Origin of the sequence: Falsiroseomonas sp. (assembly GCF_051859025.1) — a bacterium.
In the GTDB taxonomy this organism is placed as follows: domain Bacteria; phylum Pseudomonadota; class Alphaproteobacteria; order Acetobacterales; family Acetobacteraceae; genus Falsiroseomonas.
Window position 1 is genome coordinate 195,009 of record NZ_JBHYGL010000038.1, and the last position, 53,746, is coordinate 248,754.

Sequence of the window (53,746 nt, forward strand, 5' to 3'; positions counted from 1 at the left end):
GTTCAGCGTTCCCGGTCGGCCGCCGGCCAGGCCAGGGCGTCGAAGCGCAGAACCGGGATGCGCGCCAGGGCCAGCGTCCGGTCCTCGATCGTCAGCGGCACCTCCACCTCCGGCTGGCCGGCGGCGTTGGGGCGGCTCATCAGCGGCAGGATCGCGCGGGCGGTCGCGGCGGCGCGGCGGCCGACGAGCCCCGCTTCCGCCAGCGCATCCAGCGCATCGGCCGCGCCGGTCAGGCGGAGCGACCCTGCCCCCATGGGCTGCAGCCCCTCATCCAGCGCGATGGTCGCGGCGGCGGTGGCGCCGACGGGCCCCCAGCGCAGCGACAGGCTCTTCACCTCCAGCGTGCCGCCCGCATCCCGCCAGCGTTCCGCCCGCACCACGGGGAAGCGGCCGGGGGGGACGGGGCCGCTCAGCGCCATTTCCGCGCCCAGCGCCGCGATGCGGCGGCCGAAGGCGGCGGCGCGGCCGCCCGGCGCGGCCGGCAGGTCGATATCTTCCGCCGCCACGGTCACGTCCAGCGCCGCCTCGCCCTCCGTCGCGGTGGAGGAGGTGTCGAGCGTGATGCGCGCGCTGCCCACCGCCATCGGGCCGGCGGGCGTGGACAGGCGCAGCCGTTCCGCCAGCACGTCACCACCGCGCGGTGGCGTGCCGGCTTCCAGCGGCATCAGCGCCACCAGCGTATCCGCGGCGAAGCGGTATTCGTCATCGCCGATCCGCAGCCGCTGTGCGCCCGGCATCTCCACCCGCAGCCGGTCCAGCCGCGGCAGGGTGACGCGCAGCTCCGCCCGTTCGGCCTGCAACATGAAGCCGCCGGGCAGGGTGGCGTCGCCGCCCTCGATCCGCAGGTTCGGCAGGATCAGCGCGGCGGAGAGCGGGTAGCCCGCCCGCACCGGCGGCGCATGGTCCACGCGCCAACCCTGGGCGCGGCGGACCTGGACCCAGGTGGCGAAGCCCTGCTCGATCTCCGTCGCCATGGCGCGCCACAGCAGGGCATGGCCCGCCCCCAGCGCCACCACCGCCACCAGCACGCCCAGGGCGATACGGGGCGCGAGGGGCCTTCGGCGGCCGGGCGTCTTCATTTCCATCACGCGGAGGGGTATAGCCCGCCCCCGGCCCCCCGTGCAGACCTCATCCGCCCTCCCCCCCGCCGATCCGCAATTGGTGCCGCCGCTGGCGGCATGCGGACATATGTGGGTCTTCGCCTATGGATCGCTGATCTGGCGGCCGGGTTTCGACCATGCCGGCAGCCAGCCCGCGCTGCTGCAGGGGTTCCACCGGCGCTTCTGCCTCTGGTCCCATCATTATCGCGGCACGCCGGAGGCTCCGGGCCTGGTGCTGGGGCTCGATCGCGGCGGCGCCTGCCGCGGCGTGGCCTTTCGGGTGCCGGGCGCCAACGCGGCGGCGGTGCTGCGCTACCTCGATGACCGGGAACTGCCGGATGGGGCGGAGGTGGTCTATCACCGCCGCGTCCTGCCGGTGCGGCTGGCAGGGGAGGGGCAGGGGGTTCCGGAGGGGCTCCCGATGGGGACGACGGTGCCCGCCGTGACCTATGTCGCGAACCGGGCCTGCCGCCTCTATGTGCCCAGCCTGGCGCCGGAACAGGCGGCGGCGACCATCGCGCGCAGCGTCGGGCGGATGGGCTCCAACCGGGACTATCTGCTCAACACATTGAACCATCTGGAGGCGATGGGCGTGCGCGATGCCGGCCTGGCGCGGATTGCGGCGCTGCTGCCCGAGCCCTGAGCGGGCTGCTTTCATCCACCGCGCGCACGTGTAGCCGATTCAACCTTGGGTTGGTGGACGACCTGTGAATTCATGCCGTGATCACGCATGTCGTTGCGCGAAAATTCTATTTGCAAATCAATGACTTGATTCGGTGCCGGCGCAAGCTTCTGAAGCGCACGGCAATGATGCGGTGCAAAATACCGGCCCGAGACAGGCACTTGGGCCCCGAGGCTGCGGCTGGGCACGAGTGGAAAACCCACAGACTTATCCACAGGCTTATCCCTGCGGTTCCGCCATCAATCGATCCGTCTCCGTCTCGATTTGCTCCTCCAGTGCCGTCAGCAGTTTCGCGCGGTTCAGACCGGGCGGCAGGGGCGGCAGAACGGAGATGCGGATGGTGCCGGGATACTTCATGAAGGCGCGGCGGCCCCAGACGCGGCCGCTATCGGTGGCCACCGGCACCACGCCCACGCCCGTGGCGGCGGCGATGGCGACGACGCCGGGCTGGTAGGGCACACGATCCCCCACCGCGGTCCTCGTCCCCTCGGGGAAGATCACGACCTGGCGGCCTTCCTCCACCGACTGGGTGGCGGCGCGCAGCATGGCGCGCAGCGCCGGCCCGCCGCCCTCGCGGTCCACCGGGATCATCCCCGCCCGGCGCGCGTAATGGCCATAGAGGGGGATGCTGAGCAGTTCCTTCTTCATCACATAGGCGGGCTGCTTGAGCAGGCCGAGCCAGACGATGGTGTCGAAGGCCGATTGGTGCTTGGCCGCGATCACCACGCCGCCGGGCGGGATGCGGTCCCAGCCGCGGATGTCGATCTTCACCCCCACCACGAAGCGCAGCGCCTGGATGATCAGCCAGGCCCAGGTATTGGCGGTGCGCATGGCGGCTTCGCGCGACATGAACAGCGTCGGGATCGCCACCAGCACCATGACGATGGTGATGCCGAAGAACAGGATGTTGAACAGCAGCGACCGCAGCCACAGCACGGGGAAGGATCTCATCGTCTGGCGGACTCCCTGGCCGGCAGGTAGCGGGTAAGGCCGGCGGCCGCCGTCCCATACTTCACAAACTCGCCGAACAGCAGGGCCCATCGGCGCGCGCGGGGCAGGTGGGCGAAGGAAGCCGGCCGGACGGGGTGCGGATGCAGCGCCACGCCGGGCAAGGCGCGGCGGAATTCCAGCATCGCGCGCGGCATGTGGTAGGCCGCCGTCACCAGCCGCACGGACCGGATGCCCCGCGCCTGAGCGAAGGCGGCCGCTTCCGCCGCATTGCCGATCGTGGTCGCCGCCGCATGGCCCAGCACCACCCGCCCGGCCAGGCTGCCGGGAGCGCGGCCATGCACGCGCGCCAGTTCGGGTACCGTCAGCGCGGGATGGGCGCCGGACACCAGCAGGATCGGCGCCGCCCCGGCATCCAACAGCCGCAACGCGGTCTCCACCCGTTCGGCACCGCCGGTCAGCACGATGATGGCCTCCGCCGGGGGGGCATCCGGGGCTGGGCCCCCGCGCGCGGCGGCCAGGAAGGCCGCGAAGCCCGCTGCCACCGCCAGGCCCAGCAGCCCCGCGATGCCGAGTGCGATCAGAAGCCGTCGCATGGCCGGTCAGGGCAGCCTGTGCAGCCAGCGGCGCACCGTGGCCTGCGCCGTCGCCCAGCCCACCAGGAAGGCCACCGGCGGCAGCGCCACCAGCCAGGGCCAGGGCAGCCCCGCCAGGCTGTCCATGGCGCCGGCGCTGCCCAGCCAGGGGCCCGCCAGGTCGATCAGCAGCGCCAGCGCCGGCACCGCCGCCGCCGTGCCGACCAGCGCGCCGCCCGCCGCCAGCAGGCCGAGTCGCCGGGCGAAGCGCCCGGCGATGTCGCCATCCCGGGCGCCCAGCCCGTGCAGCACCTCGATCGCATCGCGCCGCGCCGCCAGCCCGGCGCGGGTCGCGACGGCCACCACCGCGGCCGCCACCAGCCCGACCAGCACCAGCACCACCAGCGCCAGCGCCTGCAGGCTGCGCGCCAGCGCCGCCAGCCGCTGCACCCAGAGGCCATGCGCCTCCACCAGCGCGCCCGGCACGGCCTCCGCCAGCCGGTCGCCGATCAGCACCGGGTCAACCCGGGAATCCCGCAGCCGCAATTCCAGCACCCCCGGCACGGGGATGGAGGGCGCGGCGCCGAGCCAGGGCCGCAGCAGCGCGGCCAGCCTTTCAGGATCCATCGCCTGGGCATCGGCCACTTCCGGCATGGCGCGCAGCACGGTGAGCGCGCGCTGCACGCGTGCCGCATCGGCATCGGGAATCTGCACCGTCACCGCCGCCGCCGCACCGCGCTGCCAGCGTTCCGCCAGCGCCGCCGCCCCCTGCGCGCCGGCCAACGCCAGGGCCGCCAGCAGTGCCATGGCCGCGACCAGGCCCGGCAGCAGCAGCCCGGACAGCGCCCGGCGCAGGCCGAGCGGATCCCGCGAATGGCGCCGCCTAGCCAAGGTCGGGGTCCCGCCGGGGTGGTGCCGTGGGGGCCTGGGGTTCCGGGGCCAGGTCGTCCGCCTCCGCCGCGTCGGGGGGCGGGGCGAATCGGTCCACCGTCAGATCCGCGCCGATGCCGCGCGCGCCATCGGGGTCGTGCAGCCGCCCGTCGCGCAGGACCAAAGCGGGCGCGGGGAAGCGCGCGACCAGGTCCTCGTCATGCGTGGCCACCACCACCGTGGCGCCCATGCGGTTCATCTCCCGCAGCAGGGCCAGCAGGCGCCGCGCCTGGCGGTTGTCGAGGTTGCCGGTCGGCTCATCCGCCACCAGCAGGGCAGGGCGGTGCACCACGGCGCGGGCGATGGCGACGCGCTGCTGTTCCCCGCCCGAGAGTTCCGGCGGCAGGCTCGCCGCCTTTCCGTCCAGGCCGACCCATTTCAGGATCTCGTTCACATCCGCGCGCAGCGCCGCTTCCGGCCGGCCCGCGAGGCGCAGCGGCAGGGCCACATTGTCGAAGGCGGAGAGGTAGGGCAGCAGCCGGAAATCCTGGAATACCACGCCGATCCGCCGCCGCACGGGGGCCAGCGCCGCGCGCGGCGCGCGGGAGGATCGCAGGCCCAGCACCTCCACCTCCCCCCTCGTGGGCCGCAGCGCCAGGTGCATCAGGCGCAGCACGGAGGATTTGCCCGCCCCGGAGGGGCCGAGCAGCCAGGTGAAGGACCCCGGGGGCAGGGCGAAGGTGACGTCGACCAGCGCCTCCGGTCCCCAGGATCCGGTGTGCGGGCCGCCGCCGGGATAGCGAAGGCCCACGGCCTCGAAGCGAACCATGGGGGATGTCTGCCACGCGCGGGCGGCTACGCCAAATGATGATCCGCTGGCGCATCACGTCGGGATGTAGCGCGCGCCGCGCCGCGCCCGCTGGACGCGGGGGGCGATCCGCCCTCACTCTGTCGCACCAATGAGAATCGCCTGTCCCGCCTGCGCCGCCGAATATGAGGTGCCCGACGCCGCCCTGGCCGCCGGGCCCCGGATGCTGCGCTGCGCCCGCTGCGCCCATCAGTTCCAGGCCGCGCTGCCCGAAGCGCCGCCCGCCGCCGAGGTCGCGCCCCCGCCGGCGCCCGAACCCCCGCCGGCGGCGGAGCCCGCCGCCGAGGGCACGGCCGCCGGCATCCCGGCCGACCGCCCGCCGCCGTCCCGCGGCCCGCGGCAACCCAACCCCATCGACCCGCCCTTGCAGCGCCTCAGCGACGCCCCGGCCAGCCCGCCGGACCGTATGGTGCTGGCGGGCTGGCTGGTGACGGTCGCGGTGCTGGCGGTCGGAATCTATGCCGGCTTCGCCTTCCGGGGCGACATCATGGAGGCCTGGCCAGCCTCCGCCCGGCTGTACCAGGCGTTGGGCCTCAGTTGACGCCGAGGATGCGGCGGGCGTTCAGCGCATCCGCCGCGATCGCGTCCTTCAGCGCCTGCAACCCATCGAATTTCGCATCGGCCCGCAGGAAGGCGCGGATGCGCACGCCGATCTCCTGCCCGTAGAGGTCGCCGGCGAAGTCGAACAGATGCACCTCCAGCCGCGTCACCGGATCGCCGCCCAAGGTCGGCCGGCGGCCCACATTGGCGACGCCCGGCACCAGCCTGCCATCGGCCAGCCGCACCGTCACGGCATAGACGCCCCGCGCCGGTTCCAGCTGCCGGCCGAGCAGGATGTTGGCCGTGGGCCAGCCGAGTTCGCGGCCGAGCTTGTCGCCGTGGAAGACCTCCCCCCGCAATTCCCAGTCCCGCCCCAGCATGGCGGCGGCCAGGTCGGGGTAGCCATCCTGCAGCACGCGGCGGATACGGGTGGAGGAGATGGGGCCGGCGGCATCGGCGACGGCCGGCACCACGGTCAGCCCGATGCCGCGCTTCTCCGCCTCCCGCGCCAGGAAGGCGACATCGCCGCCGCGGCGGTGGCCGAAGGCGAAATCGGCGCCGCAGGCCAGGTGCCGGGCGCCGATGCCCCGGTGCAGCACCTCCTCCACGAAAGCCTCCGCCGACATGGCGGCGAGCCTGTCGCCGAAGGGGATGGCGAAGACGGTCCGCACCCCCAGCGCGGCCAGCGCCTCCGCCTTCGCGGCCAGCACGGTCAGGCGGAAGGGCGGGTCGTCGGGGCGGAAATGCTCCCGCGGATGCGGCTCGAAGCTCAGCGCCGCCAGCGGCAGTTCCGGTCGTGCCCCATGGGCGGCGCGCAGCACGGCGGCATGGCCTAGATGCACGCCATCGAAATTGCCGAGTGCCACGGTGGCGCCGCGCGCCGCCTGCGGCACGCCGTGCCAATCCGCGATGATGGTCATGCCTGGTCTGGGCGCAGCCAGGGCTGCACCTCCGCCGGCGGGCGGAAGCCGGCGAGCTTGTCCAGCGCCTCCTCCACCGTTGTCGCCTGCATCGCCAGGGGTCGCTGCCCGGGGCGGACGAAGCCTTCCTCCTGCATGAAGTCGAGCGTCCTGAGGAAGGGCTGCCAGAAGCCGTCGATATCGAGGAAGACGACGCCCTTGGCCTGGATGCCGAGCTGCGCCCAGGTCAGCGCCTCCACCGCCTCCTCCAGCGTGCCGAAGCCGCCGGGCAGCACGATGAAGCCGTCCGACAACTCCGCCATCATCGCCTTGCGTTCATGCATGGTGTCGACGACATGCATCGCGACGCCGCCGCCATGTCCGACCTCGCGCTTGAGCAGGCCGTGCGGGATCACGCCGATCACCTCCGCCCCCGCCTGCAGGGCGGCATCGGCGGCGATGCCCATGAGGCCCACCGCGCCACCGCCATAGACCAGGCCGAGCCCGCGCTGCGCGACCACCCGCCCCAATTCCCGCGCCGATTCCGCGTAGGAAGGCCGCGCCCCGGGCATGGAGCCGCAGAAGACGCAGACGCGCTTGAAGGACCCGCTCATGCGGAGGCTCCCTGCCGGGTCGGCACGAGGACGATCGCCTCCCCCTCCAGGACCGGGGCGCCCTTCACCAGGCAGACGGTGCGCAGCGTCGCGCGATGCTTCTCGGCGTTCAGGGCGGTGATCTCCACGATGGCGGTGACGGTGTCGCCGATCCGCACGGGGGCGCGGAAGCGCAATGATTGTGACATGTAGATGGTGCCCGGTCCCGGCAATTGCGTCCCCATCACCTTGGTGATGAGCCCCGCCGCCAGCATCCCATGCGCGATGCGTTCGCCGAACACGGTGGTCTTCGCGTATTCGGCATCGAGGTGCATGGGGTTGGTATCCCCCGTCACCGCCGCGAACAGGACGATGTCGGCTTCCGTGATCGTCTTGCCGAAGCTGGCCTTCTGGCCGATGGCCAGATCCTCGAAGAAGCAGCCTGCCTCCATCCGCGCGGTCCCCTGCTGCACCGCACTCCCGTTACCCCTGGGATCGGGGGGCGGCAAGCATGGACAACCCCCCGCCTGCTTGCGAGAAACCCCGCCCGAGGAAAGGACACTCACCCATGCCCCAGACCCAGCTTGGCACCGCGGAACAATTGCTCGAGGAACTGCGCGGCTGGGTGGAGCATGAGACGCCGACCACCGACGCCGTCGCCGTGAACGGGCTGATGGATCGCTGCGAGGCCGACCTGCGCGCCGTGGGCGGCTGCATCACCCGCATTCCGGGCCGGGACGGCTATGGCGACACGCTGATCTGCCACACCCCCGGCACCGGCGCGCCGATCGTCGTGGCCGGGCACCTCGACACCGTCTGGGACCACGGCACGCTGGCGGGGCCCATGCCCTTCCGGGTCGATGGCGACCGCGCCTATGGCCCCGGCATCTACGACATGAAGGCGGGGTCCTTCATGGCCTTCCATTCCGTGCGGGAGATCCTGCGCCAGAAGGTCGCGACGAAGCGCCCCATCACGCTGCTGCTGACGCCCGATGAGGAAGTCGGCAGCCCGACCAGCCGGGCGCCGATCGAGCAGGCCGCCCGCGGCGCCCGCGCCGTGCTGATCCCCGAACCCGCCGGTGCCGGTGGCGCCTGCGTGACGGCGCGCAAGGGCGTGGGCCGCTTCGTCATCGATGTGCGCGGCGTCTCCGCCCATGCCGGCGGCAACTGGGCCGATGGGCGCAGCGCCGTGGTGGCGCTGGCGCGGCTGATCCTGAAGATCCACGGCATGACGGACCTCGACGCCGGGATCACCACCAATGTCGCGCCCATCTTCGGCGGCACCCGCCCCAACGTCATCCCGCCCGAGGCCGGCTGCGAGGTCGATCTCCGCGTCCCCACCATCGCGGAGGGCGAGCGGATGGAGGCGATGATCCTGGCCCTGGCCGGGGAGCATGACGGCATCACCGTCACCGTCACCGGCGGCATGAACCGCCCGCCCTTCGCGGAGACGCCGTCCATCGTCGAGCTCTACAACCGCGCCGCCGCCTTCGCGCAGCAGCACGGCTACGCGCTGCCGACGCAGCATCGCGGCGGCGGATCGGACGGCAACTTCACCGCCGCACTCGGCATCCCGACGCTGGACGGGCTGGGCTGCACCGGCGCCGGGGCGCACGCGCCGCATGAGCACATCATCTGGCGCGATCTGGCCGCCCGGTGTTCCACGTTGTGCGGTCTCATGGAGACCATCGACTGAGCGCGATCGCGCTCTACGCCCTGGCGGCGCTGGCGGAAATCGCCGGCTGCTTCGCCGCCTGGGCGGTGCTGCGGGAGGGACGCAGCGCCTGGTGGCTGGTGCCGGGGCTGCTGTGCCTCGCGTTGTTCGCCTTCCTGCTGACGCGCATCGACGCGGCCTTCGCCGGCCGCGCCTTCGCCGCCTATGGCGGCATCTACATCGCGGCGTCGCTCGGCTGGATGTGGGCGGTGGAGGGTGCCAGGCCGGATCGCTGGGACCTGATGGGCCTCGCCTTGTGCCTCGCCGGCGCGGCGCTCATCCTGCTGGCGCCGCGCCCCACCGGCTGAGGACCACGCCCATGCCCCCCAGCGCCTTGCCCCCTCGGGCCCTGATCGTCGGCACCGGCCCCGGCTTCTCCGCCAGCCTCGCCCGCCGATTGGCGCGGGAGGGCTACCGCGTGGCGTTGGCGGCCCGCGACACGGCCAAGCTCGGGCCGCTCGCCGCCGAGACCGGCGCCAGCCTCCACCCCTGCGACGCCAGCGACCCCGCGCAGGTCGCCGCCCTGTTCCAGCAGCCGGAGGCCACCGAGGCGGAGGTCGTCCTCTACAACGCCAGCTTCCGCGTCCGCGGCCCGACCATCGACCTCGACCCGGAGGATGTCCGCCGCACGATCGAGGTCTGCGCCTTCGGCGCCTTCCTCGTCGCGCAGCAGGCGGCGCGCCACATGCTGAAGCGCGGCCAGGGCACCATCCTCCTCACCGGCGCCTCCGCCGGCGTGAAGGGTTTTCGTCAATCCGCCCCCTTCGCCATGGGCAAATTCGCGCTGCGCGGGCTGGGGCAGGCGCTGGCGCGGGAGTTGCACCCGCAGGGCGTGCATGTCGTGCACATCGTCGTCGATGGCGGCATCCGCAGCGAACGCCGGCACGACCCGGGTGACAATACGCTGATCGACCCCGACGCCATCGCGGAAGCCGCCTTCGCCGCCATCCGCCAGCACCGCAGTGCCTGGGCGGCCGAGATCGAGCTTCGCCCCTGGGTGGAGACCTTCTGACACCCACGCTACGCTCACCCCAACGAAGAGGGGGACACCATCATGCAGGACGCCCAGGGCCAGGCGATCACCGTCGCCTCTGACGAAGCCGCGCGCGCCTTCGACCACGTAATCGACGGATTCCTGAAATACCGCTTCGACGCGGGCCTGCGGCTGAAGGCGTTCCGGACCGCCGACCCCACCGCGCCGCTCGGCCAGGTGATGGCGGGCTATTTCGCCATGATGGCCTATGACCGCGGCACCGTCCCGCGCGCGCTGGCCTCCGTCGCCACCGCCGAGGCCCTGCCCGCCAACCCCCGCGAACGCGCCCATATGGCGGCGCTGCGCGAATGGGCGGAGGGCCGGCCCGATGGCGCGCTTTCCGTCTGGGAGCAGATCATCGCGGAGCATCCGCATGACCTGCTCGCCTTCCGCCTGCATCATTTCTCCGCCTTCTGGATGGGTGAGCCCGGGCGGATGCTGGCGGCGGTGGAGCGCATCCTGCCGCGCTGGTCCTCCGCCATCCCCAATTTCGGCAGCGTGCTGGCCTGCCGCTGCTTCGCGCATGAGGAAACCGGCGACTACCTCATCGCCGAACAGGCCGGCCGCCAGGCCGTGGCGCTGGACCAGGCCGATCTCTGGGCCGCGCATGGCGTGGCCCACGTCCTCGAGATGCAGGGCCGCAGGACGGAGGGCCTGGACTGGATCCGCACGCTGGAACCGCATTGGGATGGCGGCAACAATCTGATGCACCATCTCTGGTGGCACCAGGCGATGTTCCACATGGAACGCCGCGAATTCGGCGCGGTGCTGGACCTCTACGACACGCGCTTCCGCGACCTCGGCAGCAAGGTCACGCAGGCCCAGCCCGACCTCTATATCGACATGCAGAACGCGGCCTCCATCCTGTTCCGGCTGGGGCTGCGCGGCCTCGATCCCGGCGATCGATGGACGGAACTGGCGGAGAAGGCGGAGGCGCGGACCGGCGACACGCTGTCCGCCTTCACCCAGCCGCATTGGATGATGGCGCTGGTCGCCACCGGCCGCGACGCCGCCGCCGGCCGCCTGCTGGATGCGCTGGCCGAAGCCGGCCGCGGCACCAGCCACCACGCCGCCATCCTGCGCGACGCCGCGCTGCCCGCCTGCCAGGCCGTGCTGCACCACGCCAGGGGCCGCTTCGTGGAGGCCGTGGCAGCGCTGCGCCCGGCGCTGGGATCGCTGCATCGCCTCGGCGGCAGCCACGCGCAGCAGGACGTGTTGGAGCAGCTATTCCTGGACAGTGCGATGAAGGCGGGCAGCGCGGAGGATACGCGCCTTGCGTTGGAACGCGCCGCCGGGCGCTACAGCCTCTCCCCCGCGCGGCGCATCGGCTATGCGGAGGCCGCGCTGGCCGTGGCCTGGTGAGCGCCGCGAAACAATCCCTCCATCCGGCCTTCCCGCAGCCGGAAGTTGTTGTCCCGCGCGCCCCACGCTGATACGGATTCTTCCAACAGTCCGGGACAAGTTTCCGGCGGCGGAACGGGAGAAGACGGGATGGCCAAGCTCAACGTGAACGGGCGCGTGATCGACGTGCAGGTGGAGGATGACACCCCCCTGCTCTGGGTGCTGCGCGAACAGCTCGACCTCACCGGCACCAAATATGGCTGCGGCATCGCGCAATGCGGCGCCTGCACCGTGCATGTGGATGGCGTCGCCACGCGCGCCTGCGCCATGCCCGTTTCCGCCTTCGACGAGAACCAGAAGATCGTGACGATCGAGGGCCTGTCGCCCGACAGCAGCCACCCGATCCAGCAGGCCTGGCTGGCACTCGACGTGCCGCAATGCGGCTTCTGCCAGTCCGGCATGATCATGGCCGCCGCCGCGCTGCTGGCCGCGACGCCGCGCCCGACGGAACAGCAGATCCGCGACGAAGTGACCAACATCTGCCGCTGCGGCACCTACAACCGCGTGCTGGCCGGCATCCAGCGCGCCGCCGGCACCGCCGGCGCGGCCGGCTGAGGAGCACGCATCATGAACGCCATCACCAAGCCTTCACGTCGCGGCGTCCTGGGCACGGCCGTTGCCGCCGCCGGCGCCTTCACCTTCGGCTTCCGCTTCCCCGCGCCCTCCAAGGCGCTTGCACAAGGGGGCGCCCAAGGCGCCGCCGCGCCGGCCACGCCGGAGATCAATGCCTGGGTCGTCGTGAAGTCCGACGAGACCGTCATCATCCGCATCGCGCGGTCGGAGATGGGGCAAGGCACGCTGACGGGCCTCGCCCAGATGGTGGCCGAGGAGCTGGAATGCGACTGGTCCAAGGTCACGACGGAATACCCGACGCCGGGCCAGAACCTGGCGCGCGGCCGCATCTGGGGGAACATGTCCACGGGCGGCAGCCGCGGTATCCGTGACAGCCACGAATACGTCCGCAAGGGCGGCGCCGCGGCGCGCATGATGCTCATCCAGGCCGCGGCCAATGCCTGGGGCGTGGCCCCCGGCGAATGCCGCGCCGCCAACAGCATCATCACCCACACGCCGACCGGCCGCACCACGACCTATGGCGCCCAGGCCGCCGCCGCCATGCGCCTGACGGCGCCGGCCGCCGCCGATGTGCCGCTGAAGGACCCGAAGGACTGGAAGCTGATCGGCCAGCCCGTCGCGCGGCTCGACACCCGCGCCAAGCTGAATGGCAGCCAGATCTACGGCATGGACCTCAAGCTGCCGGGGATGCTGAACGCCGCGATCCATGCCTGCCCGGTCTTCGGCGGCACTGTCGCCGCGGTGGACAGCGCGGAGACCGAGCGCATGCCCGGCGTGAAGCGCGTGGTGCGCGTGGGCGACTACGCCGTCGCCGTGGTGGCGGATACCTGGTGGCGCGCGAAGAAGGGCCTCGACGCCCTCAAGATCACCTGGAACTACGGCCAGCATGCCAATGCTTCCTCCGCCTCCTTCCGGGAAGTGATGGTGCAGGGCCTGGATGCCCCCCAGGCCGCGGTCGGCAACCGCAACGGCGATGCAGCCGCCGCCATCGCGGGCGCGGCGCGCAAGGTGGAGGCCGTCTATGGCTACCCCCACCAGAACCACGCCTGCATGGAGGTGATGAACGCCACCGCCGTCTGGACGCCGGAGCGCTGCGAGGTCTGGACCCCCACCCAGAACGGGGAAGCCGCCCACGCCGCCACGGCGGAAGCCGCGGGCCTGCCGCCCGCGCGCTGCGAGGTCCACAAGATCCACCTCGGCGGCGGCTTCGGCCGGCGCGGCGCGGTGCATGACTGGGTCCGCCAGGTCGTGGACATCGCGAAGCAGATGCCCGGCACGCCCATCAAGCTGGTCTGGACGCGGGAGGAGGACATGCTCCAGGGCCGCTTCCACCCCGTGACCATGTGCAAGCTGACGGCGGGGCTGGACGCGCAGGGGAACCTGACCGGCCTGACCATGCGCATCAGCGGCCAGTCCATCGTCGCCGGCATCTTCCCGCAGAATATCCGCGACGGCCGCGACCCCGTGGTCTTCCAGGGGCTGAACGCCAGCGGGGGAGAGGCTGATATCGGCTACACCTTCCCGAACCTGCTGATCGACCATGCCATGCGCAACCCGCATGTGCCGCCGGGCTTCTGGCGCGGCGTGAATTTGAACCAGAACGCCGTCTACCTCGAATGCTTCATCGATGAGATCGCGCATGCCGCGGGCAAGGACCCGCTGGAATTCCGCCGGTCCCTGATGGCGAACCACCCGAAGCACCTGGCCGTGCTGAACGCGGCCGCGGCGCGGGCGGGCTGGGGCACGCCGGCCGCCGCCGTGAATGGCCTCGCGGTGCATCGCGGCCTCTGCGTCACGCATGGCTTCGGCGCCTATGTCGCGGCCTGCGCGGAGGTCTCCGTGACCGACGCCGGTGAGGTGAAGGTGCATCGCATCGTCGCCGCGACGGACCCGGGCCATGCCGTCAACCCGCAGCAGATCGCGGCCCAGGTGGAAGGCAGCTTCGTCTATGGCCTGTCCGCCGCGCTCTATGGCGAATGCACGGTGAAGGACGGGCGGATCGAGCAGACGAATTTCGATACCTACCCCGTGATGCGCATGATCGACATGCCGAAGGTGGAGACGATCGTCGCCCCCACCGGCGGCTTCTGGGGCGGCGTCGGCGAACCCACCATCGCCGTCGCGGCACCGGCCGTGCTGAACGCGATCTTCGCCGCCACCGGCAAGCGGGTGCGCCAGCTTCCGCTGCAGCAGGCGGATCTGCGCCGGACGTGAGGGGCATCGCGCTGGCGCTGCTGCTGATGGCGGCGCCAGCCTTTTCGCAGGAGGCGCCTTTGGGCGCCTCCACCTGCCTCGGCTGCCATTCGCCGGTGCGGGCCGACGCCGCCATCCCCTCGCTCCGCGGGCGGGATGCGGCGGAGGTCGCCACGGCCATGCGCGAATTCCGCGAGGGCACGCGCCCCGCGACGCTGATGGACCGCCTGGCGAAAGGTTTCTCGGAAGCCGAGACCCAGGCCATCGCCGCCTGGATCACCCGATGAAGATCGCGCGCCGCGCCCTTGCCGCGCTGCTGCTGCCCGCGCCCGCCTTCGCGCAGGCATCGCCGCGCGTCGTGGTGATCGGCGGCGGCTTCGGCGGCGCTACCGCGGCGCGCTCGCTTCACCGCGCCGGCATCGCGACGACGCTGGTGGAAGCCAACCCCACCTACACCGCCTGCCCCTTCAGCAACGCCGTCATCGCCGGCCTTCGCCCGATGGCGACGCAGCGCTTCGGCTACGATGCGCTGCGCGCCGAGGGCATTTCCGTCATTCACCAGCGCGCGGTTGCCGTGGACGCCACGGCGAAGCGCGTGACGCTGGCCGATGGCACGGTGCTGCCCTTCGACCGCCTGCTCGTCTCTCCCGGCATCGAACTGCGCTTCGACGCGCTGCCCGGCTATGACGAGGCCGCTTCGCAGGCCATGCCCCATGCCTGGCAGGCCGGCGCGCAGACGGAATTGCTGGCGGCGCAACTGCACGCCATGCCGGATGGTGGCACCGTCATCATGGCCGTGCCGCCCAACCCCTATCGCTGCCCGCCCGGCCCCTATGAACGCGCTTCGCTGATCGCACATTTCCTGAAATCGAGAAAACCGAGGTCGAAGCTGCTGGTCCTCGATGCCAAGGACGTCTTCAGCAAGCAGCGGCTCTTCGAGGCCGCCTGGGCCGCGCTCTATCCGGGCATCCTGGAATACGTCCCCCTCGCCATGGGCGGGCGGGTGACGGAGGTGGATGCGCAGGCCCGCCGCGTCACCACCGATTTCGGCAGCCATGAGGGCGCGGTGGTCAACGTCATCCCGCCCCAGCGCGCCGGCGCCATCGCCCAGGCCAGCGGGCTGGCGGATCGGTCGGGCTGGTGCCCGGTGGACCCGTCCAGCTTCGAATCGCGCCTCGTGCCGGGCGTGCATGTGATCGGGGACGCCATCATCGCCGGCGCCATGCCCAAATCCGCCTTCGCCGCCAATGCCCAGGCCCGAATCGCCGCCGCCGCCGTGGTGGCGATGCTGCGCGGGGCGCCGGTGCAGACCGCGAGGCTGCTGAACACCTGCTACAGCCTGGTCGCGCCTGGCTACGGCATCTCCGTCGCTGGCGTCTACCAGCCCGCCAACGGCCTGCTGACGGACATCCCGGGCGCCGGCGGCACCAGCCGCCCCGGCGCGCCCGCCAGCGTGCGGGAGGCGGAGGCGACCTACGCCGAGGACTGGTTCGCCACCATCACCACCGATGCCTTCGGCTAGGGTTGGCGGGGTGGGGGGTATCGCGCGTGAAGCGACATGGCAGGTCGCCCTCGCGGTGCTCCTCCTCGCCGCCCCCGCGCGCGCGGACGAAACCCCCCTCACCACCACGCCCGGCAACCCCCAGAACGGCCGCGCCATCGTCGCCGACCGGACCCGCGGGCTCTGCCTGCTGTGCCACACCGGCCCGATCCCGGAGGAACGCTTCCAGGGCAACCTCGCGCCGCCGCTGGATGGCGCGGGTTCCCGCTGGAGCGCCGCCGAACTTCGCCTGCGCCTGGTGGATGGCAAGCGCTTGAACCCCGACAGCATCATGCCCTCCTACTACCGGGTGGAGGGCCTGCACCGCGTCTCCCCCGCCCAGCGCGGCCGCACCATCCTGGCGGCGCAGGAGATCGAGGACGTGGTCGCCTATCTGCTGACCCTGCGCGAGGACCCCCCGCGATGATCGTACCGACCCGCCGCCTGCTGCTGGCCGCGCCCGCGCTGCTGCTGATGCCCCGCCAGGCCGGGGCCACCCAGGCCGCGATGGAGGAGGCCGTGCGCGGCTTCACGGGTGGCGCCGCCATCACGCGCGGCCGCGTTGCGCTCGACATCTCGCCCCTGGTGGAGAACGGCAACACCGTGCCGCTCTCCGTCATCGTGGACAGCCCGATGACGCAGGCCGACCACGTCCGCGCCATCGCCATCTTCAACGAACGCAACCCGCAGCCGCATGTCATCACCGCGCAGCTCGGGCCCCGTGCCGGCCGCGCGATCCTGTCCACGCATATAAGGCTCGCGACGTCGCAGACCCTGCTGGCCGTGGCCGCGCTGTCCGATGGCAGCTTCTGGTCGGACAGCGCGCAGGTCGTCGTGACCCTCGCCGCCTGCATCGAGGGTTGATCGAATGGCCCGCGTCCTCATCAACGTTCCCCGCAGCGCCAGGCGCGGCGATGTCATCACCATCCGCACGCTGATCCAGCACACGATGGAAACCGGCTACCGCCCGGATGCGCAGGGAGAGGTGGTGCCCCGCGACATCATCCGCCGCTTCACCTGCACCTATGACGGCGCCGTCGTCTTCAGCGCGGAGCTGTCGCCCGCCATCGCCGCGAACCCGTTTCTTTCCTTCACGACCGTCGCGACGCAGTCGGGCACCGTCACCATGACCTGGGAAGGCGACAACGGCTTCGCGCAGACGGAGACACGCCCGATCGAGGTGACATGAAGCGCCTGCTGGCCCTGCTGCTGCTGGCGTTGCCCGCTTCCGCGCAGGACCGCCGTTCGGGCTTCGAGGACATGGCGCGCGAAACCCAGGCCATGCAGCGCGACGACATGCAGAACCCCGGCATGTTGTGGGTGGCGGAGGGCGAGGAGCGCTTCAACCGCGATTGCACCGCCTGCCACAGCGAGTCCTCTATGCGCGGCGTCGCCACCCGCTACCCCGCCTGGGACCAGGCGACGGGCGCACCCATCGACCTCGCCGGCCGCATTGCCCAATGCGTGGAGACGCGCCAGCACGCTACGCCCCCGGCGCGGGAGAGCCAGCCGCTGTTGGCGCTGGCGGCCTATGTCGCGCACCAGTCCCGCGGCCTGCCGATCAGCCGCCCGACCGATCCCCGCCTGGCGCCGGCGCTGGAACAGGGCCGCGCCCTGTATGGCGAACGCCGCGGCCAGCTCGACCTCTCCTGCGTCCAATGCCATGACGACAATGCGGGAAGGCGCCTGGCGGGCAGCACGATCCCGCAGGCGCATCCCACGGGCTATCCGCTCTACCGCCTGGAATGGCAGGGGCTGGGCTCCCTGCAACGGCGGCTGCGCGGCTGCATGACCGGCGTGCGGTCGGAGCCCTTCGCCTATGGCGCGGCGGAATACGTCGCGCTGGAACTCTTCCTCAATGACCGCGCGGCGGGGATGGCGATCGAGACGCCCGCGGTCAGGCCTTAGACTCGGCGATCAGCCGCGCCCGCAATTCGCGGCGCAGCACCTTGCCCATGCTGTTGCGCGGCAGGGTTTCCACGAAGCGGATCTCCTTCGGCACCTTGTAGCGGGACAGCTTTTCCCGGCACAGCGCGGTCAGCGTGGCGGCATCGACATTCATGCCGGGGCGCAGCACGACGAAGGCCGTCACGGCTTCCCCGAAATACGGGTGCGGCGCGCCGGTCACGCCGCATTCGGCCGCCGCGGGATGGGCCAGGATCACCTCCTCCACCTCCCGCGGATAGATGTTCTCGCCGCCGCTGATGACCATGTCGTTCTTGCGGTCGACCAGGTAGACGAAGCCTTCGTCATCCTGCCGCGCCAGGTCGCCGGTGACGAACCAGTCGCCGCGCGTGCCGGCCGCCGTCGCTTCCGGCAGGTTGAGGTAGCCGGAGAACATGTAGGGGGAGGAGACCCAGAGCTCCCCCACCTCGCCCTGCGCCACCGCGTTGCCGTCCCCGTCACAGATTTTCACCTGGGTCGCGGGGTAGGGCAGGCCGACGCAGGCCTGCTTGCGCAGCTGGTCCTTCGGGCCGAGCGAGGTGGCGATGGAGGTTTCCGTGGTGCCGTAGCGCTCGAACAGCTTGCCCTCGCCGAAATAGGCGACGATGCGTTCCTTGGTGGCCTGCGGCAGCGGCGCCGTGCCGCTGATGGCGGCCTTCATCGACCGCATGTCCCATTGCGCCCGCTTCGCTTCCGGCAGCGCGAACAACGCGGCGAAATGCGCCGGCACGATATAGGCGCTGGTGGCCTGGAAGCTCGTGATCGTGCCCATCAGGCTTTCGATGTCGAAGCGCGGCAGGATCTCCACCTGGCCGCCGAACCAGATCGGCGTCAGCGCCATCAGGAACCCCGCGCCATGGAACATAGGCGTGGTGGCGACGGCGCGATCCTCCGGCGTGTAGCAGCGATGCTCGCCCGCCATCGCATAGCCCGACAGCACGCGCCCGCGATGCGACAACTGCACGCCCTTCGGCCGCCCCGTTGCGCCCGATGTGTAGGGGACGGAGAAGATGTCGTGCTCCGTCACCTCGACCGGGCAGGGGGCGCTCGACGCCTCGGCCAGCAGCGCCTCATAGGCCGGGCCGATGACGATGAAGCGCTCCACCGTGGGCGGGGCGGAGGCGCGCGCCACCTCCTCCAGCGCCGCACTCACGAACATCACCCGCGCGCCGCTATCCTCGCAGATGAAGCGGATCTCGGGCGGCGCCGCGGCCGGGCCGATGGTGGCGGCGGCGACGCCCGCTTCCGCCATGCCGCAGACGATCTCCATGTATTCGAGGCAGTTCGCGGAAAACACCGCCGCGCGCTCGCCATGCCGAAGGCCGAGCCCCGCATGCACGAGATTCGCCACGCGGCTGATGCGATCCACCAGCCGCGCATAGCTCAGCGCGCGCCCGCTCTCCCGCAGCGCCATCCGGTCGGGGGTCCGTCCCGCGGAGGCACGGATGCCGTCGGAGATGAGCATGTGGCGCGCGGCGCCGCGTCGGATGAAATCGGGCATGGCGCGCAGGATCGTGGCCGCCGGCGACCGGTGTCAATCCATCCGCCTTGGCAGCCCGCCTTGACAGCGATGACGCGCGGGTGCGCGATGCGCGGCATGACACGTCCCCACATCGAATGGATCCAGGCGCAGGCACTGCCGTGGCAGCGCGATGCGATCGCGGCGCGCGATGGCGCGGATGCGAAGATTCTCTCACGCGATGACGCCACCGGCGCCGTCTCCTGCATCATCCGCTACCCCGCGGGCTACAGCCGTGGCCCCGAATGGCTGGCGGCGGATGAGGAATTCTGGGTGCTGGATGGCGGCATCGCCATCGATGGCGTCGAATATGGCGAACACACCTATGCGCATCTGCCGAAGGACATGCCGCGCAGCGGCTTCTCCTCGGCCAAGGGTGCCGCGGTTCTCACCTTCTTCTCTGCCACGCCTGTTGCGACCCAGGGCGGGCAAGGCCGTGCCTTCGACGAACGCCGCCTGGTGCGCCGCCTGGCCGCCGCGGACAACATCTGGGATGGCGACTTCGCGGCCATGGGCCTGCAATCCATGGCCAGCACCGCCCGCATGCGCCGCCTGCGCACGGACCCCGATACGGGGGAGATCACCTACCTGACGGCGACCATCGCCTTCCGCCAGGGGGAGCGCAGCGAACGCCACCCCGTGGTGCAGGAGTTCTTCCTGATCTCCGGCGAATTGGCCGGGGACCTCGGCACCATGCAATCCGGCGCCTATTGCTGGCGGCCGCCCTTCTTCAAGCACGCGCCCTACGGGTCCCCCACCGGCACGCTGCTGCTGTTCCGCAGCGTCGGCGGCCCGCAGACCACGGATTGGGAGGACCCGGACCAGCCCTTCACCTGGAAGCCGGACCACAAGCCCGTGCTGCCGCCCGAACTCGCGCCGCTGATGGCCAAGCCCTGGCCGCGGCCGGAGCGCTACTGACGCGACGCGGCTTTCAGCCGTTGACTGGGATGCAAGCTGGACGTTAGCGTTGTCCGAACAACCGAGACGGGCGAGAACACCCATGCCAAGTCCCCGCCGCCTGCTGGTCGCCACCGCCGCGCTCGCTGCGCTGATCGGCATCGCGCCGCCCGTGGCGGCGCAGGACCGCACCATGGTCATGGCGATGGTCTCCACCCCCCGCGGCTTCGACCCGGATATCTGGGTGCCCGGCCAGATCGAGGCCTCGGTCAATGTCTATGAAGGCCTGACCCGCTTCGCCACGCGCCCCGGCGCGAATGGCCGGACGGAGGTCGATCCCGGCCGGGTGGAGCCGCATCTCGCGGAATCCTGGACGGTGTCGGAGGACGGCAAGGAATACGTCTTCCGCATCCGCCCCGGCATGCGCAGCCCCTTCGGCAATGAACTCACCGCCGCCGACGTGGTCTGGACCTTCGAGAAGTCGAACGCCCAGCGCCGCACGGGCCTCTTCATCCGCAACGTCGCGCTGATCGAGAGTGTGGAGGAGATCTCCCGCTTCGAGGTCCGCTTCCGCCTGAAGGAAGCGAACCGCATCTTCCTCAGCGTGCTGACGCTGCACATCCCGGCGCTGTTCGACAGCACGGAGGCGAAGCGCCATGCGACGCCGGAAGACCCCTTCGCCGCGCGCTGGCTCGGTTCCAACACCGCGGGCTTCGGCCCCTATCACGTGGAAAGCGTGACGGCCGGCCAGCAGGCGGTCTTCGTCCTGAACCGCGGCTACCAGTTCGAACGCCCCTTCTACAGCCGCATCGTGTGGCGGGAAGTGCCGTCGCCGGCGACGCGCGTGGCGCTGGTCCGCACCGGCCAGGTGCAATACGCCGAACAGCTTCCCCTGCAGCAGATCGCGGATCTCCGCCGCGATCGCAACGTGCGCGTCGAAAGCGTGGCCGCGCCGGGCAGCGCCACCGTCCGCATGAACCCGCGCATCGCGCCCTTCACCGATGTGCGCGTCCGCCAGGCCGTGGCCTACGCCACCGACTACCGCGCGATCGGGGAGGCGGTGTTCCTCGGCCTCGGCACCCGCAGCCGTTCCATGCTGAACCCGCCCATCCCCGGCGCCATCGATGCCTATACTTATGAGACCGATTACGACCGCGCCCGCGCCCTGCTGGCGGAAGCGGGGCATCCCAACGGCCTCGACATCACGCTGGAATACAGCACCAACTGGTGGTGGGAGGAGCCTCTCGCCTTGCAGATGCAGGCCAGCCTGGCCCGCGCCGGCATCCGCGTGACGCCGCGCCGCATCCCGGCGACGGAAATCACCGCGCGCCGCGCCGTCAATGTCTGGACGCTGCCCTTCATGACGCACCTGACGTCATCCTTCGTGCCCGATCCCTCCTACAACATGTTCCTCACCGCCCATTCCCGCGGCGGCTCCAACGTGAACGGCAACAACAATGCGGAGCTGGACGGGCTGATCGATGCCTCGGTCAGCGAGCGTGATGACGCGAAGTGGCTCGACATCGTCGCGCGCGCGCAGCGCAGCCAGGCTGAAAGCGCCACCTTCGTCGAGACCTTCCTCCCCGGCACGCATGAGGTCTTCGCCACCTGCATGGAAGGCTTCATGTGGCGTCCGCATAATCGCCTGGTCTGGAAGGACCTGGCCTGCCGCCGGTGAGCCTGGCTTTGCCGACCATCGGGCGCTTCCTGCTGCGGCGCCTGCTGGTCGCGGTGCCGGTCCTGCTCGGCATCCTGTTCCTCACCTTCATGCTGGTCCGCATCGGAGACCAGGATCCGGTGGCGATGCTGGCGGGGCCGATGGCGGATGCGCCGATGCTGGCGCGCATCCGCGCCGAACTCATGCTGGACCAGCCGCTGCTGACGCAGTTCTGGGCCTATCTCGGCCGCCTGGTGCAGGGCGATCTGGGCATGTCCTGGCAGGGCAATGCGAAGGTGACGCATGAGATTGCGACCCTGCTGCCCGCCACGCTGGAACTGGTGACGCTGGCCGTCGGCATCGGTGCGCTGGTCGGCGTGCCGCTCGGCCTGCATGCCGCCGAACGCCCGAACGGGTGGTTCGACCAGGCGTCGCGCTTCGGATCGCTGTTCGGCTTCTCGCTGCCGACCTATTGGCTCGGCCTGATGGCAATCTTCATCTTCTTCTACCTGCTGGGCTGGGCGCCGGCGCCGATGGGCCGCGTCTCCATGATGGTGACGCCGCCGCCCGTGGTGACGGGATCGGTGCTGATCGACAGCATCCTGGCCGGGAATGGAGAGGCCGCCTGGTCCGCCGCCTCGCAACTCGTGCTGCCCGTGGGCTGCTTCGCCATCGTCGCCACCGCGCCGATCGTCAAGCACACCCGCGCCATCGCGATCGAGGTGATGGGCAGCGACTATATCCGCTACGCCCGCGCCTGCGGCTTCCCTCGCCGCGTCATCCGCCGCATCGCGCTGCGCGCCGCGCTGGTGCCCGTCATCACCTTCGTCGGTTCCGAATTCACCTCGCTGCTGGCCGCGGCCAGCCTGATCGAATTCGTCTTCTCCTGGGGCGGGCTCGGCCATTGGGGGCTGAACGCCATCCTGCTCGGCGATTTCGCGGCGGTGCAGGGCTATGTGCTCACCCTCGCCATCGCCTCCGTCATCATCTTCGCCCTGGTGGATTTGACGGTGATGCTGCTGGAGCCGCGGGCGCGGGCATGAGCACCACCACGCTCGACCGCGTCATCGGCACCGCGCGCCGCAGCCCGACCTTCGCGGTGGGCTTCGGCATCATCCTGGTCTTCGCCTTCCTCGCCGCCTTCGCCGACATCCTCGCGCCCCTGCCGCCGACCCTGTCGCACCCCTATGATACGCTGAAGCCGCCCGGCACCGGCGCCTTCCTGTTGGGAACCGATGGCAACGGGATGGATGTGCTGTCCCGCGTCATCCATGGCGCGCGCTACGCCTTCGGCATCGCGCTGCCCGCCGGCGCCATCATGGCGGTGGTCGGCATCCCGCTCGGCCTCATCGCGGGCTGGCGCGGGGGATGGGTAGATGAGGTGCTGCTGCGCGTGCTGGACGTGCTGCGCGCCTTCCCCACCATCATCCTCGCACTCGCCATCGTCGCCGCCACGGGCCAGGGGTTCCTCAACGTGATCCTGGTGGTGGGCTTCCTCGACAGCCCGATCTTCGCCCGCATCGTGCGGGCGGAGGTGCTGGCGCTGCGCAACGCCACCTTCGTCCGCGCCGCCGTCGCCGCGGGCAATCCGGAATGGCGCGTGCTGCTGGTGCATATCCTACCCAACGCCATCCTCGGCGCCACCGCGCAGCTGCCGCTGCGCATGGCCTGGGCGGTGCGGATTTCGGCGACGCTCGCCTTCATCGGCATCGGCGTCCAGGCGCCCGCGCCGGAATGGGGCGCGATGATCCGCCAGGGCGCGGAATACGTGATCTCCGGCGAATGGTGGGTCGCGCTGTTCCCGGGCCTCGCGCTGATCGCGATGGTGCTCGGCCTGAACCTGGCGGGCGATGGCCTGTCCGACCTTCTCGACCCCAAGCGCCGGGCCACGGGCAAATGAGGCTGCTCGACGTCCAGGATCTGCATGTGGAGTTCGCCGCGCGCGGTCTCGACAACCGCGTGCGTGTCGCGCGCGCGCTCAACGGCGTGTCCTTCACCGTCGATGCGGGTGAGATCGTGGGCCTGGTCGGGGAAACCGGTGCCGGCAAGTCGCTCACAGCGCTCGCCGCCATGGGCCTGCTGCGCCCGCCCGCCCGCATCCCGCAGGGCGGCATCCGCTTCGAAGGCGGCGATATCCTCGCCATGTCCGACCGCCAATTGGAGAAAATCCGGGGGAGGCGGATGGCGATGGTGGTGCAGTCGCCGCTGACCTCGCTCGATCCCCTGAAGCGTGTCGGCGACCAGCTGGTACGGATGCAACGGGTGCACGGCACCGCGAGCGGTGCGGCGGCGCGGGAGAGGGCGGAGGCGATGCTCGCCGCCGTGCGCATCCCCGATCCCAAGCGCCGGATGCAGGCATGGCCGCATGAACTCTCCGGCGGCATGGCGCAGCGCGTGCTGATCGCGATGGCGCTGGTGAACGAACCCGCGCTGGTGATCGCGGATGAACCCACCACGGGCCTCGACGTCACGGTGCAGGCGCAGGTGCTGGACACGCTGCGGGACCTGGTGCTGGCGCGGAACCTCGGCGCCCTCGTCATCACGCATGACCTTGGCGTGGTGGCGCATTACTGCCAGCGCGTGGCGGTGATGTTCGCCGGCCGCATCGTGGAGGATGGACCCGTCGCGGAGGTCTTCGCGCGCCCTGCCCATCCCTACACCCAGGCGCTGATTGCCAGCACGCCGGGCCGCATCGCGCAGATCGGCTACACTGTCACCGGCGGCACGCCGCCCGACCTGTATGACCTCCCAGCCGGCTGCCTCTATCGGGACCGCTGCCCGCGCGCGACCACCGCCTGCCTGGCGCCCCCGCCGCGCGTGGCGCTGGATGATTCGCACGGCGCCGCCTGCCACTACGCGGAGCGGGCCGCATGATCCTCGATGTACAGAACCTCGTGCACCGCTTCCCCGGGGGGGTGAATGCGGTCAATGGCGTCTCCTTCTCCATCGCGGCGGGGGAGACGCTGGGCCTGGTCGGTGAATCCGGCTCCGGCAAATCGACCATCGGATTGCTGGTGACGCGGCTGCTCGCGCCCACCGGCGGCACGATCATGTTCGAGGGCGAGGACATCACCCGCCTGTCGCCCACCGCGCTGCGGCCGCTGCGGGCGCGGTTGCAGATCGTCTTCCAGGACCCCTGGGGATCGCTGAACCCCCGCATGACCATCGGCCGCCTGCTCGAGGAACCGCTGGCGCTGCACACCACGCTGGATGGCGCCGCGCGCATCGCGGAGGCACGCCGCCTGGCGGACCGCGTGCGCCTGCCCGTGGCGTCCCTGCAGCGCTACCCGCATGAATTGTCGGGCGGGCAGCTGCAGCGCGTCTCCATCGCCCGCGCCATCGCCAACCGCCCGAAGCTGGTGGTGCTGGATGAACCGACCTCCTCGCTCGACCTCTCCGTCCGCGCCGGCATCCTTCAATTGCTGGATGAGTTGCAGCGGGAGACGGGGATCGCGATGCTGTTCATCAGCCACGATCTGGAAACCGTGCGCCTCGTCTCCCACCGCGTCATCGTGCTCTATCTCGGCCGCATCGCGGAACAGGGGCCGGCGGGGCGGTTGTTCGACACGCCCGCGCATCCCTACACGCAGACGCTGCTCTCCGCGCATCTGCCGCCCGACCCCGCCGTGAAACTGCGGCGGCATGAGGTGGTGGGGGAGATACCCTCGCCCATCAACCTGCCACCCGGCTGCTTCTTCGCCGGCCGCTGCCCGCTGGTGCTGCCCGCCTGCACGAGCGCCCCGCCATCCCCGGTGATCCTGGATGGGGGGCATTCGGCTTCCTGCCTCCGCATCGCCGATGGCACCAATATTCTTGATCCTGTCGAGGAACGCGCATGACCGTCTTCAACCCCGCCGCCACCCGCACGGGCTATGGCGCCATCGACATCGTGGTGAATGTCTTCACCCCCGAAGCCTTCGCCGAAGGCCGCATCCCCACCGATGGCCGCTTCCGCGAACAGGTCCGCACCAAGGCGGAGGATCGCCGCGGCGTGTCCATCGAGGACTATCTCCGCAAGATGGATGCCGCGGGGATCGAGCGTTCCTTCCTGATCGCGGTGCGCTGCGGCGACCTGCGCGTGAAGGGCTCCATCGAGATCCCCTATGAATGGGTGCGCGACATCTGCGCGAAGTATCCGGACCGCTTCAGCGGCCTGGCCGGCATCGATCCCACGCGCGGCATCAAGGGCCTCAAGGAACTCGACGTCGCCATCAAGGAATACGGCTTCGTCGGCGGGCACCTTTATCCGCATTGGTTCGGGGAGGCGCCGGACAGCGCGATCTACTACCCCTACTACGCCCGCTGTGCGGAACTCGAAGTGCCGATCATGATGCAGGTCGGCCATTGCCTGGTCTACCAACAGGACCGCCGCCTGCCGACCGTCGGCCGGCCGATGACGCTCGACAAGGTCGCGATCCATTTCCCCGAATTGACGATCATCGGCATCCATCTGGGCTATCCCTGGACGGATGAGATGATCTCCTGCTGCACCAAGCATCCGAATGTCTACATGGCCGGCGATGCCTATGCGCCGAAGCACTGGCCGCAGCAGGCCGTGCACTACGCCAACACCTATGGCCAGGACAAATTCCTGTTCGGCACGGATTGGGCGGTGATCGACCCGGAGCGTGCGATGAACGAGATGCACGACCTCAACTTCCGTCCCGACCCGCTGAAGAAGATCCTGCGCAACAACGCGATCAACATCTTCAAGCTGACCGACAAGCCGGCATGAGCGACCTCGCGACAGCGCTGCGCGGCCTGCTGGGCGAGGCGCATGTCGCGACCGACGAGGCCGCCCGCGCGCTGGCCGCGGCCGACCTGTTCGAATGGCCCGGCGCCGCGCCCGCGCTGCTGGTGATCCGGCCGGGCAGCACGGCGGAATGTGCCGCCGCGCTGCGCCTCGTCGCGCAGCATGGCGCGCCGGTGGTGCCGCGCGGCGCTGGGCTTTCCTACACCGCCGGCGTCGTTCCGACAGTGCCCGCCGTGGTGGTGGATACAACGCGCCTCGATGCCATCAGCATCGATGCCGCCAACCTCACCGCCATCGTCGGCGCAGGCACCACCTGGCAGGCCTTGGCGGAGGCACTGGCGCCGCACGGCCTGCGCTCCGCCCAGGCCTCGCCCATCTCCGGTGCGGCCAGCACGGTCGGCGGCGTCGCCGCGCAGAATTTGCCGGGCAGCATGGACGGCATCATCGGCCTGTCCGTCGTGCTGGCCGATGGCAGCGTGGCGCGCACCGGCGCGCTGGCGATGCGTGACGAGCCGCGTTTCTGGCGGAATATGGGGCCGGACCTTACGGGCCTGTTCCTGGGCGATTGCGGTGCCTTCGGCGTGAAGACGGAAGTCGCGCTGCGCCTGGCGCCGGAACGCGAGGCCGCCTTCGCCTCCTTCGCCTTCGAGGATGGCGGCGCGATGATGGGCGCGCTGGTCGCGATCGCGCAGAAGGGCCTCGTCGCGCGCGCGCTGGCCATGGACCCCGTGCGCGGCAAATCGGCCACGAAGGTGGAGGCCGGGGAGGCGCTGCGAACCGCCGCCGCCGTCGCCGCCCGGGCGGGTTCCGTCATGCAGGCCATGCGCGATGTCGCGGGCCTGGCGCGCGCGAAGCTTGCCGACCCCGCCTGGACCCTGCACCTGACCGCCGAGGGCGTGTCTTCCCCCGCCGCCGAGGCCGGCATCGCCGCCGCGCGCGCCATCGCCCAGGCCGCCGGCGGGCGGGAGACGGAGGCCGCCATCCCCCGCGCGCTGCGCGCCCGCCCCTATTCCATCCGCGGCTTCGTGGGGCCGGAGGGAGAGCGCTGGGTGCCCGTGCACGGCATGCTGCCCCTCGGCACCGCCCGGGCCTGCCTGCACGCCCTGGAAACCCGCCTGGCGACGCTGCCGCTGGCCGAACACGGCATCAGCGTCAGCCACATCATCTCCTCGCTCGGCGCCTATGTGACGATCGAGCCGATGTTCTACTGGCGCGATGCGCTGGACCCGCTGCACATGAAGCACCTGACGGAGAAGAACCGCGCCCGCTTCGGCGCCTTCCCGGCCAATACAGCCGCGCGCGACGTGATCCGCGATGCGCGCAAGGCGCTGGGCGCCGTGATGGATGCGCATGGCGCGGTGCATGCGCAGATCGGCCGCTACTACGCGCTGGCGGACCGGATGCTGCCGGACGGCGCGGCACTGCTGCGCCAGGTGAAGGCGATGCTCGATCCGGAGGGCCGCATGAATCCGGGTGCGCTGCAGGGGGGCGACAGGCCATGAAGGTCACGAAGCATTTCGTCAGCGTCGGCAACCGGCGTGTCCACTACACGCGTGCGGGCCGCGGCCCCGCGGTGTGCCTGCTGCACGCCTCTCCCTGTTCCGCCAAGGTGCTGCGCGAACCGCAGGAGGTCTTCGCGGGATCGTTCACCGCCTTCGCCTTCGACACGCCCGGCTTCGGCCTTTCCGACCTGCTGCCGCTCGACCAGCCGGAGATCGAGGATTTCGCCGATGGCCTCGCCGAGGCCTTGAGCGTGATGGGCGTGGAGCAGGCCGCCACCTATGGCCGCCACACCGGCGCCTCCATCGCCGTGGAATACGCGCGGCGCCATCCCGATCGCTGTTCCATGGCGCTGACCGATGGCTTTCCCGTCTTCTCCGTGAAGGCGGCGCAGGAGAGGCTGACGAAATACCTGCTGCCCATCGTGCCGTCCTGGGACGGCAGCCACCTGGTCTGGCTCTGGTACCGCTACCGCGACCAGCATGTGTTCTGGCCCTGGCACAACCAGACGCTGGCCTTCCGCGCCGATACCGACGCGCCCGACACGGAATTCAACCATCGCGGCGTGCTGGAACTGCTGGAAGCCGGGGATGGCTACCGCATCGGCTACAGCGCCGCCTTCCGGCATCGGGGGCTGGAAATCCTGCCCGAACTCCGCGTGCCCGTCTGCTTCGGCAACCGCCCTGGCGACAGCCAGCACCGCACCATGGCGCAATATCCCGCCGAGGCGTGGCAGGAGGAGATGCCGCGCGATCCCCTCGCCGCCGCTGCGGTGGAACGCCAGATCCTGCTGCGCCACCCCTCCCGCGGCGAACCACCCGCGCCCCCGATGGCGACGCCGATCGCGGGCCGCAGCACGACGAACTACCTGACCATCGGCGACGACCAGGTGCTGGTGCGCGTGATGGGCGACATCCACGCCGCGCCCCCGCTGGTGATCGCGCCGCATGTGCCGGGATCCTCGGCGCTGTATGAGGATTTGCTCCGCGCCCTCGACATCCCCGCGATCAGCTTCGATCCGCTGGGCCATGGCGAAAGCGATGCCGGCACGGCGCAATCGCCGGAAGCCTGGGCGACGACGCTCTGGCAGGTCTGCGATGCGCTGGGCGTCACGCAGGCGCATCTGCTGGGCCACAACAGCGGCGCCGCCACCGTTGTCGCCGCCGCGGCCGCGCGGCCCGATCGTGCGCTGTCCGTGCTGCTCGACGCGCCCATCGCGCTGCCCGCGCGGCTGCGCGCGGAATGGGCGGATCGCTGGGCGCCGGATGTGACGCCAAGCTGGGATGGATCGCATCTGCTGAAGATGTGGCACATGCGCCGCGACATGGGGCTGTGGTTCCCGTGGTGGGACCGGCGCCTGGTGAATGCGCGGAAGGCGGAACCGCGGCTGGAGCCGGAGCGGCTGCAGGTGGAGATCCGCGAGCAGGCCAAGAACCCGCGCAGCTTCGCCCCCGCCTGGCGCGCCGCCATCGCCTGGCCGCTGCTGGAACGCCTGGCCGCGCTGCCACATCGCGTCGCGCTGCTCTCGGCTGAATCCGACCTCTTCGCGCAATGCCTGCCGGCCGCCGCCGCGATGCGCCCCGATGCCGCCATCCACCGGCATGGCGATACGCTGGCCGACCGCGTCGCCGCCATCCGCGCGGCAATGCGCGACTGATGCCCTTCGACGCCGTCTTCCGCCTGCATCGGCGCACGCGGCCGGACAAGACCGCCATCATCGATGGCGACCGCCGCATCGACTACGCGACGCTCGACCGGCTGATCGATGGGGCCTGCCACGCGCTGCACGCGATGGGCGTACGGCGGGAGATGCTGGTGGGCCTCGGCCTGGCCGACCATGCGGAGCACGTCATCGCGATGATCGCGCTGGCGCGAATCGGCGCCGTGATCCTGCCTATGGATTGCCGCTGGCAGACGGAGGAGAAGCGCCGCTTCGCCACCGCCTTCCAGCCGGAGATCGTGCTGCTGGAAGACGATGACGCCGCGCTGCCCGTGGCGAAGTGGCATGGTGTGACGCCCGGCTGGATCACGCCCTCCGACACGCCCTGGCACGACGCCGCCATCAGCGATGACAGCCCATTGGTGCTGTCGCTGTCCTCCGGCACCACCGGCCTGCCCAAGGGCCCGCGCGCGACGCATCGCCAGTTCGAGGCGCGCTTCATGGTCTATTGGCTGAACATGGGGCTGAACGCGCAGGACGTTTATGTCTCCGTCACGCCGCTCTATTTCGGCGGTGGCCGCGCCTTCAACCTGGCGATGCTCTTCGCCGGCGCCACCATCTCCGTCCTCTCGCCGCGCACGAAGGTGGGCGCGCTGTCGGCGCATCTGGCGGAGATCGGCGGCACGGTGCTGTTCCTCGTGCCGACCATGATCCGCCGCCTGCTGGAGGAGAAGCCGGCGCCGCTGGCCTTCCCCGGCCTGCGCGTCCTCATCTCCTCCGGCTCCGCCCTGCATCCGGACGAACGCATCGCCATCCGCACGCAACTCACGCCCAACCTCTTCGAATTCTATTCCTCGACCGAGGGCGGTGGCGTTTCCATCCTGACGCCCACGGATTGCGAGCGGCACCCCGACAGCGTCGGCCGCCCCGGCTTCCGGGTGGAGGTCGAGATCGTGGACGAACACCACGCGCCGCAACCCCCCGGCACGATCGGCCGCCTGCGCTACCGCAGCCCCGCCTCCGCCCGCGGCTACTGGCGCGCGGAGGATGGCGACGCCTTCCGCGATGGCTGGTTCTATCCCGGCGACCTGGCGCGCCTCGATGCCGAGGGGTTTCTCTATCTGCACGGCCGCGCGAAGGACATGATCATCCGTGGCGGCGTGAACATCTACCCGCAGGACATCGAGCGTGTGCTGCGTGAGATCCCCGGCATCGGCGACGCCGCCGTCACCGGCGCGCCATCGCGTGAGATGGGGGAGGAAGTCGCCGCCTTCATCGTCGCCGATGCGGGCGTGACCGATGACGCGCTGCGCGCCCACTGCCGCGCGAACCTTGCGCCCTACAAGATGCCGACGATCATCCATCGCCTGGCCGAATTGCCGCGCAACGCCGGCGGCAAGGTGGTGAAGGCCGAATTGCTGAAGCTGCTGAACCCCGGAGCCCGATCATGACCCCACGCATCCCGCGTCGCCTGCTGCTGGGTGCCGGCATCGCCGGCCTGGCCGCCCCCGCTTTGGCGCAGGGCGCCTGGCCGAACCGCCCCATCCGCTTCATCAGCCCCTGGCCGCCCGGCGGTCCCGCGGACCTGATCGGACGCCCGATCATCGAGAAGGTGGCCGCGGCCCTCGGCCAGCCCGTGGTGCTGGAAACGCGCCCGGGCGCGGGCGGCACGCTGGCCGTCGCCTCCGTCGCGCGCGCGGCGCCGGATGGCTACACCGTGCTCTTCTCCCAGGCCGGTCCCAACGCCATCACGCCGGCCTTCCGCAGCGTGCCCTATGACCCCATCCGGGACTTCATCCCGGTCACGCAACTCGTCTCCTCCGGCCTCGTCTTCGTCGTGCGGCCCGGCATCGCGGCGAACACGGTCGCCGAACTCGTGAATGTCGCGCGGGCGTCCAATCCCGGCCTGAACTTCGGCTCCATCGGCCCCGCCAGCACCACGCATCTCGCGGGCGAGATGTTCATGCGCGCCGCCGGCATCAACCTTCTGCACGTGCCCTACACGGGTTCCACGCAGCCCATCACGGACATGCTCGCCGGCCGCATCGACATGGGCTTCTGGAACATCGGCGCGGTGATGGGCCATATCCAGTCGGGCATGCTGCGCCCGCTGGCCGTCACCACGCTCGGCCGCAGCAGCCGCCTGCCCAACGTGCCGGCCCTGGCGGAAACCTATCCGGGCCTGGAGATGAATTCCTGGTACGGCGTCCACATGCCGGCCGGCACGCCTCAGCCCATCATCGACCGCCTGCACACGGAATTCGTGGCCGCTGTCCGCGCCCCCGATGTCAGCGCGCGCCTCATCGAGGCAGGGCTGGAGATCGAGGGCACGAGCCCCGCGCAATTCGCCCAGAAGATCGCGGCCGACCTCCAGCGCATGCAGGAACTGCAGCGCGCCACGGGGCTGCGCGCCGAATGATCCGCCGCGGCTTCACCGAGATCGCCGAGGGCCAGGTGCATTTCCGCACCGCGGGAACGGGTGGCGTTCCGCTGGTGATGATGCATGCCTCGCCGGGATCGGCGAAGCTGCTGGAACCGCTGATCGGCGCCTTCGGCCAGCACCGCCGCGTGATCGCCTGTGACACGCTTGGCAATGGCGATTCCTGCGTGCCCGGCACGAAGGACACCACCATCGCCTATTTCGCCGATGCGCATCTGCGCGCGCTGGATGCGCTGGGGCTGGACCGCTTCGACCTCTATGGCAGCCATACCGGCGCCAACATCGCCTGCGAGATCGCGATCGCCGCGCCGCATCGCGTGCGGCGCCTGGTGCTGGACGGCGTCTCGCTCTACGCGCCGGAGGAACGTGCGGACATGCTGGTGCATTACGCGCCTGGCGTGACGCTGGACCAGAACGGATCGCAGCTGTCCTGGATCTGGAACTTCGTGCGCGACGCCTACCTGTTCTGGCCCTGGTACCGGCGCGATGCCGCGCATCGCCGGCCGCTCGGCCTGCCATCGGCAGAGGAGTTGCACGACAAGGTGGTGGAGGTGCTGAAATCCGCCCGTACCTATCACCTCAGCTACAACGCCGCGATCGGCTACGACAAGGAACCGCGCCTCAGGCTGATGGGGGTGCCGACGCTGCTGGCCTGCGCGCGCAGCGACATGCTGTTCGAGTATTTCGACCGCGTGCGCGCGCTGATGCCGCAGGCGGAGCCGCTGGTCACCAACGGTATCGGCAAGCCGGCTGCCTTCGCGGAAACGGTCGCCGCCTTCCAGGCTTTCTACGACCGCGCCTGATCAGGTCGCCGCTTCGGGCTGCATCACGCCGGCGGGCAGCACGACGCGCAGCGCCACGTCGCGATCCGCGCGAAGGTGCAGGCGCATCAATTGCTCCGCCTCCTCCGCCCTGCCGGAGACCAGCGCATCGATGATGTGCCCGTGTTCCAGCAGCGCACGCTCCACGCGCCCATGCCGCAGGGTCAGCAGGCCGAAGCGGTGCACCTGGTCGCCGAGCTGGCCCATGAATTGCGACAGGCGCGAATTGCCGGCCAGGCCGATGATCCGGCTGTGCATGAGGACGGAGAAATCATAGGCCGCGCGCAGCCGCCCCGCCTGCATGTGGGACACCGCTTCCCGGTGATCCGCCCGCAGTGCGTCCGCATCCGCGGGGCCCATGCGTTCCGCCGCCACGCGCACGGCGAAGCCCTCCAGCTGCTCCCGCAGCTGATAGACCTCCACGATGTCCTGCACGGAGAGTTCGGAGACTATGATGCCACGCTGGGGCAGGATGCGTACCAGGCCGCCGCCGGCCAGCTCCCGCAGCGCCTCCCGGATCGGGGTGCGGCTGATGGCGAGTTCATCGGCAAGCTGGTTCTCGCTCAGCAGCGCGCCGGGGGCGTAGCGGCTGTCCAGGATGCCCTGCTTGATGGCGTCATAGGCCTGTTCGCGAAGGCTGCGCGGAGCCTCTCCGCCAGCGCCCTTGCCCCGTGTCATGCTGAATCCGTCTGCCTTGCCCGAGATAGCAGGCCAACATGTATGCCAGATAATGATCGCCTGCAAATCGCCGAAGGGGTGCCGCCGCGCCCTTGTTCGGCGCGCTTGTATCCCAATACCATCCCAGAACCCACGCCACGAAGGGACCCCTCATGGCCTATTCCATCGCCGCCATCGATGCCGTCACCAACTACGAATTCGCCGATCCGGAGCTGGAGCGGAAGGGATGGCAGGAGAGCTTCATCCGCGGCAAGATCGGTGCCGAGGAATCCCGCATCAAGGGCCTGACGCCGGAAGCCTTCATCGAGAAGATGGACCGCGCCGGCGTGGAGCATTGCTTCCTCCTCGCCATCAAGGCCGGCAGCGCGCTCAACACCATCAATCGCCGCGTGCCGTATGAGAAGGTGGCGGAGATGGTGCGCCGCTACCCCACGCGCTTCAGCGCGCTGGCCGGCGTCGATCCCACGGAAGGCATGCGGGGCCTCAGGGAACTCGAATACGCGGTGAAGGAACTCGGCTTCATCGGGGCGCATCTCTATCCCCATTGGTTCGAGATGGCGCCCGACCATGCGCGCTACTACCCGATCTATGCGAAATGCTGCGAGCTCGACATCCCGATCCAGATGCAGATCGGCCATTGCCTCCGCTACTCGGAGGAGCGCCCGCTGAAGAGCGTCGGCCGCCCCATCACGCTCGACACCATCGCGTGCGATTTCCCCGAGCTGAAGCTCGTCGGCATCCATATCGGCTGGCCGTGGACGGAGGAGATGATCGCCGTCGCCTACAAGCATCCCAATGTCTATATCGGCACGGATGCCTATGCGCCGAAGCACTGGGACGAGAAGTTCGTGCGCTACATGAACAGCTTCGGCCAGGACAAGGTGATCTTCGGCACCGACTATCCGGTGATCGATCTGGAGCGCGCGCGCGTGGAGTTCGAGGCGCTGGGCCTGCGCGAGGTCGCGAAGCGCAAGGTGCTCCGCGACAACGCGATCAGGCTCTACGGGCTGAAGCTGCCCCTCTCAGAGTAGCGAGCGCGGCACGTAGCGCCCGCTGCCCACGGCCGTGTCGTCCAGCGCGCCATCGCGCATGACGGCACGGCCGCGCACGACCGTGTGCACCACCTTGCCGGTCAGCACCTGGCCCTCATAGATCGAATAGCCGGCGGAGGAGAGCACGCCCTCCCGCGTCACGGTCCAGCGCCGGCCGGGATCGACGATCGCGAAATCCGCGTCCATGCCGGGCGCGATCGCACCCTTGCGATGCAGGCCCATCGCCTTCGCCGGATTGGTGGCGACGAGTTCGACGATCCGCGCCAGGCTCAGCCCACGCTTCATGTGCCCCTCGCTCAGCAGCACGGGCAGCATCGTCTCCATCCCCGGGCAGCCTGGCGAGGCAGCCCAGATGCCGCCCTCCTTGCCCGAGAGGTCGCGATGCACATGGTCGGTGGCCACGGTGTCGATGCTGCCATCGAACAGCCCGTGCCACAGCGCCTCCCGGTCCGCTTCCTCGCGCAGCGGCGGGTTGATCTTGCCGATCACGCCGCCCTCCCACGTCACGTCATGCGTGAGGTAGTGCGGGCAGGTTTCCACCCAGACCTTGCCGCCCATCGCCCGCCCGCGCTTCGCCGCCTCCAGCGCCTCGGCGGAGGAGGTGTGCACGATATAGAGCGGCGCGCCCGCCTCCTGCGCCACCAGCGCCGCGCGCTGCACGGCATCGGCCTCCACGAAGGGGGGGCGGGATGCGTTCCAACTCGCGAGCCCACCCTGGCCCTCGGGGTCCTGCGCCATGATCTGCTTGCGGCGCACCCAGGCGAGCTCGATCGTCTCGGGATGCGGGCAGACCATGCCGCCATGCGCGGCCACGGTCTCGCACAGCCGCAGCAGGAAGCCGTCATCGATATCCGGCAGGCCGAGGCGCTTGCCCTCACCGCCGCGGTTGTTCATGAAGATCTTGAAGCTGGGCGCGCCGAACTCCTCGACATAGCGCTTGATGCCCGCGAGCTGCGCCTCGGTCGAGATGATGGGGTGGTAGCCGAAATCGATGCGCGATCCGGCCTCCGTCACCGCAATCACCTCGTCCCAGAAATCCTCGAAGGGATCGGTGGCCATGAGGTAGGGGATGAAGCAGGTGATGCCGCCGGCGGCCGCCGCCGCGCTTTCCTGCGCCGCATCGCCCGGCACGCGCGGGCGGCTGATGTCCTTGCCATGGCCGAGATGCAGATGCACGTCGATGGCGCCCGGCATCACGACGAGACCGGAGACGTTCCACTCCTCCGCCGCTTCCGCCGCAGCGCCACGCGCGAGGATGGCGGCGATGCGCCCATCCTTGACCGCGATCTCGCAGGTGGTGGGGCCAAGGCCCGGCAGCACGGCGCTGCCGCCGCGCAGAAGCAGATCGTAGCGCATCATGCTTCGTCCCGCGGCGCCAGCTGGCCGAGTGCGGCGACCGCTTCCTCCGTCGTCATCACATCCGCATATTTCGCGGCCATGTCGAACAGGTTGACCGCGTGGGATGTCGCGCTGCGGTCATAGACCGCGTCCTGCGGGACGACGACGCGCCAGTTATAGGCGAAGGCGTCGACGACGGAGCCGCGCACGCAGCCGCTCGTCGTGCAGCCCGTCACCACCAGCGTATCGACGCCGAGGTCGACCAGGTAGCTGGCCAGCGGGGTGCCGAAGAAGGCGCTGGGATGCTTCTTCGGCAGCAGGATGTCGCCGTCACGCGGCGCGACTTCCGCGACGAAGTCGTAGCTGTCCCGCGGCACCGTCATCAGCGCCGGCACCTTGGCCGCCAGGCGCCCCGTGTCGAAGCTCTCCTTGGGCGAGACATGGGGGTAGAGGACGGGCCACCCCTTCTCCCGGAACAGCGCCAGCAGTGCCTGGATGCGCGCGACGGCGGCCCAGCCGACCTCGCCGCAACTCGTGGGGTATTCCTTGATCGCGTCCCAGAACGGCATGGGCTTCGTGCCGACGGTGCGATACTGCACATCGATGATCAGCAGCGCGGGCCGCCGCCCGAGGCCCGAGCGCCGCCCGAATCCGGCGGCGCCATAGGCACGTTGTTCTTCCTCGGAGATGATTCCATCCCAGGGCTTCATGCGACTCAGTCCGGTTGTTCCTCGCCACGAACGCTAGATCATCGGTTGCAGACACACAAGATGTATCCAAGTCCCGGGGGTAGGGGGGCGCCGAAGCGCCGCCCCGTCTCAGCGCGCCGCCCAGCCCGATTTCGCCAGGATGTCGTGGCTCACGCGGATATCGCCATCCGGATCGGCGCCTGGTGTCAACGCATCGGTGATGATCTCCAGCACCGTCAGCCCCTGGTAGCCGATCTCCTTCAGCGCCGCCGCTGCCGCAGCCGGTTCCACGATCCCGGTGCCGAGCCGTTCATGCTTGAACACGGCATAGCCGCTGTCGGAGATGTGGACGTTCTTGATCCGCTTGCCGAGCAGCCGGATCGCGGCGGGGACGTCTTCCTTGATGTAGGCGCTGTTGCAGACGTCGAAGTTGATCCCGACTTCCGGCCCGATCTCCTCCGCCACCGCCAGCATGTCGGCGGCCTTGGGCAGGAAGGTGAAGGGGACATTCTCCAGGATGATCTCGACGCCGGAACCCTTCGCGAAATCCACGAGTTCGCGCATGCCCTCGATGAACCAGGCCCGCATCCAGGGCACGGGCGGATCGATCAGGGAGTTCACGGGACCGGGGATCGCGCAGACATAGGGGCAGCCCCAATCGGCCGCGAGGTCGATGGCTTCCCGGTACCGGTCCAGCGTGTAGCGCCGCATCTTCGCGCAGACGCTGTTCGGGTTATTGTCGAGCAGCGGATAGCAGAAGGACGTGATGGCGGAACCGCTGTCGTCGAGCCAGGACTTGTATTCGCGCCGCTTCGCGGGCGTGAGTTCGGAGGGCCAGCAATGCGGCGGGAAGATCATCATCTCGAAGGCGCGATAGCCCTGCGCGTGCAGGTGCTTCAGTGCGCCGAGGCCATCATGCGAATAGAGGAACGGGAAGGTCGAGGTGGCAACGCGAAGATCGGCCATGCTGGGCTCCTCTAGAGGCTGTGTTCGGATCGGGTGTTGACGATGAGTTCGGCGATGGTCGCGGTATCCGGCAGCCGCAGCAGCAGCGAGACGATCTCCGCGATCGTGGCCGGTGACAGGCGATTCGCGGAAATCCCAGGCAGGCCGGCCAGCAATTCCGTATCGATGGCGCCGGGACACAGCGCCGTGACGCGCACGCCTTCCTCCCACCCCGCCAGCTTCGTCGCCTGGCTGAGCGCCACCAGCGCGTGCTTGCTCATGGCATAGCCGATGGAGACTGAGGCATCGCGGATGCGCTTGCCATCGGTGGAGGCGATGTTCACCACCCGCCCATGCCCCGCCGCGCGCAGATGCGGCAGCGCGCGCTTCGTCGCACGGAAGGGCGACTTGACATTGACGGTCCAGAGCTCGTCGAGCTCTTCCTCGCCGCCCTCGTCCCAGGTCACGCGGCGCAGGATACCGGCATTGTTGATGAGGCCATCGAGGCGCCCATGCGTCGCGGCCGCGGCCTCGATCCACGCCTCCGCCGTCGCGGGCTTCATCGCGTCATAGGCGTGAAAACTTGCGCGTTCCGTGAAGCCGAGCCGCGCACGCGCCGCAGCGGGATCGCGCACGCCGAGGGCCAGCGTATAGCCCTCCCCATGCAGCTTGTGCGCGATGGCGGCGCCGAGGCCGCGCGAGGCCCCGGAGATGGCGATGACGCGGCCCGTGGCGGGGATCAGTTCCGCGTCACGCATGGTCAGAACAGGCCCTGATAGACGCCGCCATCATTGACGATGTTCTGCGCTGACATGAACCCCGCCTGTGCGCTGCAGAGATAGGCGACCAGGTCGCCGCATTCCGAGGGATGCGCGAAGCGGCCCGCTGGGCAGCCATTGATGCGGTCCTCGACCATGGCTTCATAGGTCGTCCCGCGCCGCGCGGCATGGCCGTGCAGGTTGGTGCGCAGCGCATCCGTGTCGAACAGCCCCGGGCACACCGTGTTCACGGTGACGTTGTGCGGCAGCAATTCCCGCGCGATCGAGCCGATGGCGCCGGACAGCGCGACGCGCGCGGCATGCGAATGCGCGAAGCCCACCTGGGGGAACTTGATGAAGCTGACGGAGATGCTGACCACGCGGCCGAACTTGCGATCGCACATGCCGGGCGTGACGCGGCGGATCAACTCCATCGAGGAGTAGAAATGCACGTCCCACCAGCGCAACCATTCGTCGCGCTCCCAGGCCCGGAAATCGCCGGGCACCTGGCGGACGCCGGGATTGCAGACCAGGATATCCGGCGCCGGGCAGGCGGCCAGGATCGCGTCCCGACCTTCCGGCGTGTTCACATCCACCGCCACCGTCTGCACGGTGACGCCCGTATCGCGTCGCAGCGCTTCCGCTGCCTCATCCAGCGCTTCCTGGCCCCGCGCGACGATGGTGACGTTCGCACCCTCCTGCGCCAATGACCGCGCGCAGGCCTCGCCCAATCCCCTGCTGCCACCGCAGACGATCGCGTGCCGCCCCCTGATGCCGAGATCCATGTCAGAGCAGCCCCATATCCTTGAGACCTGTGCGCAGGCCTTCGAGCGGTGCGCCAGCCAGCGCGCGCAGCGGCGGCCGCGGCGTGCCGCCCCCGGCGAAGCCCATCATGTCCATCGCCGCCTTGGTGGCGGGGTAGAGGGTGCGGCCACCGCTGGTGAAGAGGTCCGTGAGCTTGCGCCCCGTTTCCTGCAACTCAGCGGCATCGCTGCGCCCGTCGCGCGCGGCGTAGTAGAGGTCGAGGCAGCCGGTCCAGACATTCGGGAAGCAATCGACCGTGCCATCGGCACCCAGCGCCACGGCCGGCACGCCGAAGACGGAGGAGGGGCCGCAGAACACCCGAAGCCGGTCCTTCACCGCCAGCATGGTGCTGTAGAAGTTGTTCCAGTCGCCGGAGGATTCCTTGATGGCGACGACCTTCTCCAGATCGGCCAGGCGATCCGCCAGCGCCGGGGAGATCGCGTTCACCGCATTGCCGGGGATGTTGTAGACCACCATCGGCAGGTCGATCGCGTCAGAGACCGCCTTGTAATGGGCGAAGATCTCGTCATCCGTCAGCTTCACGAAATAGGGCGGCAGCACCAGCACCGCATCGGCGCCGACCTGCTTCGCATGCTTCGCGAGCGCGATGGTATCGGCTTCGCCCACGCAGCCCGTGCCGACGATGACGGTCCCGCGGCCCGCCGTGGCGGCCACGGCCTCGGCATACAGCGCCTTCCGTTCCTCCATCGCCAGCGCCCAGAATTCGCCGGTGCAGCCGCAGGCGACGATGCCGGTGGCGCCGGCATCCAGCATGCGCGTGACATTGGCGCGGAAGCCCGCATTGTCCACGCGCCCCGCCGCATCGAAGGGCGTCGTCAGCGCCGGCATGGGGCCCGACCAGGCGACGTCATCGCGGTTCATCAGACACTCTCCTCAACGGACATGGCGCGCGCATCCAGGCGCGCCTCGCTTGTGGCATCGAACAGATGCACGCGTTCGGCGCGTAGCGCGAAGGACACGCTTTCGCCAGGGTTCAGGGTGGCCTCCGCCGGTGCCCGCGCGGTCAGTGGCGAGCCGCCGGCATCCAGCATGACGATGGTCTCATGCCCCGTCGGCTCCACCACCCGCACCGTTGCGCGATAGGGGCCCGGGCCGATCACCACATCCTCCGGCCTCACGCCCAGCACCACCTTCGCCGGCGCGCCCGTGACGGCGAAGCGCGCGGTGATGGCGGGATGGCTGAAGATGCCGTCAGCGAAGGTGCCGGGCAGCGTGTTCATCGGCGGGGTGCCGATGAAGCCCGCGACGAACAGGTTCGCCGGCCGGTCATAGACCTCCCGCGGCGGCGCGAATTGCCGCAGCTCGCCACCCTCCATCACCGCGATGCGATCCGACATCGTCATCGCTTCCAGCTGGTCATGCGTGACGTAGACGAAGGTTCGGCCCAGCGTGCGATGCAGCTCGATCAGTTCCGCCCGCATATGCGCGCGCAGCTTGGCGTCGAGGTTCGACAGCGGTTCATCCAGCAGGAAGACCTTGGGGCTGCGCACCAGCGCGCGCCCCAGCGCCACCCGCTGCTGCTGGCCGCCCGAAAGCTGGCGCGGCTTGCGGTCCAGCAGCGCCTCAAGCTTCAGCATGGCGGCGATTCGCGCGACCTGCGCGGCACGTTCCGCCTTCGCCATGCCCTGCTTCTTCAGGGGATAGGCAATGTTCTCGCCCACCGTCATGTGCGGATACAGCGCGTAGGACTGGAACACCATGGCGATGTCCCGCTTGCCCGGCGCGACATCGTTGACCACGCGCCCGCCGATGGAGATCTCGCCGCTCGTGGGAAATTCCAGTCCCGCCAGCATCCGCAGTGTCGTCGTCTTGCCGCAACCCGAGGGCCCGAGCAACGAGACGAACTCGCCCGGCCTGATCGACAGGTCCAGCCCCTTCACCGCCACGGCATCGCCGAAGGCCTTGCGGACGCGGGTGAAGGTGACCTCCGCCGCGCTCATCCCTTCACCCCACCGGCACCGAAGCCGCGGGTCAGGTATTTCTGCAGGACGGCGAAGATGATGATCAAGGGGACACTCATCATGACGGAGGCCGCCATCAGCAGCGACCATTCGATGTTGAAGGAGGATACGAGCATGCTCATCACGCCCGTCGTCAGCGGCCGCGCACTGTCCGTGTTCACAAGCACCAGCGCGTAGAGATATTCGTTCCAGGACAGGATGAAGGTGAACAGCGAGGTCGAGATGATGCCCGGCAGCGCCTGCGGCAGGATCACGTCGAAGAAGGCCTCCATCCGCGTCGCGCCATCGACCAGCGCGGCGGATTCGAGATCATCCGGAATCCCCTGCATGAAGCTGCGCAGCAGCCACAGCGCATAGGGCAGGGCGAAGCTGGTATAGGCGATCACCAGGCTCAGCAGCGAATTCGCCACGCCGAGCCACACCATCATCAGGTACAGCGGCAGGATCAGCACGACGGAGGGCAGCAGGTAGGTGAAGAGCACCAGCTGCGCCAGCCTCTCCCGCCCCGGATAGCGGAACCGCACCAGGCTGTGCGCCCCCAGCGTCGCGACGCCCACCACCAGCACCGTGGTGGAGAAGGACAGGATCAGCGAGTTCCGCATGAACAGCAGGAACGGCGTCTCCCACAACAGGCGGCGATAGTGTTCGAAGGTGATTTCCTCCGGCCAGAAGGTCGGTGGAATGCGGAACAGCTCGAATTGCGGCTTGACCGAGGTGATGACCATCCAGATGAGCGGGAAGGCCGTGACCAGCACGATGGTCCAGGCCATCAGGTTGAAGGCGATACGCTTCATCGCGCTTCCTCCTTCCCCATGCGGCGGAGGTACAGCACCATGAAGACCAGCATCACCGCCATCATCGCGACGGCAACCGCCGTGGCGCGGCCCATCGCATCCAGCCCGAAGGCTTCCTTGTAGACCATCAGCGGCAGCGTCTGGGTGGAGATCAACGGCCCGCCGCCCGTCATCAGGTAGATCAGGTCGAATTCCTTGAAGTCCCAGATGGCGCGCAGCAGCACCACCACCATCAGCACGTCCTTCAACTGCGGCAGTGTCACATCCGTGAAGCGCGCCCAGGCGCCGGCGCCATCGATGGTCGCGGCCTCGTAAAGTTGGTCGGGAATGGTCTGGAGCCGCGCCAGGATCGCGATGACGACGAAGGGGAAGTACTTCCACGCGCCGACCAGCACGATGCTGATCATGGCGTTGGGCATCGATCCCAGCCAATCCAGCGGCATCTGCAACAGGCCCGACCACATCATCAGGTGGTTCAGGATGCCGTAGAGGTCATTGAACAGCCAGCGCCACACCAGCACGGCCACGACGGTCGAGACGAAATAGGGAAACAGGATCAGGCTGCGCGCCAGCGCGCGGAAGACGATCGCCTGGTGCAGCATCAACGCCGCCGCCACGCCCAGCACCACCTGCAGGAACAGCGTGCACACGGTCCAGACCAGCGTGTTGAACAGCGACCGCCAGAATTCCTCGCCGGCGAAGAGGTCGGCGTAGTTCTGGAAGCCGACGAAATTGCCCTTGAGCGTCGGCGTGAAGATGTTGAACAGGCTCAGATAGATGGCCGAGACCAGCGGATAGACGATGACGGCGCAGAAGATCAGCACGCAGGGGGCGATCAGCATCACCCCCAGCATCGCGTCCCGCCGGTCGAGGGGATTGCCCCTCGCCGGCCCGCCAGCCCCGGACCCCATGCCGATGCGTCAGCCGCGCATCAGCGCTTCAAGGCGCTGCGCCGTGGTGGAGACGACCGCCGCCATCGGTTCGTTGTTGATGACGTAGCGCTGCACGGCCTCGGCCAGCACGTGGCTCGCGATGATGCGCCCCGCCGCAGTGTTCGGCCGGTGCCGCGTCGATTCCCAGCCGAGGTTGTGGCCCGCCGCCGCGCTCTCGCTCATCAGGTCGACTTCGGCGCGGTACTTCTGGATCAGCGCATTCTCCTGGTATTGCGGCATGGCGCTGATGGTCTTCAGCACCGGCAGCACATGGCCCGGCGCCGCATGCAACTGGCGGATGTAGCCATCGGCGCGGAACAGATGCGCCGCGAAGCGCTTCGCCAGCGCCATGTTCGGCGCCACCTTCGGGATCATCACGCTGGGGAAGTCATTGAAGGTCCAGGGCGCGACATTGGTCGAGATCGTCGGGTAGCGCGCGCAGGTCACGCTGTCCGCGATCCGCGGGTTCTGCGCCGCGACATTCGCCAGCACGCGGCCGGTGTAGATGCCGGTCGCGGTCGCGCCCGCCACGAAGGCGGTCAGGCTTTCGCCCCAGGAATAGTTGGTCGCACCCGGCGGGCAGAGCTCCCGCATCGACTTGTAGAATTCGAGCGCGTTGCGGAAGGCGTCGCTGTCCACCGTCACCTGCAGGTCGGGGGAGAAGATGTTGCCGCCAGCACCATGGACGAAGCAGATGAAGATCAGGCTCGTCATCGAATTGCGGGCGTAGGGAAGCGGCGCGCCGAACACGCCGCCACCCTGCATGCGGCGGCAGGCATCGCGCAGCTGGTCCCAGGTGCGGGGCGCTTCCGCGATGTTGGCGCGCTGCATCAGGTCGCGGCGCAGCCACATCATGTTGGCGGCGGAATTGCCGATGCCGGTGCCGGCGAACTGGCCGGGCGTGATTTCATAGATGCGGTTCGCACCATCATAGAAATTCGACGTGCCGATCATGTTGATCACGTCGTTGAAGGGCTCCAGCAGGCCGTTCTGCCAGTAGGTCGCGACCGCGAAATGCGGCAGATGCGTCACCACGGACGGCACCTGGCCGGAGGCGAAGGCGGCCGCCATCTGCGCGGGGTAGCCTTCGTCGGACGTGGCCTCGAACACCACGCGCACGCCCGGATTCGCTTCCTCGAAGGTGCGGATCTGGAAATTGTAGGCCTCGCGCTGCGCCGGCGCCGTCTGCGGCGACCACCAGCGAAGCGTCGTCGGCGTCTGCGCCCTCGCGCCGCCAGGTGCTGCCAGTGCCACGGCGCCCGCGCCCAGCGCGGTGCCCAGGCTGCGGCGAGAGAGGCCGCTGCGGGTGGTCTCGGTCATGTCTCTTCCCTTCCTTCCCTGCTTCCGTCACCCACTGGCGGCAACCGCACAGCGAACGCTTGACCGCAGTGTGAAACACCACATGACGAAACCGCAAGGGCCTTTCCCAGGATTTCAAGCGTTGACCACACGGATTCACGCGACCTAAGTTCGCCCTGCGAACAGCCTGACCCGATGGGCAAGACCACGATGGATGATGCGATCCCGCGCGACCTGCACGCGCCCGAAGCGCCCCCGCGGGAGGATCGGGAGATCGTGCAATCCGTGCTGCGCGCGCTCGATGTGCTGCGCAGCTTTGACCGGCAGACCCCGCGGCAGACGCTGTCCCAGGTGGCGGAGCGCACGGGCCTCAGCCGCGCCACCGCGCGCCGCTTCCTGCTGACCTTCACCCATGCCGGCTATATGGAGCAGGAGGGCGGGCGATTCCGTCCCACGGCCAAGCTGCTCGAACTTGGCCATTCCGCCGTGGCGTCGCTCGGCCTCTGGGACATCGCGCGGCCCATCATGGCGGATCTGTCCATGCGGCTGGGCGAGGCCGCCTTCGCCGCGGTGCTGGATGGGGAGGATGCGCTCTATGTCGCGCATGCGCCCTCGCCTGGTCGTGTCGTCGCCGTCGGCATCGCGGTGGGCCGGCGCCTGCCGGCATATGCGACCTCGGTCGGCCGCGTGCTGCTCGCGGGGCTCAGTGACCAGGCGCTTGGCCAGGCCCTGTCGGCGATGAAGCCCGTGGCGCATACGCCGAATACCGTGACGTCCAAGCCGAAGCTGCGCGCGATCATCGAGGATGCGCGCCGCAACGGTTTCTCGATCGTGGATGAGGAACTGGAAATCGGCCTCCGCTCCGTCTCCGTGCCCTTGCGCGCACCGGGCGGCGCGGTGCTCGCGGCACTGAATGTCTGCGGCCCCTCCTCGCGCGTCACGGCTGACGTGCTGCACAGGCGCTTCCTGCCGGAATTGCTGGAGGCCGCGGACCGCATCAACCGGTCGCTTCGCGATTGAAACGATCCGGCGTGAAGCGTGCCACCGGGAAGCCCGCTTCGCGCCCCAGCAGGATCGCCGCCGCCATGTCGGCCACCAGCGGGCCGAGCGTGTAGCCCGCATCGCCCGGCACCGCGACATGCACGCGCGGTTCGGCGCCGAGTGGCCCCAGCACGCATTGCCCATCCGTCGTCGTGTTCACCCCGGCCCATGTGCGCAGCAGACGCAGGTCGCGCACGCTGGGGACGATGTGCTGCGCGAGGGTGAGGTTGCCGACGAGCGATTCCATCGCGACCGTCGGCGCCTGGTCCGGCCCCGCGAAGCGCGCGGGCCAGCCGCCGCCGATCACGACCTGGCCGCTCGCCAACTGCTTCAGCGTGATCATGCGCTCGGCGTGCTGCACCAGGTGCTTGACCAGTGGCGCGGCGGCTTCGGTGATGTTCATGTGCAGCGGCTCGGCGACGGTCGGGACATGCGCGCCAAGCTGTGCCGCCAGCCTGCCCGTGCCCGCGCCGGCGGCCAGCACCACCGTCCCGGCGCGCAGGGCGCTGCCATCCGACAGCGTCAGCGCCATGCCGGCGCCGTCGCGTTCGATCCGTTCCACCCAGACCTTCAGCCGATGCGGGACACCACGCTGACGGAGGTCATCCCACAGCGCCCGATTGGCCAGCAGCGGGTTCAGCTTGCCCTCGTCATGGCAGAGCTCCGCCCCCACCACCGCTTCGCCGAGATAGGGCGCGATGCGACGGACCGCCGCGCGATCCAGCATCTCCACCCGCAGGCCCAGTTCCTCCTCCCGCGCGCATTTCCGCGCGAGGAATTCGTAGCTGGTGGAATCCTCGCAGACCATCAGCCCGCCGGATTGCCGCAACTCCACATCCGCGCCGAGTTCCTCGGCCAGCGAGGACCAGCGCCGCGCCGCCGCCGGATACAGCGGCAGCGACGCCTCCAGGTTCGGCACCAGCTCCGGATACATCCGCAGGAAGCGGCTCTGCATCTGCACATGCAGGCTGCCGGCATTGGCGTTGGTGCCGCCATGCCGGCCGTCATCCAGCAGCAGCACGTCGCGCCCCGCGATGGCGAGGTTGCGGGCCAGGCAGAGGCCGACGATGCCGCCACCGATGATGGCGACATCGGCCTGCTGGATCACTCCGCCGCCTGCTGGGCCAGGGCCGCCCGCTTGCGCTGCCAGGCGCGCCAGGTGGTGGCCCAGCGCGCGGGGTCTTCCGGCGCCTCGCCATCCACGCGGCCGATCGGCGCGTTGTGGGGCGCGGTGCGCACCATCTCCGGATCGCTGCGTGCTTCGTCGCACACCTTGGCCAGCACGTCGCACCAGAGGTCGATATCCTCCTTCGACCACAGCTCGCCCGCTTCCGGCGTGAAGGGTTCCGGCACAACCCAGGGCTCATGCGACAGCCAGGGCGCGTCGATCCCGTAGTCGGTCATGCGGTTGCCGACTTCGACGACGCCGAGCCCGGTTTCCTCCTTCAGCGGCCCGAGCCCATAGCGCGTCATCTCCATGCGCCAGGTCTTCGCTTCCGGATTGGACCGCGCGACGCCAGGGATGGCGAGGAGCTTCTTCTCCATGTAGTTGTTGGCCAGCACGGCAAGATCGGCGGCCTCCTTGATGCCGTCCCCGCCCATCGCCCGCGCCCAGACATAGGCGCGCATGACGATGTGGAGATTGCCCAGGAACTCCCGCACCTTGCCGACGGAATCCGGCCGGTCATGATCCATGCGGTACAGGCCCGTCGCCTCATCCTTCACCACGATCGGCTTCGGCAGGAAGGGTGCGAGTTCGGCGGAGCAGCCATAGGCACCCACCGCCGGCCCGCCGCCGCCCTTGGGGCCGCCGAAGGTCTTGTGCAGCATGAACATGCAGGCGTCGAAGCCGAGTTCGCGTGCGCGGATGCGGCCCATCACGCCGTTGAAGTTGGCGTGGTCATAGAAGGCCAGGCCACCGGCCTGCTTCACGAGCTTCGTCCATTCGACGATCTGCGGGTTGTAGACGCCCATATCGTCGGGGTTGTTGATCATCAGCGCCGCGGTGCGGCTGGACAGCGCGGCCTTCAGCGCCTCGATGCTCGGATAGCCATTCTCCTCCAGCATCAGCGTCACCACCTTGAACCCCGCGGTCGCGGCGGTGGCGGGGTTGCAGGGATGCGCCTGGATGGAGGTGATGATCTCGTTCCGCTGCTCCAGCTCCCCCTTCGCCGCGAAATAGCCGCGCGTGACGCAGGTATGGGTGTAGGCAGCGTCCGCCCCGCCGGCGGCCTGGAAGACGAACTGGTCCATGCCGGAAAGCTCCCGCAGGATCAGGTCGAAGCGGTGCACGATCTCCAGCAGGCCCTGGATGGTGCTGTCATCCTGCAGCGGATGGATCTCCGCCATCTGCGGCCGCAGGCCGAGCGCTTCGCTGACCCGCGGATTGTACTTCATCGTGCAGGTGCCGAAGAGGCTGACGCCCATCATGCCGAGCACCTGCTGCGAGAGGTGCAGGTAGTGGCGCAGCACGTCGTGCTCCGTCATCTCCGGCAGGGCAGGGGCGCTGCGCCGGCGCATGCCCGCGGGCACCAGCGCTGCTGCATCGGTCTCTGGCCGCGGGAAAACGAGGCCACGCCGCCCCTTCACGCCCATCTCCATCACGACGGGCTCGTTCCACCGGGCCTGGTGGATCAGCTTCGGCGTCCCGCTCATCGCACGATGTCCTCCAGCGCTGCCGCGAGTCTTTCGATGTCCTCGGAGGAGTGGATTTCCGTCACGGCATAGAGCGCGCTCTGCCCCAGCGCCGGGATGTCGGCGGAGAGGTCCTTGCCGCCGAAGATGCCGCGCGCCAGCAGCGCCTTGTTCACCGCCGCGACCGTCTGGCCGGTGCCCGAGAAATCCACGACGAACTCCCGGAAGAACCCGCCCGTCCAGCGCACCGAAACGCCCGGCACCGACGCGATGCGCCTGGCCGCCGCATGCGACCGCGCCAGCACCAGCTCTCCCAACTCCCGAAAACCCTCGGGCCCCATCAGCGACATGTAGACGGCATTGGCGATGGCGGTGAGGTAGACGGAATTACCCGTCCAGTCCTTCCCCTGCTCCCGCATCCCGTAGCTCGATTGATGCGACAGGCTCAGCGCGAAGCCGTGCTCACCCGGGTTCTGCGTGGTTGTGATGGAGATGTTGAGCGTCGGATACTCCCGCGCATACCGCTCCTCGTCTCGCGACGCGATGAAGCCGCCCGCGCCGCCGCCCGCGCTCATATGCGCGCCGAGTGTCTGCGTCGTGCCGACGACGATATCCGCCCCGTAGTCGGGCGGCGGCGCCAGCACGCCGAGGCTGATGGGATCGACGCCCACGATCACCTGCGCCCCCGCCTGATGCGCGAGATGCGCGATGGCCTCGCCCTGCGTCTCGATCAGGCCGAGGAAGGACGGGTTCTCAAAATAAACCGCCGTGACGCCGTCGCTCATCTTCGCGCGCAGATCGGCCAGGTCCAGCAGCCCTGTCGCCGCATCCTGTGCCACCGTCACCACCGCGATGTGGGACGCCATCCCCTCCGGCTCGCAATATTGCCGGATCACCGCCAGCCTCTCCGGGTCCATCCATGCCGGCACCAGCACGCGCCGCCGCCCGTTCAGCCGCGACGCCAGGCGGATCGCATTGCCCGCGGCGCAGCCCCAGGAATAGACGGGCAGGCCGACGAAGTCGCAGGCCACCAATTCGCCGAGCTGGGAGCAGAATTCGAACCAGGCCTGGTTGCGCCCATGGTCGGACATCGCCGTGCCCCAGACCGAGGTCAGGAACTCGCTCCGCCCCGCCACCTCATCCACGATGGCCGGCACATGGTGCTGCCAGATGCCGGCGCCGAGGAAGGACAGGTTCTCCTCACACGATCGGTTCTTCGCCAGCAACTGCAGCATGTGGCGCCGCAGCTCCACCTCCGACCGCAGCGCGGGCGGCAGCGCGAATTCATGCTTCGTGCGATGCGCCTCGGGGATCTGTTCGAACAGCGCCTCGATCGAAGGGGCGCCGGTTTCCCGCAGCATCGCCTCCTTGATCGCGGGCACGGAATTGGCCATCCAGGGATGCGCCGTCATGCTCTCTCCTGTCACGTCTTCGTCTCCCTCAGGCGGCGATCTTGATCATGGCGCTGCGATCGGGCGCGGTGCGCACGGCGATGTAGCCCGCGAGTTCCGCATCCATCGCCGCATCGCCGGTATCCACATGCAGGCAGGCGGGATCGAGCGCCGCAAGCTTCATCGCCCCCGCCACCACGACCAGGTTCTGCCGCCCGATTCGCCTCAGCACCGCAGCACTGATCTGCTGGTTGCCCCGGCCGAGCAGGAAGCCCTGGCCGCCCGTCACGCCCAGTACCAGGGTCGCCGGCGCAGTCTCCGTCAGCCGCAGCAGCTGTGCCTCGCTCACATCGGCCGCCAGCAGGCGGCCATCGAGCGCGACATCCACGCCCATCAGCGTGCCCTCGAATCCGATGGCGCGCTTCACCCGGCGCATGGTGGTGCCGCAGCCCAGCACATGGAGCCGCCCGCGTTCCATCTCGCCCGCGATGCGACGCGCCAGTGCATCCAGCGCGGCCTCATCCGTCACCACCGCGCCGGCCTTGCCGGCCTGCATCAGCGCGCGTTCTTCCGGCACCAGCGCCACGCCATGCAGGCGGGGGCTGACGCGGCCGGCGCGCAGCGCCTCCTCGTCCAGATCCATGATTTCCGCTTCCCGGAACCGGGCCTCGCCCGCCATGACGCGCGCAGCCAGGCGGCCGGCCGCGGCGGGGCTGGTGGCGAAGACCGCGGACTGCATCTTCACGCCCGTCGGGATGCCCAGCAGCGGCACTTCAGTGCCGACCGTGCCTGCCACGTCCCGCGCCGTGCCGTCACCGCCCGCGAAGAGGATCAGCGCCACCCCCGCTTCCGCCATGGCCCGCGCCGCGTCACGCGTGCCCTGCGCATCCGCGCTTACGCCGGCCAGCGTCTCGCAAGGGATGCCCGCCGCCGCGCAGGCATCAGCGCCCATCGCGCCCGGCGCCGCCAGCACCGCTACGCCGCGCAGTTCCGCCAGCGCCCGCACCGCGCGGAGGCCGGAGACAGGCTCCGCCCCCAGCGCCCGCGCGCGCGCCAGCACATCCGGCCCATCGGTGCCCTTCAGCCCGACCCTGCCGCCCATGCCCGCGATGGGGTTCACGATGACTCCCAGCCGCCGCACCAAGTCCCCCGCCCGTTCGCATCGCGGCTTCCCGCGTGTTCGCATCGCGAACATCAATGCGCCAGACGGACAATCTGCGGGGCTTCCGGCGATGGCGCAATCCCGAAGATGAAGCATCCGACATCCCGCGCCCCGCCGCCACAGGGTTGTGGCCCCGCGCCTCGCGGTCCTAGGCTTCGCCGCGATGCAGCAAGCCGCCCCGACACCCGAAGGCCTGCCCGCGCTGGAGGCACGGCTCCGGCGCGAATTGGCGCTGCTCAACCTGCCGCCCAGGGCCTGGGTGCCGGAAACGCCCTTCGAGCGCGGCGAATTGCTGGATGTCGCCGTCATCGGCGGCGGCCTGTCGGGCCTCTGCGCCGCGGCGGCGCTCCGTTTCCTCGGCATCACACGCCTCGCGGTGCTGGACCGCGCGGCGGAAGGCACGGAAGGCCCCTGGGTGACGACGGCGCGCATGCGCACGCTGCGCACGGCGAAGGAGGTCGCGGGCCCGGCGCTCGGCATCCCCTCGCTCACCTTCCGCGCCTGGTTCGAGGCGCAGTGGGGCGAGGAAGCCTGGGCCGCGATGTTCCGCATCCCGCGCCCCATGTGGATGGACTACATGGTCTGGTACCGCCGCGTCTTGGCGCTGCCCGTCCGCAACGGCGTCGAGGTTTTTTCCATGGAGCCGCAGCCCGACGGCCCCATCCGTATCGCGACGAACAGCGGCGTGCTGCATGCCCGCCGCCTGGTGCTGGCCACGGGCATCGATGGCCTGGGCGGCCCCGCTGTGCCCGCCGTGCTGCGCGACCTGCCGCGCCGCTACTGGGCCCATTCGGCGGAGGCGATCGACATCGCGTCGCTGGCCGGCAAGCGCGTCGGCGTGGTCGGCGCCGGCGCCTCTGCCATGGACAATGCCGCCGTCGCGCTGGAAGCCGGCGCCGCTTCCGTGGACATGCTGATCCGCCGGGCGGAGATGCCCCGCATCGACAAATTCACCGGCATCGGCAGCAAGGGCATGGCGCATGGCTTCATGGGCCTGCCGATGGAGGACAAGTGGCGCTTCTTCCGCCTGGCCAATGACGCGCAGCTGCCCGCGCCGCGGCAATCCGTGCTGCGCGTCTCCGCCTTCCCCAATGCGCGCTTCCTCTTCGGCTGCCCTATCCTCTCGGCGCGGGAGGATCGCGGCGCGCTGCTGGTGAAGACCCCGCGCGGCGCGCTGCGGCTCGATTTCCTGATCCTCGCCACCGGTTTCGCCATCGCGCCGGAGACGCGGCCCGAACTGCACGCCATCGCGCCCCATATCCGCCGATGGTCGGACAGCTACACGCCGCCGCCGGAGGAGCGCGACGACGCGCTGGCGCAGCACCCCGACCTCGGCCCGGGATTCGAGTTCCAGGAACGCGTGCCCGGCGCCTGTCCCGGGATATCGCGCATCGCCTGCTTCACCTTCCCCGCGGTGCTGTCCCACGGCAAGCTGACCAGCGGCATCCCCTCGGTCAGCGAAGGCGCGCGCCGCCTGGCGGAGGCGATGGCCCGCAGCCTCTTCGTCGAGGATCGCGCGCGCATCCGCGACCTCTTCGACCGCTACGACACCGCCGAGTTGCAGGGCGACGAATGGTCGCCCTGGACCGGAGCCCTGGAGAGCGACAATGACGCCGCAGCCTGAGATCCTGGTCTTCTACGGCATATCCTCCCCCTGGGCCTATCTCGGCACGCCGCTTCTCTGGTCCATTGCGCGCAAGCATGGCGCGCGGATCGTCCTGCGCCCCATCCGCGTGATCGAGGCCAATGGCGGCATCCCGCTGCGCACCCGCGCGCAGCCGCGGCAGGACTACCACGCGCTGGAACTGGCGCGCTGGCGCGGGCATCTCGGCATGCCGCTGAACCTGACGCCGCGCTTCTACCCCTGCAGGACCATCGAGACGGCGGCCCAGGCCGTGATCGCCGTGCAGGAAGCGGGGTTGGATGCACCCGCCTTCAGCTTCGCCGTGCAGCGCGCCTTGTGGGCCGAGGATCGCGACATCGCCGATCCGGACACGCTGCGTGACCTCGCCCGCGCCACGGTGGGCGAGCAAGGCGCCGCCCTGGTCCGCGACCCCGCGTTGCCCCGCCATGTCGAGACCTGGCACGGCAATCTGGCGGAGGCCGAGCGCCGCGGCATCTTCGGCACCCCCACCTATGTCGTGAAGGACGAGAATTTCTGGGGCCAGGATCGCCTCGATTTCGTGGACCGCGCTTTGGCGAGGTCCGCGTGATGCTGGCGCATGAGGACCCCGCCATCATGGCGCGCGCCACAGCGCTGCATGCGCGCGCGGTCGTCTTCGATGGCCTGTCCACCTGCAACTGGTCCCGCACGATCTTCGAGGAGATGAAGGCCGGCGGCGTGACCTGCGTGAACGCGGCCTCCGTGTTGTGGGAGGATCTGCGCGGTGGCCTCGACAACATCAGCGACTGGCGCCGCATGCTGGCGGAGAATGCCGACCTTCTGCGTCCCATCAGGACGGTCGCCGACATCCATGCCGCCAAGCGCGAAGGCCGAACCGGCATCAGCATCGGCTGGCAGAACACCTCCCCCATCGAGGACCGGCTGCAGGATATCGGGATCTTCAAGGATCTCGGAATCGGCATCATGCAGCTGACCTACAACACCCAGAACTACTCCGGCGCCGGCTACCTCGAACTGACGGATTCCGGCCTCACCGGCTTCGGGCGTGAGGTGGTGCACGAGATGAACCGCGCCGGCGTGCTCTGCGACCTCTCCCATGTCGGAGAGAAGACGAGCTTCGACACGATCGCCTGGTCGAGGCAGCCCTGCGCCATCAGCCATGTCCTGCCCCGCGCGCTGCATGACGTGCCGCGCAACAAGACCGACGCGTTGCTGAAAGCCTGCGCGGAGGCCGGCGGCATCATCGGCATCAGCCTCTTCGCGCCCGGGCTGCGCGCCGGCAATGACGCGACGGTTGAGGACTACATCGACGCGATGGAACACGTGATCGCGCTGGTCGGTGAGGATCATGTGGGCCTCGGCGCGGATTTCAGCCTGGATCATCCCCGCCCCGGCCCGTACCAGAACTATGCCAGCCGGGACAAAGGGAATGCCCGCAACCTGACGGAATTCGCCACCGCCAAGATCAACAAGCCCCACGGCATCCAGCGCATCCATGAGATGCCGCACATCACCGCGGCGATGGTGCGTCGTGGATGGTCCGACGACCTGATTGTGAAACTGCTCGGCAGCAATTGGCTGCGGTTGCTCGAACGCGTCTGGGGCGGCTAGCCCATCCGGTCCCACGCATCATCCGTGGCGCGTGACAGCCGGTGCTTCATGATGCGCTGGCTCGGTGTGCGCTCGAAACCCTCCACAACCGCGATGTAGCGCGGCCGCTGGTGGCGGCCCAGCCTCGCCTCCAGCCAGGCTGAGAAGGCGGCCGCATCCAGCGCCACACCAGGCTTCGGCTGCACGAAGAGCTTGATCTCCTGCTCCCCGATATCCGCCGCGACGCCGATCATCGCGCAATCCGAGACATCAGGATGCTGCGCGGCGACGCTCTCGACCTCCCACGCCCCGA

General features: G+C 69.7%; 56 protein-coding genes (1 of these 56 running past the window's edge). 31 read left to right on the plus strand and 25 right to left on the minus strand.

The features are described from left to right. Positions 1-2 precede the first annotated feature (2 nt). Positions 3-1,085: a DUF2125 domain-containing protein gene (locus ACTIE5_RS25530; RefSeq protein ID WP_439552553.1), complete on the minus strand. Its 1,083-nt coding sequence runs from the start codon at positions 1,083-1,085 to the stop codon at positions 3-5. 103 nt (positions 1,086-1,188) lie between these two features. On the opposite strand from ACTIE5_RS25530, the gene ACTIE5_RS25535 reads away from it, so the two are divergent. After that, positions 1,189-1,743 carry a gamma-glutamylcyclotransferase gene (locus tag ACTIE5_RS25535; RefSeq protein WP_439552554.1) on the plus strand — a complete coding sequence of 185 codons (555 nt, stop codon included), beginning with the start codon at positions 1,189-1,191 and terminating at the stop codon, positions 1,741-1,743. A 258-nt stretch (positions 1,744-2,001) separates the two neighbouring features. Here the strand turns inward: ACTIE5_RS25535 and ACTIE5_RS25540 are convergent, their stop codons facing one another. The 4 genes from ACTIE5_RS25540 to ACTIE5_RS25555 are packed head-to-tail and all read right to left on the minus strand — an operon-like array spanning position 2,002 to position 5,004. Continuing rightward, positions 2,002-2,733, minus strand: coding sequence for a lysophospholipid acyltransferase family protein (locus tag ACTIE5_RS25540; protein WP_439552555.1), 732 nt, complete (start codon positions 2,731-2,733; stop codon positions 2,002-2,004). Continuing rightward, positions 2,730-3,326, minus strand: a complete 597-nt coding sequence (locus ACTIE5_RS25545) for a YdcF family protein (RefSeq protein ID WP_439552556.1) — start codon at positions 3,324-3,326, stop codon at positions 2,730-2,732. Before ACTIE5_RS25545 ends, ACTIE5_RS25540 begins: the two co-directional genes overlap by 4 nt. Before the next feature lie 6 nt (positions 3,327-3,332). After that, on the minus strand, positions 3,333-4,196 hold the full coding sequence (locus ACTIE5_RS25550; protein ID WP_439552557.1) for a cell division protein FtsX: 864 nt from the start codon (positions 4,194-4,196) through the stop codon (positions 3,333-3,335). Next, positions 4,189-5,004 (minus strand): cell division ATP-binding protein FtsE, encoded by an 816-nt coding sequence (locus ACTIE5_RS25555; protein WP_439552558.1) that lies wholly within the window; start codon positions 5,002-5,004, stop codon positions 4,189-4,191. The genes ACTIE5_RS25550 and ACTIE5_RS25555 overlap by 8 nt, the downstream gene beginning before the upstream one ends. 130 nt (positions 5,005-5,134) lie before the next feature. Here ACTIE5_RS25555 and ACTIE5_RS25560 point away from each other — a divergent pair, with 130 nt between their 5' ends. After that, a complete protein-coding gene (locus ACTIE5_RS25560) occupies positions 5,135-5,584 on the plus strand; it encodes a zinc-ribbon domain-containing protein (RefSeq protein ID WP_439552559.1) in 450 nt (149 codons plus the stop codon). Here ACTIE5_RS25560 and ACTIE5_RS25565 read toward each other — a convergent pair. The 3 genes from ACTIE5_RS25565 to ACTIE5_RS25575 are packed head-to-tail and all read right to left on the minus strand — an operon-like array spanning position 5,577 to position 7,548. Beyond that, a complete protein-coding gene (locus ACTIE5_RS25565) occupies positions 5,577-6,503 on the minus strand; it encodes a bifunctional riboflavin kinase/FAD synthetase (RefSeq protein WP_439552560.1) in 927 nt (308 codons plus the stop codon). The genes ACTIE5_RS25560 and ACTIE5_RS25565 overlap by 8 nt on opposite strands. Beyond that, positions 6,500-7,096, minus strand: a complete 597-nt coding sequence (locus ACTIE5_RS25570) for a TIGR00730 family Rossman fold protein (RefSeq protein ID WP_439552561.1) — start codon at positions 7,094-7,096, stop codon at positions 6,500-6,502. The genes ACTIE5_RS25565 and ACTIE5_RS25570 overlap by 4 nt, the downstream gene beginning before the upstream one ends. After that, positions 7,093-7,548, minus strand: coding sequence for a MaoC family dehydratase (locus ACTIE5_RS25575; RefSeq protein ID WP_439552562.1), 456 nt, complete (start codon positions 7,546-7,548; stop codon positions 7,093-7,095). The genes ACTIE5_RS25570 and ACTIE5_RS25575 overlap by 4 nt, the downstream gene beginning before the upstream one ends. Before the next feature lie 95 nt (positions 7,549-7,643). Between ACTIE5_RS25575 and ACTIE5_RS25580 the strand changes: the two genes are divergently transcribed. The 12 genes from ACTIE5_RS25580 (at position 7,644) to soxA (ending at position 17,437) form a co-directional block, all read left to right on the plus strand. Further along, positions 7,644-8,771 carry a M20 family metallopeptidase gene (locus ACTIE5_RS25580; protein ID WP_439552563.1) on the plus strand — a complete coding sequence of 376 codons (1,128 nt, stop codon included), beginning with the start codon at positions 7,644-7,646 and terminating at the stop codon, positions 8,769-8,771. Next, positions 8,744-9,097, plus strand: a complete 354-nt coding sequence (locus tag ACTIE5_RS25585) for a YnfA family protein (RefSeq protein WP_439552564.1) — start codon at positions 8,744-8,746, stop codon at positions 9,095-9,097. The genes ACTIE5_RS25580 and ACTIE5_RS25585 overlap by 28 nt, the downstream gene beginning before the upstream one ends. An 11-nt stretch (positions 9,098-9,108) precedes the next feature. Next, positions 9,109-9,801 carry an SDR family NAD(P)-dependent oxidoreductase gene (locus ACTIE5_RS25590; RefSeq protein ID WP_439552565.1) on the plus strand — a complete coding sequence of 231 codons (693 nt, stop codon included), beginning with the start codon at positions 9,109-9,111 and terminating at the stop codon, positions 9,799-9,801. A 42-nt stretch (positions 9,802-9,843) separates the two neighbouring features. Next, entirely contained in the window at positions 9,844-11,184 is a 1,341-nt protein-coding gene (locus ACTIE5_RS25595; RefSeq protein ID WP_439552566.1) for a tetratricopeptide repeat protein, read from the plus strand. A gap of 129 nt (positions 11,185-11,313) precedes the next feature. Further along, complete coding sequence (locus ACTIE5_RS25600; protein WP_439552567.1) at positions 11,314-11,778, plus strand: (2Fe-2S)-binding protein; 465 nt, start codon at positions 11,314-11,316, stop codon at positions 11,776-11,778. A 12-nt stretch (positions 11,779-11,790) separates the two neighbouring features. Continuing rightward, positions 11,791-14,010, plus strand: a complete 2,220-nt coding sequence (locus ACTIE5_RS25605; protein WP_439552568.1) for a molybdopterin cofactor-binding domain-containing protein — start codon at positions 11,791-11,793, stop codon at positions 14,008-14,010. Continuing rightward, a complete protein-coding gene (locus ACTIE5_RS25610) occupies positions 14,007-14,276 on the plus strand; it encodes a c-type cytochrome (RefSeq protein WP_439552569.1) in 270 nt (89 codons plus the stop codon). Before ACTIE5_RS25605 ends, ACTIE5_RS25610 begins: the two co-directional genes overlap by 4 nt. Next, complete coding sequence (locus ACTIE5_RS25615) at positions 14,273-15,511, plus strand: NAD(P)/FAD-dependent oxidoreductase (RefSeq protein WP_439552570.1); 1,239 nt, start codon at positions 14,273-14,275, stop codon at positions 15,509-15,511. The genes ACTIE5_RS25610 and ACTIE5_RS25615 overlap by 4 nt, the downstream gene beginning before the upstream one ends. 55 nt (positions 15,512-15,566) lie before the next feature. Further along, on the plus strand, positions 15,567-15,956 hold the full coding sequence (soxX, locus tag ACTIE5_RS25620) for a sulfur oxidation c-type cytochrome SoxX (protein WP_439552571.1): 390 nt from the start codon (positions 15,567-15,569) through the stop codon (positions 15,954-15,956). Then, positions 15,953-16,393, plus strand: a complete 441-nt coding sequence (locus ACTIE5_RS25625) for a SoxY-related AACIE arm protein (RefSeq protein WP_439552572.1) — start codon at positions 15,953-15,955, stop codon at positions 16,391-16,393. The genes soxX and ACTIE5_RS25625 overlap by 4 nt, the downstream gene beginning before the upstream one ends. Before the next feature lie 4 nt (positions 16,394-16,397). Beyond that, on the plus strand, positions 16,398-16,718 hold the full coding sequence (gene soxZ / locus ACTIE5_RS25630; protein WP_439552573.1) for a thiosulfate oxidation carrier complex protein SoxZ: 321 nt from the start codon (positions 16,398-16,400) through the stop codon (positions 16,716-16,718). Continuing rightward, positions 16,715-17,437, plus strand: a complete 723-nt coding sequence (gene soxA / locus ACTIE5_RS25635) for a sulfur oxidation c-type cytochrome SoxA (RefSeq protein WP_439552574.1) — start codon at positions 16,715-16,717, stop codon at positions 17,435-17,437. Before soxZ ends, soxA begins: the two co-directional genes overlap by 4 nt. On the opposite strand, the gene ACTIE5_RS25640 is transcribed toward soxA, so the two are convergent. Continuing rightward, positions 17,427-18,974: a class I adenylate-forming enzyme family protein gene (locus tag ACTIE5_RS25640; RefSeq protein WP_439552575.1), complete on the minus strand. Its 1,548-nt coding sequence runs from the start codon at positions 18,972-18,974 to the stop codon at positions 17,427-17,429. The two genes, soxA and ACTIE5_RS25640, sit on opposite strands and share 11 nt — an antisense overlap. A 96-nt stretch (positions 18,975-19,070) precedes the next feature. Here ACTIE5_RS25640 and ACTIE5_RS25645 point away from each other — a divergent pair, with 96 nt between their 5' ends. From ACTIE5_RS25645 to ACTIE5_RS25700, 12 genes are all read left to right on the plus strand, one after another. Then, complete coding sequence (locus tag ACTIE5_RS25645; RefSeq protein ID WP_439552576.1) at positions 19,071-19,910, plus strand: cupin domain-containing protein; 840 nt, start codon at positions 19,071-19,073, stop codon at positions 19,908-19,910. A gap of 82 nt (positions 19,911-19,992) precedes the next feature. Further along, the gene (locus tag ACTIE5_RS25650; RefSeq protein WP_439552577.1) at positions 19,993-21,567 is read left to right on the plus strand and encodes an ABC transporter substrate-binding protein; all 1,575 of its coding nucleotides are present in this window, start codon (positions 19,993-19,995) and stop codon (positions 21,565-21,567) included. Then, entirely contained in the window at positions 21,564-22,589 is a 1,026-nt protein-coding gene (locus ACTIE5_RS25655; RefSeq protein ID WP_439552578.1) for an ABC transporter permease, read from the plus strand. Before ACTIE5_RS25650 ends, ACTIE5_RS25655 begins: the two co-directional genes overlap by 4 nt. After that, positions 22,586-23,446, plus strand: a complete 861-nt coding sequence (locus tag ACTIE5_RS25660) for an ABC transporter permease (protein ID WP_439552579.1) — start codon at positions 22,586-22,588, stop codon at positions 23,444-23,446. The genes ACTIE5_RS25655 and ACTIE5_RS25660 overlap by 4 nt, the downstream gene beginning before the upstream one ends. Further along, the gene (locus ACTIE5_RS25665) at positions 23,443-24,420 is read left to right on the plus strand and encodes an ABC transporter ATP-binding protein (protein WP_439552580.1); all 978 of its coding nucleotides are present in this window, start codon (positions 23,443-23,445) and stop codon (positions 24,418-24,420) included. Before ACTIE5_RS25660 ends, ACTIE5_RS25665 begins: the two co-directional genes overlap by 4 nt. Further along, the gene (locus tag ACTIE5_RS25670; RefSeq protein ID WP_439552581.1) at positions 24,417-25,385 is read left to right on the plus strand and encodes an ABC transporter ATP-binding protein; all 969 of its coding nucleotides are present in this window, start codon (positions 24,417-24,419) and stop codon (positions 25,383-25,385) included. Before ACTIE5_RS25665 ends, ACTIE5_RS25670 begins: the two co-directional genes overlap by 4 nt. After that, a complete protein-coding gene (locus ACTIE5_RS25675; RefSeq protein WP_092962363.1) occupies positions 25,382-26,281 on the plus strand; it encodes an amidohydrolase family protein in 900 nt (299 codons plus the stop codon). The genes ACTIE5_RS25670 and ACTIE5_RS25675 overlap by 4 nt, the downstream gene beginning before the upstream one ends. After that, a complete protein-coding gene (locus tag ACTIE5_RS25680) occupies positions 26,278-27,801 on the plus strand; it encodes an FAD-binding oxidoreductase (protein WP_439552582.1) in 1,524 nt (507 codons plus the stop codon). The genes ACTIE5_RS25675 and ACTIE5_RS25680 overlap by 4 nt, the downstream gene beginning before the upstream one ends. Next, positions 27,798-29,456 (plus strand): alpha/beta hydrolase, encoded by a 1,659-nt coding sequence (locus ACTIE5_RS25685; RefSeq protein WP_439552583.1) that lies wholly within the window; start codon positions 27,798-27,800, stop codon positions 29,454-29,456. The genes ACTIE5_RS25680 and ACTIE5_RS25685 overlap by 4 nt, the downstream gene beginning before the upstream one ends. Further along, positions 29,456-30,910, plus strand: a complete 1,455-nt coding sequence (locus ACTIE5_RS25690; RefSeq protein WP_439552584.1) for a class I adenylate-forming enzyme family protein — start codon at positions 29,456-29,458, stop codon at positions 30,908-30,910. Before ACTIE5_RS25685 ends, ACTIE5_RS25690 begins: the two co-directional genes overlap by 1 nt. After that, positions 30,907-31,878, plus strand: coding sequence for a Bug family tripartite tricarboxylate transporter substrate binding protein (locus ACTIE5_RS25695; RefSeq protein ID WP_439552585.1), 972 nt, complete (start codon positions 30,907-30,909; stop codon positions 31,876-31,878). Before ACTIE5_RS25690 ends, ACTIE5_RS25695 begins: the two co-directional genes overlap by 4 nt. Next, entirely contained in the window at positions 31,875-32,702 is an 828-nt protein-coding gene (locus ACTIE5_RS25700) for an alpha/beta fold hydrolase (protein ID WP_439552586.1), read from the plus strand. The genes ACTIE5_RS25695 and ACTIE5_RS25700 overlap by 4 nt, the downstream gene beginning before the upstream one ends. Here ACTIE5_RS25700 and ACTIE5_RS25705 read toward each other — a convergent pair whose 3' ends face one another. Continuing rightward, entirely contained in the window at positions 32,703-33,398 is a 696-nt protein-coding gene (locus ACTIE5_RS25705; protein ID WP_439552587.1) for a GntR family transcriptional regulator, read from the minus strand. 152 nt (positions 33,399-33,550) lie between these two features. Between ACTIE5_RS25705 and ACTIE5_RS25710 the strand changes: the two genes are divergently transcribed. Continuing rightward, a complete protein-coding gene (locus ACTIE5_RS25710; RefSeq protein ID WP_439552588.1) occupies positions 33,551-34,429 on the plus strand; it encodes an amidohydrolase family protein in 879 nt (292 codons plus the stop codon). Here ACTIE5_RS25710 and ACTIE5_RS25715 read toward each other — a convergent pair. The 10 genes from ACTIE5_RS25715 to ACTIE5_RS25760 all read right to left on the minus strand — a co-directional run bounded on the left by ACTIE5_RS25715 (position 34,421) and on the right by ACTIE5_RS25760 (position 44,012). Then, positions 34,421-35,809: a dihydroorotase gene (locus ACTIE5_RS25715; RefSeq protein ID WP_439552589.1), complete on the minus strand. Its 1,389-nt coding sequence runs from the start codon at positions 35,807-35,809 to the stop codon at positions 34,421-34,423. The two genes, ACTIE5_RS25710 and ACTIE5_RS25715, sit on opposite strands and share 9 nt — an antisense overlap. Beyond that, positions 35,806-36,498, minus strand: coding sequence for an isochorismatase family protein (locus tag ACTIE5_RS25720; RefSeq protein ID WP_439552590.1), 693 nt, complete (start codon positions 36,496-36,498; stop codon positions 35,806-35,808). Before ACTIE5_RS25720 ends, ACTIE5_RS25715 begins: the two co-directional genes overlap by 4 nt. A 108-nt stretch (positions 36,499-36,606) precedes the next feature. Further along, the gene (locus ACTIE5_RS25725; protein ID WP_439552591.1) at positions 36,607-37,443 is read right to left on the minus strand and encodes a sugar phosphate isomerase/epimerase family protein; all 837 of its coding nucleotides are present in this window, start codon (positions 37,441-37,443) and stop codon (positions 36,607-36,609) included. An 11-nt stretch (positions 37,444-37,454) separates the two neighbouring features. Beyond that, on the minus strand, positions 37,455-38,180 hold the full coding sequence (locus ACTIE5_RS25730; RefSeq protein WP_439552592.1) for an SDR family NAD(P)-dependent oxidoreductase: 726 nt from the start codon (positions 38,178-38,180) through the stop codon (positions 37,455-37,457). Positions 38,181-38,182: 2 nt separating this feature from the next. Next, positions 38,183-38,965: an SDR family oxidoreductase gene (locus ACTIE5_RS25735; protein WP_439552593.1), complete on the minus strand. Its 783-nt coding sequence runs from the start codon at positions 38,963-38,965 to the stop codon at positions 38,183-38,185. A gap of 1 nt (position 38,966) precedes the next feature. Further along, a complete protein-coding gene (locus ACTIE5_RS25740) occupies positions 38,967-39,866 on the minus strand; it encodes a dihydrodipicolinate synthase family protein (protein WP_439552594.1) in 900 nt (299 codons plus the stop codon). Next, positions 39,866-40,945, minus strand: a complete 1,080-nt coding sequence (locus tag ACTIE5_RS25745; RefSeq protein ID WP_439552595.1) for an ABC transporter ATP-binding protein — start codon at positions 40,943-40,945, stop codon at positions 39,866-39,868. The genes ACTIE5_RS25740 and ACTIE5_RS25745 overlap by 1 nt, the downstream gene beginning before the upstream one ends. After that, positions 40,942-41,760 (minus strand): carbohydrate ABC transporter permease, encoded by an 819-nt coding sequence (locus tag ACTIE5_RS25750; protein WP_092962349.1) that lies wholly within the window; start codon positions 41,758-41,760, stop codon positions 40,942-40,944. Before ACTIE5_RS25750 ends, ACTIE5_RS25745 begins: the two co-directional genes overlap by 4 nt. Next, entirely contained in the window at positions 41,757-42,671 is a 915-nt protein-coding gene (locus ACTIE5_RS25755; RefSeq protein WP_439552596.1) for a carbohydrate ABC transporter permease, read from the minus strand. The genes ACTIE5_RS25750 and ACTIE5_RS25755 overlap by 4 nt, the downstream gene beginning before the upstream one ends. 9 nt (positions 42,672-42,680) lie before the next feature. Then, on the minus strand, positions 42,681-44,012 hold the full coding sequence (locus ACTIE5_RS25760; protein ID WP_439552597.1) for an ABC transporter substrate-binding protein: 1,332 nt from the start codon (positions 44,010-44,012) through the stop codon (positions 42,681-42,683). Between the two features lie 189 nt (positions 44,013-44,201). Here ACTIE5_RS25760 and ACTIE5_RS25765 point away from each other — a divergent pair, with 189 nt between their 5' ends. Next, entirely contained in the window at positions 44,202-45,011 is an 810-nt protein-coding gene (locus tag ACTIE5_RS25765; protein ID WP_439552598.1) for an IclR family transcriptional regulator domain-containing protein, read from the plus strand. Here the strand turns inward: ACTIE5_RS25765 and ACTIE5_RS25770 are convergent. The 4 genes from ACTIE5_RS25770 to ACTIE5_RS25785 are packed head-to-tail and all read right to left on the minus strand — an operon-like array spanning position 44,989 to position 50,177. After that, positions 44,989-46,140: an NAD(P)/FAD-dependent oxidoreductase gene (locus ACTIE5_RS25770; protein WP_439552599.1), complete on the minus strand. Its 1,152-nt coding sequence runs from the start codon at positions 46,138-46,140 to the stop codon at positions 44,989-44,991. The two genes, ACTIE5_RS25765 and ACTIE5_RS25770, sit on opposite strands and share 23 nt — an antisense overlap. Then, positions 46,137-47,687 (minus strand): aminomethyl-transferring glycine dehydrogenase subunit GcvPB, encoded by a 1,551-nt coding sequence (gene gcvPB / locus ACTIE5_RS25775; RefSeq protein ID WP_439552600.1) that lies wholly within the window; start codon positions 47,685-47,687, stop codon positions 46,137-46,139. The genes ACTIE5_RS25770 and gcvPB overlap by 4 nt, the downstream gene beginning before the upstream one ends. Further along, a complete protein-coding gene (gcvPA, locus tag ACTIE5_RS25780) occupies positions 47,684-49,078 on the minus strand; it encodes an aminomethyl-transferring glycine dehydrogenase subunit GcvPA (protein ID WP_439552601.1) in 1,395 nt (464 codons plus the stop codon). The genes gcvPB and gcvPA overlap by 4 nt, the downstream gene beginning before the upstream one ends. Before the next feature lie 28 nt (positions 49,079-49,106). Then, a complete protein-coding gene (locus ACTIE5_RS25785) occupies positions 49,107-50,177 on the minus strand; it encodes an ATP-NAD kinase family protein (RefSeq protein ID WP_439552602.1) in 1,071 nt (356 codons plus the stop codon). 205 nt (positions 50,178-50,382) lie between these two features. Between ACTIE5_RS25785 and ACTIE5_RS25790 the strand changes: the two genes are divergently transcribed. The 3 genes from ACTIE5_RS25790 to ACTIE5_RS25800 are packed head-to-tail and all read left to right on the plus strand — an operon-like array spanning position 50,383 to position 53,454. Beyond that, positions 50,383-51,843 (plus strand): NAD(P)-binding domain-containing protein, encoded by a 1,461-nt coding sequence (locus ACTIE5_RS25790; RefSeq protein WP_439552603.1) that lies wholly within the window; start codon positions 50,383-50,385, stop codon positions 51,841-51,843. Next, on the plus strand, positions 51,827-52,432 hold the full coding sequence (locus ACTIE5_RS25795; protein ID WP_439552604.1) for a 2-hydroxychromene-2-carboxylate isomerase: 606 nt from the start codon (positions 51,827-51,829) through the stop codon (positions 52,430-52,432). Before ACTIE5_RS25790 ends, ACTIE5_RS25795 begins: the two co-directional genes overlap by 17 nt. Then, positions 52,432-53,454: a membrane dipeptidase gene (locus tag ACTIE5_RS25800; protein ID WP_439552605.1), complete on the plus strand. Its 1,023-nt coding sequence runs from the start codon at positions 52,432-52,434 to the stop codon at positions 53,452-53,454. Before ACTIE5_RS25795 ends, ACTIE5_RS25800 begins: the two co-directional genes overlap by 1 nt. On the opposite strand, the gene ACTIE5_RS25805 is transcribed toward ACTIE5_RS25800, so the two are convergent. Further along, positions 53,451-53,746 carry the 3' portion of a class I adenylate-forming enzyme family protein gene (locus tag ACTIE5_RS25805; protein ID WP_439552606.1) on the minus strand. The gene runs 1,177 nt beyond the window's last position, so only the last 296 of its 1,473 coding nucleotides appear in the window; its start codon lies beyond the right edge, outside the window; it ends in the stop codon at positions 53,451-53,453. The genes ACTIE5_RS25800 and ACTIE5_RS25805 overlap by 4 nt on opposite strands.

What these genes read in the sequence shown, in the direction of transcription:
- ACTIE5_RS25530 (WP_439552553.1), bottom strand. Translation starts at nt 1,085, where the DNA reads ATGGAAATGAAGACGCCCGGCCGCCGAAGGCCCCTCGCGCCCCGTATC.
- ACTIE5_RS25535 (WP_439552554.1), top strand. Translation starts at nt 1,189, where the DNA reads ATGTGGGTCTTCGCCTATGGATCGCTGATCTGGCGGCCGGGTTTCGAC.
- ACTIE5_RS25540 (WP_439552555.1), bottom strand. Translation starts at nt 2,733, where the DNA reads ATGAGATCCTTCCCCGTGCTGTGGCTGCGGTCGCTGCTGTTCAACATC.
- ACTIE5_RS25545 (WP_439552556.1), bottom strand. Translation starts at nt 3,326, where the DNA reads ATGCGACGGCTTCTGATCGCACTCGGCATCGCGGGGCTGCTGGGCCTG.
- ACTIE5_RS25555 (WP_439552558.1), bottom strand. Translation starts at nt 5,004, where the DNA reads ATGGTTCGCTTCGAGGCCGTGGGCCTTCGCTATCCCGGCGGCGGCCCG.
- ACTIE5_RS25560 (WP_439552559.1), top strand. Translation starts at nt 5,135, where the DNA reads ATGAGAATCGCCTGTCCCGCCTGCGCCGCCGAATATGAGGTGCCCGAC.
- ACTIE5_RS25565 (WP_439552560.1), bottom strand. Translation starts at nt 6,503, where the DNA reads ATGACCATCATCGCGGATTGGCACGGCGTGCCGCAGGCGGCGCGCGGC.
- ACTIE5_RS25570 (WP_439552561.1), bottom strand. Translation starts at nt 7,096, where the DNA reads ATGAGCGGGTCCTTCAAGCGCGTCTGCGTCTTCTGCGGCTCCATGCCC.
- ACTIE5_RS25580 (WP_439552563.1), top strand. Translation starts at nt 7,644, where the DNA reads ATGCCCCAGACCCAGCTTGGCACCGCGGAACAATTGCTCGAGGAACTG.
- ACTIE5_RS25590 (WP_439552565.1), top strand. Translation starts at nt 9,109, where the DNA reads ATGCCCCCCAGCGCCTTGCCCCCTCGGGCCCTGATCGTCGGCACCGGC.
- ACTIE5_RS25595 (WP_439552566.1), top strand. Translation starts at nt 9,844, where the DNA reads ATGCAGGACGCCCAGGGCCAGGCGATCACCGTCGCCTCTGACGAAGCC.
- ACTIE5_RS25600 (WP_439552567.1), top strand. Translation starts at nt 11,314, where the DNA reads ATGGCCAAGCTCAACGTGAACGGGCGCGTGATCGACGTGCAGGTGGAG.
- ACTIE5_RS25605 (WP_439552568.1), top strand. Translation starts at nt 11,791, where the DNA reads ATGAACGCCATCACCAAGCCTTCACGTCGCGGCGTCCTGGGCACGGCC.
- ACTIE5_RS25615 (WP_439552570.1), top strand. Translation starts at nt 14,273, where the DNA reads ATGAAGATCGCGCGCCGCGCCCTTGCCGCGCTGCTGCTGCCCGCGCCC.
- ACTIE5_RS25625 (WP_439552572.1), top strand. Translation starts at nt 15,953, where the DNA reads ATGATCGTACCGACCCGCCGCCTGCTGCTGGCCGCGCCCGCGCTGCTG.
- soxZ (WP_439552573.1), top strand. Translation starts at nt 16,398, where the DNA reads ATGGCCCGCGTCCTCATCAACGTTCCCCGCAGCGCCAGGCGCGGCGAT.
- soxA (WP_439552574.1), top strand. Translation starts at nt 16,715, where the DNA reads ATGAAGCGCCTGCTGGCCCTGCTGCTGCTGGCGTTGCCCGCTTCCGCG.
- ACTIE5_RS25640 (WP_439552575.1), bottom strand. Translation starts at nt 18,974, where the DNA reads ATGCCCGATTTCATCCGACGCGGCGCCGCGCGCCACATGCTCATCTCC.
- ACTIE5_RS25645 (WP_439552576.1), top strand. Translation starts at nt 19,071, where the DNA reads ATGACACGTCCCCACATCGAATGGATCCAGGCGCAGGCACTGCCGTGG.
- ACTIE5_RS25650 (WP_439552577.1), top strand. Translation starts at nt 19,993, where the DNA reads ATGCCAAGTCCCCGCCGCCTGCTGGTCGCCACCGCCGCGCTCGCTGCG.
- ACTIE5_RS25660 (WP_439552579.1), top strand. Translation starts at nt 22,586, where the DNA reads ATGAGCACCACCACGCTCGACCGCGTCATCGGCACCGCGCGCCGCAGC.
- ACTIE5_RS25665 (WP_439552580.1), top strand. Translation starts at nt 23,443, where the DNA reads ATGAGGCTGCTCGACGTCCAGGATCTGCATGTGGAGTTCGCCGCGCGC.
- ACTIE5_RS25670 (WP_439552581.1), top strand. Translation starts at nt 24,417, where the DNA reads ATGATCCTCGATGTACAGAACCTCGTGCACCGCTTCCCCGGGGGGGTG.
- ACTIE5_RS25675 (WP_092962363.1), top strand. Translation starts at nt 25,382, where the DNA reads ATGACCGTCTTCAACCCCGCCGCCACCCGCACGGGCTATGGCGCCATC.
- ACTIE5_RS25680 (WP_439552582.1), top strand. Translation starts at nt 26,278, where the DNA reads ATGAGCGACCTCGCGACAGCGCTGCGCGGCCTGCTGGGCGAGGCGCAT.
- ACTIE5_RS25685 (WP_439552583.1), top strand. Translation starts at nt 27,798, where the DNA reads ATGAAGGTCACGAAGCATTTCGTCAGCGTCGGCAACCGGCGTGTCCAC.
- ACTIE5_RS25690 (WP_439552584.1), top strand. Translation starts at nt 29,456, where the DNA reads ATGCCCTTCGACGCCGTCTTCCGCCTGCATCGGCGCACGCGGCCGGAC.
- ACTIE5_RS25695 (WP_439552585.1), top strand. Translation starts at nt 30,907, where the DNA reads ATGACCCCACGCATCCCGCGTCGCCTGCTGCTGGGTGCCGGCATCGCC.
- ACTIE5_RS25700 (WP_439552586.1), top strand. Translation starts at nt 31,875, where the DNA reads ATGATCCGCCGCGGCTTCACCGAGATCGCCGAGGGCCAGGTGCATTTC.
- ACTIE5_RS25705 (WP_439552587.1), bottom strand. Translation starts at nt 33,398, where the DNA reads ATGACACGGGGCAAGGGCGCTGGCGGAGAGGCTCCGCGCAGCCTTCGC.
- ACTIE5_RS25710 (WP_439552588.1), top strand. Translation starts at nt 33,551, where the DNA reads ATGGCCTATTCCATCGCCGCCATCGATGCCGTCACCAACTACGAATTC.
- ACTIE5_RS25715 (WP_439552589.1), bottom strand. Translation starts at nt 35,809, where the DNA reads ATGATGCGCTACGATCTGCTTCTGCGCGGCGGCAGCGCCGTGCTGCCG.
- ACTIE5_RS25720 (WP_439552590.1), bottom strand. Translation starts at nt 36,498, where the DNA reads ATGAAGCCCTGGGATGGAATCATCTCCGAGGAAGAACAACGTGCCTAT.
- ACTIE5_RS25725 (WP_439552591.1), bottom strand. Translation starts at nt 37,443, where the DNA reads ATGGCCGATCTTCGCGTTGCCACCTCGACCTTCCCGTTCCTCTATTCG.
- ACTIE5_RS25730 (WP_439552592.1), bottom strand. Translation starts at nt 38,180, where the DNA reads ATGCGTGACGCGGAACTGATCCCCGCCACGGGCCGCGTCATCGCCATC.
- ACTIE5_RS25735 (WP_439552593.1), bottom strand. Translation starts at nt 38,965, where the DNA reads ATGGATCTCGGCATCAGGGGGCGGCACGCGATCGTCTGCGGTGGCAGC.
- ACTIE5_RS25740 (WP_439552594.1), bottom strand. Translation starts at nt 39,866, where the DNA reads ATGAACCGCGATGACGTCGCCTGGTCGGGCCCCATGCCGGCGCTGACG.
- ACTIE5_RS25745 (WP_439552595.1), bottom strand. Translation starts at nt 40,945, where the DNA reads ATGAGCGCGGCGGAGGTCACCTTCACCCGCGTCCGCAAGGCCTTCGGC.
- ACTIE5_RS25750 (WP_092962349.1), bottom strand. Translation starts at nt 41,760, where the DNA reads ATGAAGCGTATCGCCTTCAACCTGATGGCCTGGACCATCGTGCTGGTC.
- ACTIE5_RS25755 (WP_439552596.1), bottom strand. Translation starts at nt 42,671, where the DNA reads ATGGGGTCCGGGGCTGGCGGGCCGGCGAGGGGCAATCCCCTCGACCGG.
- ACTIE5_RS25760 (WP_439552597.1), bottom strand. Translation starts at nt 44,012, where the DNA reads ATGACCGAGACCACCCGCAGCGGCCTCTCTCGCCGCAGCCTGGGCACC.
- ACTIE5_RS25765 (WP_439552598.1), top strand. Translation starts at nt 44,202, where the DNA reads ATGGATGATGCGATCCCGCGCGACCTGCACGCGCCCGAAGCGCCCCCG.
- gcvPB (WP_439552600.1), bottom strand. Translation starts at nt 47,687, where the DNA reads ATGAGCGGGACGCCGAAGCTGATCCACCAGGCCCGGTGGAACGAGCCC.
- gcvPA (WP_439552601.1), bottom strand. Translation starts at nt 49,078, where the DNA reads ATGACGGCGCATCCCTGGATGGCCAATTCCGTGCCCGCGATCAAGGAG.
- ACTIE5_RS25790 (WP_439552603.1), top strand. Translation starts at nt 50,383, where the DNA reads ATGCAGCAAGCCGCCCCGACACCCGAAGGCCTGCCCGCGCTGGAGGCA.
- ACTIE5_RS25795 (WP_439552604.1), top strand. Translation starts at nt 51,827, where the DNA reads ATGACGCCGCAGCCTGAGATCCTGGTCTTCTACGGCATATCCTCCCCC.
- ACTIE5_RS25800 (WP_439552605.1), top strand. Translation starts at nt 52,432, where the DNA reads ATGCTGGCGCATGAGGACCCCGCCATCATGGCGCGCGCCACAGCGCTG.